The 57,671-nt window shown below is 62.5% G+C and carries 31 protein-coding genes (2 of these 31 only partly in view); 11 read left to right on the top strand and 20 right to left on the bottom strand.

Annotated features, from left to right (window positions below):
- The 4 genes from U5A08_RS10910 to U5A08_RS10895 form a co-directional block, all read left to right on the top strand.
- Nucleotides 1-1,278, top strand: the 3' portion of a protein-coding gene (locus U5A08_RS10910; RefSeq protein ID WP_321851485.1) for a bifunctional 3-(3-hydroxy-phenyl)propionate/3-hydroxycinnamic acid hydroxylase. Its footprint begins 369 nt before the window's first position; 1,278 of the gene's 1,647 nt are visible here — the last part of the coding sequence; its start codon lies beyond the left edge, outside the window; the stop codon is at nt 1,276-1,278.
- A gap of 22 nt (nt 1,279-1,300) precedes the next feature.
- A complete protein-coding gene (locus tag U5A08_RS10905) occupies nt 1,301-2,149 on the top strand; it encodes a VOC family protein (protein ID WP_321851484.1) in 849 nt (282 codons plus the stop codon).
- Between the two features lie 72 nt (nt 2,150-2,221).
- Complete coding sequence (locus U5A08_RS10900) at nt 2,222-3,700, top strand: aldehyde dehydrogenase family protein (protein ID WP_321851482.1); 1,479 nt, start codon at nt 2,222-2,224, stop codon at nt 3,698-3,700.
- Nucleotides 3,701-3,771: 71 nt separating this feature from the next.
- Nucleotides 3,772-4,770, top strand: coding sequence for a helix-turn-helix domain-containing protein (locus U5A08_RS10895; RefSeq protein ID WP_321851480.1), 999 nt, complete (start codon nt 3,772-3,774; stop codon nt 4,768-4,770).
- A 94-nt stretch (nt 4,771-4,864) separates the two neighbouring features.
- On the opposite strand, the gene U5A08_RS10890 is transcribed toward U5A08_RS10895, so the two are convergent.
- The 4 genes from U5A08_RS10890 to U5A08_RS10875 form a co-directional block, all read right to left on the bottom strand.
- On the bottom strand, nt 4,865-5,566 hold the full coding sequence (locus U5A08_RS10890; RefSeq protein ID WP_253394764.1) for an MlaA family lipoprotein: 702 nt from the start codon (nt 5,564-5,566) through the stop codon (nt 4,865-4,867).
- Nucleotides 5,567-5,652: 86 nt separating this feature from the next.
- Nucleotides 5,653-7,047: an efflux transporter outer membrane subunit gene (locus U5A08_RS10885; RefSeq protein ID WP_253394763.1), complete on the bottom strand. Its 1,395-nt coding sequence runs from the start codon at nt 7,045-7,047 to the stop codon at nt 5,653-5,655.
- Entirely contained in the window at nt 7,044-10,178 is a 3,135-nt protein-coding gene (locus tag U5A08_RS10880; RefSeq protein ID WP_321851478.1) for an efflux RND transporter permease subunit, read from the bottom strand. The genes U5A08_RS10885 and U5A08_RS10880 overlap by 4 nt, the downstream gene beginning before the upstream one ends.
- Before the next feature lie 2 nt (nt 10,179-10,180).
- Nucleotides 10,181-11,365: an efflux RND transporter periplasmic adaptor subunit gene (locus U5A08_RS10875; RefSeq protein WP_321851477.1), complete on the bottom strand. Its 1,185-nt coding sequence runs from the start codon at nt 11,363-11,365 to the stop codon at nt 10,181-10,183.
- A 144-nt stretch (nt 11,366-11,509) separates the two neighbouring features.
- Here U5A08_RS10875 and baeS point away from each other — a divergent pair, with 144 nt between their 5' ends.
- Both baeS and U5A08_RS10865 read left to right on the top strand, forming a co-directional pair.
- Nucleotides 11,510-12,895 carry a sensor histidine kinase efflux regulator BaeS gene (gene baeS / locus U5A08_RS10870; RefSeq protein ID WP_321851476.1) on the top strand — a complete coding sequence of 462 codons (1,386 nt, stop codon included), beginning with the start codon at nt 11,510-11,512 and terminating at the stop codon, nt 12,893-12,895.
- Between the two features lie 3 nt (nt 12,896-12,898).
- Nucleotides 12,899-13,582, top strand: a complete 684-nt coding sequence (locus U5A08_RS10865) for a response regulator (RefSeq protein ID WP_253394756.1) — start codon at nt 12,899-12,901, stop codon at nt 13,580-13,582.
- A gap of 86 nt (nt 13,583-13,668) precedes the next feature.
- Here U5A08_RS10865 and U5A08_RS10860 read toward each other — a convergent pair whose 3' ends face one another.
- The gene (locus U5A08_RS10860; RefSeq protein ID WP_253394754.1) at nt 13,669-14,430 is read right to left on the bottom strand and encodes an SDR family NAD(P)-dependent oxidoreductase; all 762 of its coding nucleotides are present in this window, start codon (nt 14,428-14,430) and stop codon (nt 13,669-13,671) included.
- Between the two features lie 193 nt (nt 14,431-14,623).
- Entirely contained in the window at nt 14,624-15,634 is a 1,011-nt protein-coding gene (gene adhP, locus U5A08_RS10855; RefSeq protein WP_253394752.1) for an alcohol dehydrogenase AdhP, read from the bottom strand.
- Between the two features lie 375 nt (nt 15,635-16,009).
- Between adhP and U5A08_RS10850 the strand changes: the two genes are divergently transcribed.
- Nucleotides 16,010-17,401, top strand: a complete 1,392-nt coding sequence (locus U5A08_RS10850) for an NAD-dependent succinate-semialdehyde dehydrogenase (RefSeq protein WP_253394750.1) — start codon at nt 16,010-16,012, stop codon at nt 17,399-17,401.
- Between the two features lie 56 nt (nt 17,402-17,457).
- Nucleotides 17,458-17,913, top strand: a complete 456-nt coding sequence (locus U5A08_RS10845; protein WP_253394748.1) for a VOC family protein — start codon at nt 17,458-17,460, stop codon at nt 17,911-17,913.
- Between the two features lie 316 nt (nt 17,914-18,229).
- On the opposite strand, the gene U5A08_RS10835 is transcribed toward U5A08_RS10845, so the two are convergent.
- The 6 genes from U5A08_RS10835 to pstS form a co-directional block, all read right to left on the bottom strand.
- Entirely contained in the window at nt 18,230-18,820 is a 591-nt protein-coding gene (locus U5A08_RS10835) for a hypothetical protein (protein ID WP_253394746.1), read from the bottom strand.
- Nucleotides 18,817-19,518, bottom strand: a complete 702-nt coding sequence (locus U5A08_RS10830; protein ID WP_253394743.1) for a hypothetical protein — start codon at nt 19,516-19,518, stop codon at nt 18,817-18,819. Before U5A08_RS10830 ends, U5A08_RS10835 begins: the two co-directional genes overlap by 4 nt.
- A 104-nt stretch (nt 19,519-19,622) precedes the next feature.
- Nucleotides 19,623-20,384 carry a phosphate ABC transporter ATP-binding protein PstB gene (pstB, locus tag U5A08_RS10825; RefSeq protein ID WP_244652093.1) on the bottom strand — a complete coding sequence of 254 codons (762 nt, stop codon included), beginning with the start codon at nt 20,382-20,384 and terminating at the stop codon, nt 19,623-19,625.
- A 76-nt stretch (nt 20,385-20,460) separates the two neighbouring features.
- The gene (gene pstA, locus U5A08_RS10820; protein WP_373423791.1) at nt 20,461-21,378 is read right to left on the bottom strand and encodes a phosphate ABC transporter permease PstA; all 918 of its coding nucleotides are present in this window, start codon (nt 21,376-21,378) and stop codon (nt 20,461-20,463) included.
- Nucleotides 21,375-22,340 (bottom strand): phosphate ABC transporter permease subunit PstC, encoded by a 966-nt coding sequence (gene pstC / locus U5A08_RS10815; RefSeq protein ID WP_253394741.1) that lies wholly within the window; start codon nt 22,338-22,340, stop codon nt 21,375-21,377. The genes pstA and pstC overlap by 4 nt, the downstream gene beginning before the upstream one ends.
- Nucleotides 22,341-22,413: 73 nt before the next feature.
- A complete protein-coding gene (gene pstS, locus U5A08_RS10810; RefSeq protein WP_253394739.1) occupies nt 22,414-23,442 on the bottom strand; it encodes a phosphate ABC transporter substrate-binding protein PstS in 1,029 nt (342 codons plus the stop codon).
- 184 nt (nt 23,443-23,626) lie between these two features.
- On the opposite strand from pstS, the gene ppk2 reads away from it, so the two are divergent.
- Nucleotides 23,627-24,544, top strand: coding sequence for a polyphosphate kinase 2 (gene ppk2, locus U5A08_RS10805; RefSeq protein WP_253394737.1), 918 nt, complete (start codon nt 23,627-23,629; stop codon nt 24,542-24,544).
- Nucleotides 24,545-25,068: 524 nt separating this feature from the next.
- Here ppk2 and U5A08_RS10800 read toward each other — a convergent pair.
- Nucleotides 25,069-25,455, bottom strand: coding sequence for a hypothetical protein (locus U5A08_RS10800; protein ID WP_098952667.1), 387 nt, complete (start codon nt 25,453-25,455; stop codon nt 25,069-25,071).
- Between the two features lie 241 nt (nt 25,456-25,696).
- On the opposite strand from U5A08_RS10800, the gene U5A08_RS10795 reads away from it, so the two are divergent.
- Both U5A08_RS10795 and U5A08_RS10790 read left to right on the top strand, forming a co-directional pair.
- Nucleotides 25,697-25,921 (top strand): hypothetical protein, encoded by a 225-nt coding sequence (locus U5A08_RS10795; protein WP_253394736.1) that lies wholly within the window; start codon nt 25,697-25,699, stop codon nt 25,919-25,921.
- Nucleotides 25,922-26,096: 175 nt separating this feature from the next.
- Nucleotides 26,097-26,864, top strand: a complete 768-nt coding sequence (locus U5A08_RS10790) for an ATP-binding cassette domain-containing protein (RefSeq protein ID WP_095021401.1) — start codon at nt 26,097-26,099, stop codon at nt 26,862-26,864.
- A 162-nt stretch (nt 26,865-27,026) separates the two neighbouring features.
- Here the strand turns inward: U5A08_RS10790 and fhuF are convergent, their stop codons facing one another.
- From fhuF to U5A08_RS10755, 7 genes are all read right to left on the bottom strand, one after another.
- Entirely contained in the window at nt 27,027-27,782 is a 756-nt protein-coding gene (gene fhuF / locus U5A08_RS10785; RefSeq protein ID WP_321851470.1) for a siderophore-iron reductase FhuF, read from the bottom strand.
- Nucleotides 27,783-27,872: 90 nt separating this feature from the next.
- Nucleotides 27,873-29,228 carry a lysine N(6)-hydroxylase/L-ornithine N(5)-oxygenase family protein gene (locus U5A08_RS10780; protein ID WP_321851469.1) on the bottom strand — a complete coding sequence of 452 codons (1,356 nt, stop codon included), beginning with the start codon at nt 29,226-29,228 and terminating at the stop codon, nt 27,873-27,875.
- A gap of 72 nt (nt 29,229-29,300) precedes the next feature.
- A complete protein-coding gene (locus U5A08_RS10775) occupies nt 29,301-33,359 on the bottom strand; it encodes a non-ribosomal peptide synthetase (protein ID WP_321851468.1) in 4,059 nt (1,352 codons plus the stop codon).
- Nucleotide 33,360: 1 nt separating this feature from the next.
- Nucleotides 33,361-45,678 (bottom strand): non-ribosomal peptide synthetase, encoded by a 12,318-nt coding sequence (locus U5A08_RS10770; protein ID WP_321851467.1) that lies wholly within the window; start codon nt 45,676-45,678, stop codon nt 33,361-33,363.
- Nucleotides 45,675-53,408, bottom strand: a complete 7,734-nt coding sequence (locus U5A08_RS10765; protein WP_321851465.1) for a non-ribosomal peptide synthetase — start codon at nt 53,406-53,408, stop codon at nt 45,675-45,677. Before U5A08_RS10765 ends, U5A08_RS10770 begins: the two co-directional genes overlap by 4 nt.
- 48 nt (nt 53,409-53,456) lie before the next feature.
- On the bottom strand, nt 53,457-56,603 hold the full coding sequence (locus U5A08_RS10760) for a non-ribosomal peptide synthetase (RefSeq protein ID WP_321851464.1): 3,147 nt from the start codon (nt 56,601-56,603) through the stop codon (nt 53,457-53,459).
- An 11-nt stretch (nt 56,604-56,614) separates the two neighbouring features.
- Nucleotides 56,615-57,671 carry the 3' end of a condensation domain-containing protein gene (locus tag U5A08_RS10755; RefSeq protein ID WP_321851463.1) on the bottom strand. The gene runs 3,419 nt beyond the window's last position, so only the last 1,057 of its 4,476 coding nucleotides appear in the window; the start codon falls outside the window, past its right edge — the gene reads right to left on this strand; its stop codon occupies nt 56,615-56,617.

Here is a 57,671-nt window from a genome sequence, read left to right as displayed (position 1 = left end):
TTTGCGAACCTGACAGCGCGCTTCAATCACGAACTGCTCGAGTTCACTCAAGACCCGCATGGCGTGCGCGCGTTGATCAAGGATGCCGATGGCCAACTGCTCGACGTCAAGGCCAGCTACCTGATCGCCTGCGACGGCGGTCGCAGCCCGGTGCGCAAGCAACTGGGGATCGAGATGGTAGGGTCGAGCTTCTCCTCACGCTGGCTGGTGGTCGATACCGACCAGGATGACGACCCCTTCTGGCAGACCCGCGTGTATTGCGATGCCCGCCGCCCGGTGGTGGAAGTGCCCGGCCCGCACCGTACTCGGCGCTTTGAGTTCCAGCTCAAGTCGGGCGAAACCGATGCGCAGGTGCTCAGCCCCGAATGCCTGCACACGCTGCTGCGTCCGTTCAAGGGCGATGCCCCGGTGTCCATCGTGCGCAAGACGGTCTACACCTTTCATGCCCGCGTCGCCGAGCGTTGGCAGGTCGGCCGCGTATTTCTTGCCGGCGATGCCGCGCACTTGACCCCACCCTACGCCGGGCAAGGGATGAACAGCGGCGTTCGCGATGCGCACAATCTGGGCTGGAAGCTGATCGCCGTGCTCAAGGGCCAAATGGCCGCGACCGCCCTGCTGTCCTACGAAAGCGAGCGGCGCGACCATGCCTGGGCCTTGATCAAACTGGCCCTGAACCTTGGCGTGGTCATGGCGCCGGCCACCGTGCTGCGGGCGCGCCTGATCAGCACGGCATTCGCATTAATCGGCCTGGTGCCGCCGCTGCGCGATTATTTCCTGCAAATGCGCTTCAAGCCCAAACCACGGTTTACCAAAGGCCTGGTATTGCCCGAAGGCAAGGCCGGGAAGCTGGCCTGCGGGCAAATGTTTCCTCAGCCATTGCTGACCGATGCCCAAGGCCACACACAACTGCTGGACACGACCATCGGTGCCGGTTTTGCCCTGATCCAATATGGCGACCCGACCCACCAACGCCTTGATGAACTACGGCACGGTCTGTGGGACCACCTGGAGGCCAAACGCATCCTGATCCTGCCCGCGCACGTTCAGACGCTGCCGTCGATCCCCGGCTGCACCGTGCTGCAAGACCGTGAGAACGCGCTCAAGGAGCTGCTCGGCGACAGCCAGAAGTTTCTGCTGCTGCGCCCGGATCGCTATGTCGCCGCCATCTTCGACAGGACCACGCACGATCAGGTCGCCGAATCCTTGCAGTCGTTGTTCGGCATCACGCTGACAAGCCACTGCGCAGCTGAGCCGGGCATGGCGCCCGTCTACCCCTGAACCTTCAGACCCAGAGGTGTTTATGCAAACCTTGCAGACTTCCACCCCCGCCCGCCTGTGCTACCTGCACCTGGCGAGCAAAGATCCACAGCAGCAAGTCGACTTCTATCGGCGCCTGCTGGACATGAACGGCCTGGCGCAGGCTGACGGCAGTTGGCTGCTCCAGGGGCCTCAACGGGCCATGCTGATCTCGCCCGCCGACCATAGCGGCCTGCTCGCGGCGGCGTATGACCTGGGCAGCCAAGCGCACTTGAGCGCACTGCGCACGCGCCTGCTCGGCAACGGTTGTAACGTCGAAGCGCTCGACTCGCCGCTGCTGGAAACGGGTGCCTTTCAAATCCGTGACCCCCAGGGTCGACAAACCCTATTTGGCGTGTCTCGCGGCGCGTCCACGCTCGACCGCAACGGCATGCCGGGCCGCCTGCAGCACGTGGTGTTCCAGACCACGGAGCTGGAAGCGATGATCGACTTCTACGTCAACACCGTGGGCTTCACCGTCTCGGACAATGTCGTCGACGAGCAAAGCGGCCAGCTCACCACCTGCTTCCTGCGTTCGGACGATGAACACCATTCCCTGGCGTTCTTCCGCGGGTCGAAAAACGAGTGGGATCACCACTGTTACGAAACCAACGAATGGAACGACATTCGCGACTGGGGCGACCGCTTCGCCAAGGAACGCATCACCTTGTTCTTCGGCCCGGGACGCCATGGCCCAGGCAACAACCTGTTCTTCATGGTGGTCGATGCCGACCGCAACCGCCTGGAGTTCTCGGCCGAGCTGGAGATCACCGAGGCCACGCGCCCGCCTGGCGTCTGGCCGCAGGAGGAATACACCCTCAACGCCTGGGGACGCGCCTGGATCCGAAGCTGAATACGCACAACCTAAAGGGTCTGCCCTCACCCACCCTCAATCGACGCGGCTACCTGCCTCTAAGGTAAGACTATGACAACTCCAATACTCGCGGCCTACGCCATCAACGGCGATCAATACATCAACGGCACCTGGCGTGCAGGTCGTTCTGCACGACGCCTGGACGACCGTAACCCCTTCAACGGCGAAACCTTGCTGGAAATGCCCCTGGCCTCGGTGGCCGACCTGGATGACGCCTACCAGGCTGCCCAGCGCGCGCAAACCGACTGGGCAGCGCTGCACCCGACCCAGCGCAGTGCGCAGCTGGAAAAACTCGCCCAGGTCATCCAGAACCGCAGCGAAGAAATCATCGACTGGCTGATCCGCGAGTCCGGCAGCACCCGCATCAAGGCGGGCATGGAATGGCAGTTCACCCTCAACCTGGTTCGCGAATGCGCAACGCTGCCGATGCAGGTTGAAGGCCGGATCCTGACCAGCTACAAGCCTGGCGAACAGAGCTTCGTATTTCGCGAGCCGCTGGGGGTGGTCGGTGTAATCAGCCCGTGGAACTTCCCGCTGTACCTGAGCATGCGCTCGGCGGTGCCGGCCCTTGCGCTGGGCAATACCGTGGTGCTCAAGCCCGCCAGTGATACGGCGGTTACCGGCGGCCTGTTGATTGCCCATCTGTTCGAAGAGGCCGGGTTCCCGGCGGGGTCGCTGAACGTGGTGGTCGGCGCGGGTTCGGAGATTGGCGATGCGTTCGTCGAGCACCCGATACCGAGCCTGATCTCCTTCACCGGCTCCACCGATGTGGGACGCAATGTCGGGCGCATCGCCACCGGCGGCAAGCACATCAAGCGCGTGGCCCTGGAGCTGGGCGGTAACGCGCCGCTGGTGGTGCTGGAGGATGCGGACATCGAGATAGCGGCGCATGCCGCAGTCGTCGGACGCTTCCTGCATCAGGGCCAGATCTGCATGAGCGTCAACCGGGTCATTGTCGACCGCTCGCTGTATGCCGACTTCGCGGCCCTGGTGGTGGAGCGTGTACGCAAGCTCAAAACCGGTGACCCGGCCAAGGCCGACACGGTGATCGGGCCGGTGGTCAACCAGAGTCAGCTCGATGGTCTGCTGGGGAAGATCGCCGCCGCCGAGCGCGCCGGTCTCAAGCAGTTGTGTGGCGGCCAGGCTCGCGGGCTGGTGCTGCCGGCCCATGTCTTCGGCGAAGTGAGCCCTGACCAGGCCTTGGCCCGCGATGAAACCTTCGGGCCGTTGCTGCCGCTGCTGATCGCCGACAACCAGGCCCATGCCCTGGCGTTGGCCAATGCCAGCGAGTACGGTTTGTCCAGTGCCGTGTTTACCCGCGATATGGCGCGCGGCCTGAGTTTTGCCCGTGGCATCGTGGCGGGCATGACCCATATCAACGACATCACCGTCGATGATCAGCCCAACGCACCGTTTGGCGGCGAAAAGAATTCCGGTCTTGGGCGCTTCAACGGTCACTATGCACTGGATGAGTTTACCCGGGCCCATTGGGTCACCTGGCAAGCCGGGAGCCATAATTACCCTTTCTGATCGTCTGTCCGGAAGGGGCAAGGCTCACACCTTGCCCCTTCAGCCCAAAACAAAAAACAAAAGGCGAAACAATGAATAATCTAGCCTGCGTGTCCACTGATCAGGTCGTTCGCTCTGATCGGCTGATGAAGTGGAAGGAGTTCATGAGCGATCACCTGGGTCGCACGCCCGAGTATATAAAGCGCCTGGAGTCCACCAACATCGACCCGTTGCACAACGGCAACTTCCAGGGTCGCCTGGAATACGGTGACTTGGGCCAGTTGCGTTTCTGCCGCATGACCGCCAGTGCCCATCGCTATTCACGCCACCTGAGCAAGGCGCTCGATGTCGTCGACACGCCGCGTATGTTGATACTGCAAGTCGCCGGCGTCAGTCACTTCGAGCAAGGCCAGCAAAACAGCAGCGTCGCGCCGGACGAAATGCTCCTGGTCGACTGCGGCAAACCCTTCAGCGTCACCAGTACCCAGGGCTGCGAGCACTTTATCCTGTTATTCCAGGGCACCGCCGGGCAACTGACGCAGACCGACAACATGCACTTGAACGGCCGTAACGGGCTGGGGCGCATGTTGATGCACTTGATCAGCGACGCTTACCACCAATATCCCTTGCTCAACAGCCAGTCGGCCGGGCTGATCGGCGACAGTATCGCGGGGCTGCTGAACAATGCGCTGAAGAACAAGCAAGATGAAAAGCAACTCGACCACGACTTCCGCTTCTTCAAACAGAATCGCCTCAAGGCGTATATCGAGCGTCACCTGGCTGACCGCGACTTGAGCATAGAACGCATCGCCAATGCCGAGCAGTGCTCGGTGCGCAGTTTGCATCGGGCATTTCAGGACGAACTGGGGTGCAGTGTCAGCGAATACATCTGGCAGCGGCGCTTGTCCCGTTGCGCCGAGGACCTGCGCAACCACGACCAGGCCCATCGCTCACTCACCGAGATCGCCTATGCGTGGGGCTATGGCAGCAGTTCTCACTTCAGCCGGCATTTCAAATCGACATTCGGCATGTCGCCCCGGCTGTTTCGTGAAACCGCCAGCGACGCCCGCGTGAAACCCAGTGCGGCATGACGCCAGTTGCCGTCCATCGAAGCCCAGGCTTTGATGGACGGCGCAGTTGGATCTGTCAGCGCGTATCTTGCTCTCAAGGTGCAAAACGCACCGATCAAAAGTCGTCCTTTACGTGTCCATCGTTAATCTTGAACTCTCGGTGTTGTAGATAAACACTTCGAATGAAGTTGTATTTATCCCCGCTGATGAGCTTTTCAGATTTTATATATTGAGCGCGTCCGTCGATCATGCCCACGGCGTACAGGCTATTACGCGTAGGCACGTCGCCGATATAACGAACCGGGTTGGCGTAGATATCGGGAAAGATCGCCGGCGCATCGCGAAGCGTGCTTGGCCCCAAGAGCGGCAGTACAAGATAAGGACCACTGCCTACCCCCCAGTAACCGAGGGTTTGACCGAAGTCTTCGTCATTGCGCTGCAGCCCCATGGGCGTCGCGACATCGATCAATCCCGCCAGGCCAAGGGTGCTGTTGAGTAACAAGCGACTGGTATCAACCCCGGCGCTATGGAACTTGGCTTGAAGTACATTGTTCGCCAGGTTCTTGACCTCCCCCAGATTGTTGAAAAAATTATGAATGCCGTCTTGCGCAATGCGCGGGGTGACAAATTGATAACCCTGGGCAAGTGGTTTCAGTGCGTAGGTATCCAGCGTGTCATTGAATGAAAAGATGGGGCGGTTAATGCGTTCCCAGGGGTCCTTGTCGGAGTCCGCCCGGGAAAGGGGTGAAAGCGTGATGAAACAGGCGCAGGTCAGTACCTGAACGCAACGGCTTAAATTGGAACGATAGGCACGCATGTTTATTTCCCATTGAATGAAGTTAGCCGATTTGACGCACGCAAGCCGTTCCATCGCTGCGCTTCTGTATGCAACGGGCAGAGCCATTAATTCCAACCGCCCCCCAACACTTTGTACAACGTGATGCGGTTGCTCTGCTCGGTCAGACGCAGGGTGATCAGGTCCTGTTGGGCGCTGTAGAGCGAGCGTTGCGCATCCAAGGCTTCCAGGTAGCTTTGCGACCCGCCCCGATACAAGGCGTCCGAGAGTTCGAAACTTTTGCGACTGGCGTCGGTCAGCGCCTGTTGCGCGGCGATCCGGCGATCCAGGGTGCTGCGCACGGCCAGCGCGTCGGCCACTTCGCGGAACGCGGTCTGCAGGGTTTGCTGATAAGTCTGTATCTGGATGTCGCGCTCGACTTTGGCCGAATCCAGGGTCGCGCGGTTACTCCCGCCGTCGAAAATCGGCACGCTGATGCTCGGGGCAAAGGTCCAGGCACCGCTGCCGGATTTGAACAGGCCGGCCAATGCCGAGCTGGACGAGCCGGCGTTGGCGGTCAGGCTGATGCTGGGGTAAAACTTCGCACGGGCCGCGCCGATGTCGATATTCGCCGACTTGAGCGTGTGTTCCGCCGACAGCACATCCGGGCGTTGTTGCAAGAGGCTCGACGGCAGGCCCGCCGGTATGTCCACCAGCACCGCCGCCGACTCCAAGTGCGTGCCCGGCAAGAGTGCCTCGGGAAGGTCACTGCCGACCAACAGGCGCAAGGCATTGCGGTCCTGCAGAATCTGGCTCTCGTAGGACGCCACATCGCCGCGCGCCGACTCGACCGTGGTCTGGGCTTGCGCCACCGACAGCGCGGAGGAGCCGCCCAGGGCATAGCTGTTTTGGGTCAGGTCGTAGGTGGCCAACTGGCTGGTCAGGGTTTCCTGGGCCAGCAGCAGCCGTTCGTTGTCGGCGGCCAGGGTCAGCCAGGCGGTGGCCACTTCGGCCACCAGGCTGATTTGCGTACTGCGGCGGGTTTCCGTCAGCGCCAGGTAGTCTTCCAGCGCCTCATCCCGAAGGTTGCGTACCCGACCAAACACGTCCAGTTCATAACTGCTCAGCCCCAATTGCGCGCTGTAATCGTGGGTGGTGGCCGCCGTGCCAGTGTTGGACAACGACCCGGGTGTACGGCTGTGGGTGCCGCTGACGCTCGCATCGATGGTGGGAAACAGGTCCGCGCGCTTGATGCGGTACTGCGCCTGGGCCTTTTCGACATTCAGGCTGGCCAGGCGTAAATCGCGGTTATTGGCCAGCGCCAACGCCTGCAACTGCGCCAGGCGGCTGTCGGTAAAGAACTGCTGCCATTTGACATCGGCACCCACCTGCCCTTTCGGCAGGCTGGCCGCCGGCAGCCATTGCCCGGAGACGGGCGCTTCAGGCCGCTCATACTGGGGCGCCAGGTTGACGCAGCCACCCAGGACCATGGCGGCCAGCAAAGGCCAGTGTGACTTGATCATGCATCACCTGTCGGAGCAGATTGATTAGCGCTGCGCTCGCGGCCGAAACGGCGGCGGATCAGCACAAAAAACAGCGGTACAAAGAAGATCCCCAGCACCGTGGCGCTGAACATACCGCCCAGCACGCCCGTACCGATGGCCTGGCGCCCGGCGGAGCCTGCGCCGGTACTCAAGGCCAGCGGCAACACGCCGAACATGAAGGCCAGCGACGTCATCAGAATCGGCCGCAGGCGTTGGCGCACCGCGATCAGCGTCGCGTCGATCAGGCTGTTGCCCTGCTCTTGCAGGTGCTTGGCGAACTCCACGATCAGGATCGCGTTTTTCGCGGCCAGACCCACGGTGGTCAACAGCCCCACCTGGAAATACACGTCGTTGCTCAACCCGGCGACGCGGGTCGCCAGCACCGCACCGATCACCCCCAGGGGCACCACCAGAATCACCGAAAACGGCACCGACCAACTCTCGTAGAGCGCAGCCAGGCACAGGAACACAAACAATACGGAAAGTGCATAGAGCAGCGGGGCCTGGGACCCGGACAGGCGCAATTGATAGGACTGCCCGGTCCACTCGTAGCCGATGCCCTGGGGCAATTGCCGGACGATGGCTTCCACCGCGTCCATGGCGTCGCCGGAGCTCACGCCTGGCGCGGGATCACCGACGATTTCCAGGGAGGCGTTGCCGTTGTAGCGTTCCAGCAAGGGTGAGCCGTAACTCCAGGTGCTGCTGGCAAACGATGAGAACGGCACCATTTCATTGCTGCTGTTGCGCACGAACCAATGATCAAGGTCCGCAGCCTGCATGCGCGCGGATGCCTGGCCCTGCACATAGACTTTTTTCACCCGGCCCTGGTTGAGAAAGTCATTCACATAAGTACCGCCCAACGCCGTCGACAAGGTGGTGTTGATATCGCTGGTACTCAGGCTCAGGGCGCCGGCCTTGCGGTCGTCAATGCTGACCTTGAGCTGCGGCGCATCGTCCAGGCCGTTGCTGCGAACCCCCAGCAGGCGCGGATCTTTTCTGGCCAGCTCAAGAAACTGTTCGCGGGCCGCCACCAGCGCATCATGGCCCAGGCCTGCGAGGTCCTTGAGTTGCAGGTCGAACCCCGAGCTCTGGCCCAGACCGCGCACGGTCGGAGGTTGCATGACGAAAGCGTCGGCATCGCCGATGCTGGAGAGCGCCATGGTCGCCCGTTGGGCAATCGCCGCCGCACCCTGACCAGGCCCACCGCGTTCGTCCCAGTCCTTGAGGCGGATAAACGCCCGTGCGGTGTTCTGGCTGTTACCGCCCATGCCCAGCCCGCTGATGCTGATCATCGCTTCGACTTCGGGCTGTTTGAGGATGTAGTCTTCGAACTGCTTGATCACGTCCTGGGTACGGCTGTCCGTCGCGCCGACCGGTAACTGGATCTGCGCCAGGAGGATCCCTTGGTCTTCGTCCGGCAGAAACGACGTGGGCAGGCTCGTGTAGCCCACCGCCATGACCACCAGCACCCCGCCATAGAGCAACAGGCTGCGCCCCCAGCGCCGCAACACCACACCCACCCAACGCTCGTAACCGGCGCTGGCACGCTCAAAGGTACGGTTGAACCAGCCGAAGAACCCGTGCTGGGCACCATGCCCCTGGCCGTCGCGCGCTTTGAGCAACGAGGCGCAGAGTGCGGGTGTCAGGGTCATCGCCACCAACACCGACAAGACCATGGCCGAGACAATGGTCACCGAAAACTGCCGATAGATAATCCCGGTGGAACCGCCGAAAAACGCCATGGGGATAAACACCGCGCTCAGCACCATCGTGATGCCGACCAATGCGCTGGTGATTTCACGCATCGATTGACGCGTGGCCGCCACGGGCGATAGTCCGCCGCCCATCAGTCGCTCAACGTTTTCGACCACCACGATGGCGTCGTCCACCAGCAAGCCGATCGCCAGGACCATGGCAAACATCGTCAAGGTATTGATCGAATAGCCAAACATCGCCAACACGCCGAACGTGCCCAGCAGCACCACCGGCACGGTAATCGCCGGGATCAGCGTCGCGCGCAGGTTTTGCAGGAACAGGAACATGATCAACACCACCAGCACGATGGCCTCGCCCAAGGCCTTGACCACTTCCTCGATGGACAGGCTGACAAACGGCGTGGTGTCGTAGGCAATCACATTTTTAAGCTGCATTTCTGTCGGGTAGAACGGCTCCATTTCTTTGAGCTTGGCCTTGACCGCCTTGCCGACGTTCAGCGCATTCGCGCCTGCCGCCAACTGCACCCCCATGGCAGCGGCGGGCTTGCCGTTGAGGGCGGTGCTGATGTCGTAGCTTTCACTGCCCAACTCCAAGGTTGCGACATCGCCCAGCAACACCACGGCACCCTCGCTGTTGGACTTGACCACCACATTGCGAAACTCTTCGACGGTCTGCAGTTTGCTGCGGGCGCTGATCGTCGCGTTCAACTGCTGCCCCTTGATCGCCGGCAAGCCACCGAGCTGCCCGGCGGAGACTTCGGTGTTCTGCGCCTCCAGGGCACTGCTGACGTCCGAAGGCATCAGCGCGTATTTTTCCAACAGGGCCGGGTCCAGCCAGATACGCATGGCGTAGCCTGATCCCAACGTTTGCACATCACCGACGCCGTCTATGCGGCTGATGGAGTCGAGCAAGGTGGTGGAAATGTAGTCGCCGATCTGAGTCCCGGTAACGCTGGGGTCATCCGATGCCAGGGCGACGATCATCAGGAAGTCCGAGCCGCCCTTGGTCACGGTCAGGCCTTCGCTTTGTACCGATTGCGGCAGCCTCGACTCGGCTTGTTGCAGCTTGTTCTGCACCTGCATCTGGGCCACATCCGGGTCGGTGCCGGCGGTAAAGGTCAAGCTGATGCTGGCGCTGCCCGCCGAGCTGCTGGTGGCCGACATGTAGGTCAGGTTATCCAGGCCTTTCATCTGCTGCTCGATGACCTGGGTCACCGAGTCTTCCACGGTCTTGGCCGAGGCCCCGGTGTAGGTCGCGGAAATCTTCACCGTGGGCGGCGCGATGTCCGGGTATTGCTCCAGCGGCAACTGGCTGATGGACAGGCTGCCACCGAGCATGATCACGATGGCGATGACCCAGGCGAAAATCGGTCGATCAATAAAAAAGTGCGCCACGCTTAACCCTCCTTCGCAGGGGTGGACGGCGTGGCCGCCTGAGCATTGGCGTCCTGCACCTGGACGGCGGCGCCGGCACGGACTTTTTGTCCACCTTCGACGACCAACTGATCACCGGCCTTCAGGCCCGCCGTGATCCACCACTGATTACCCACCGCGCGATCGACGGTCAGCTCACGTTGTTCAATCTTGCCATCGACCACCAGCAACGCCGTGGTCACACCGCTGGCGCTGCGGTTCACGGCTTTTTGCGGGATCAGAATGGCCTGGTCATCGCGCGCCTGTTCCAGCACCGCGCGTACATACATGCCCGGCAGCAGCAGGTGGTCCGGGTTGGCGAATTCGGCACGCAGGGTGACGGTGCCCGTGCCTTCGTTGACACTCACCCCGCTGACCTTGAGCCGCCCAGTCTGGTTGTAGGTGGTGCCGTCATCCAGCTTCAGGCTGATCCGCGCCTCGCCGTTGCCATTGGACTGCAACACGCCGCTGGCCAGGTCACGCTTGAGCCGCAGCAGTTCGGTGGTCGATTGGGTCACGTCCACATAGATCGGATCGAGTTGCTGCACGGTGGTCAATGCGCTGTCCTGATTGGCGACGACCAGCGCGCCTGGGGTCACCGTGGACGTTTCAATGCGCCCGCTGACCGGCGAGGTGATGCGCGTGTAAGCCAGGTTGATCCGTGCGGTTTGGACTTCCGCCTCGGCGACTTGCACGTCGGCGGCGGCCGTCAGCAAGGTCGCCTGAGCGTCTTCGTTGGTTTGCTGACTGATGGCATTGATCTTCACCAGTTCGGCGTCGCGCTTGGCGGTGGTCTGCGCCGATTTAAGCGTGGCGCGGTACTTGACCAGGCTCGCCTCGGATTGCGCCAGCGCGGCGGTATAGGACGCCGCATCCAATTGGTACAGCGCTTGCCCGACCTTGACATCCGCGCCCTCGACGAACAACCGCCGCTGGACGATACCGCCGACTTGCGGACGAATCTGCGCCACCATGAAGGCCTGGGTGCGTCCCGCCAACTCGGTGATCAGCACTTGGCTCTGAGGTTTTACGCTGATCACCGAAACTTTGGGGGTGATCGCTTGAGGTGCCGGCTCGCCACCGGAGCAACCGCCCAGCAGGACCAGAATGAACAAAGACAGGCAAACCGCGGCGGTTACCAGGTATTTGGCGATGATTTTCGTCGACATAACGGCCTCTACAAGACGGGATTGCTTGAGTCAGCGCTATCGTGCAAGGCAAATGTGCAGGAAAATTGAAGATTGCCCGGCCGGGTTGAATCTTTTCTTCGCCAGGGCCTAAATGGTCCGATCCATTCTTAACGGCCCTCCTTCATGAAGCTGAGTATCTCCACCAAGCTGTTTATTGCGGTACTGGCCGGTGTGTTGCTGGTCATCCTGAGCATGGGTGTGGCGACGAGCTGGAGTTTTGGGCGGGGCTTTCTCGGTTATCTCAATGAGCAGGCGCTGGAGCGCATGGCCCCCGTGCTGCCGCGCCTGGCCAGTGCCTACGCGCGTGAAGGCAGCTGGGAGTTCCTGCGCAACCGGTCGGATCGCTGGTTCGACATTATGCGGCCCGAGGTCGGCGAAGATCCGGCGAAGAATGATTTGCGTGCGCCCATGGCGTCGGACCTGACAGGCGCGCTGTTTCGCATCGCCCTGCTGGATGAACACAAAAAACGCGTGAACGGCTACCCGGATATCGGCGACGACGCCCTGTTACGCCCGATTGTGGTGGCCGAGGAAACCGTTGGCTGGCTGGCCGTGACCCCGTTCCAGAGCGTGACCGAAGCCGGCGGCGAACGGTTCCAGCAATACCAGTTACGCACCAGCCTGGTCATGGGCGCCTTTTCGCTGGTGCTGGCGATGCTGATTGCCTGGTGGATCGCCCGCACGCTGTTGGAGCCGGTCAAACGGGTGGCCGCGGCGACCCACCGCCTGGCCAGCGGCGACTACAGTGGCCGGGTGGCGGTGGCCTCCAATGATGAAGTGGGCCAATTGGCCCGTGACTTCAACCAACTCGCCTACACCCTGGAGCGCAATGAACAGATGCGCCGCGAATTCATGGCTGATGTCTCCCACGAGTTGCGCACCCCGCTGTCGGTGTTGCGCGGCGAGCTGGAGGCCATCGAGGATGGTGTACGCAGCCTGAACCCAGGCTCGATGAAGTCGTTGCAAGGTGAGGTCAGCATGCTCAGCAAGCTGGTGGATGACCTGTATGAACTGTCCCTGGCGGATGTGGGGGCGCTGACCTACCGCAAGAGCGCGTGCGCACTCGATCAACTGCTGCAAGCCAGCGTGTCGATGTTCCAGGAGCGCCTGAACGACCGGCACCTGCGCGTCGAACTGGAACTGCCGCCCCAGCCTATGGAACTGTTGGCCGATGCCAATCGCCTGCAGCAACTGTTTTCCAACCTGCTGGAAAACACCGTGCGCTACACCGACCCGAACGGGCTCATACGCATCCGCGCCGTCGTCGATCGCACCCACGTGTGCATCGACTTCATCGACTCCGGCCCCGGGGTTTCGACCGAGCAGTTGCCGCGCCTGTTCGAGCGCTTCTATCGCGGCGAATCATCGCGCAACCGTGCCAGTGGCGGAGCCGGTCTGGGCCTGGCGATTTGTCACAACATCGCCCTCGCCCACGGCGGCAGCCTCAGCGCCGCTCACTCTCCCCTCGGTGGCCTTTGGCTGACCCTGCGCTTGCCACGGAATATCTGAACCATGAGCGACAAAAGCCCGATCCTGATTGTCGAAGATGAACCGAAGCTGGCCGCCTTGATGCAGGATTATCTGGTCGCGGCAGGCTACTCGACCCAATGCCTGGACAACGGCTTGCAGGTAGTGCCGACAGTGCGTGCGCAAACACCGCGCCTGATCTTGCTCGACCTGATGCTGCCCGGGCGTGACGGCATGCAAGTCTGCCAGGACCTGCGCAGTTTCAGCGCCGTGCCAATCATCATGATCACCGCCCGCGTCGAAGAGGTGGACCGCCTGCTGGGCCTGGACCTGGGCGCCGACGACTACATCTGCAAGCCTTTCAGCCCCCGGGAGGTGGTGGCCCGGGTCAAGGCCATCCTGCGCCGCGGCCCCCAACTACTGGTCAACGCCCCGCCGCGACTGCTGATCGACGAAGCGCAATATCGCGCCTCGATAGACGGCATCGCCCTGGACCTCACCCCGCTGGAGCTGCGACTGCTCAGCACCTTTGCACGTTCCGCCGGGCGGGTTTTTTCCCGTGACCAACTGCTCGACAAGATCTACTCCGACCACCGCGTGGTCACCGACCGCACGGTGGACAGCCATATCCGAAACTTGCGGCGCAAGCTGGAGCAGGCGTGCCCAGGGGAAACGCCCATCGAATCGTTGTATGGGGTCGGTTATCGGTTTCAGCTTTCCGAGGCCTGATATCTCGGAATAATACGCATCGGCACCGTCAACGAGGCGCAAGCGGAACGCCTGCAACCCTCTCCAGATACCGGAGCACGCTAAACCTAGGTCAGATTCAACCCGCCGTCGGAGAGGAGTATCTCGCCGGTTAAGTAGTCCGACTCGACCAGCATTACAACAGCTTTTGCGATGTCGTCTGGGCTAGCGGCCCTGCGCATGGGTGCGCGAGTTCGCCACAACTCTTGGGCCTCTGTCCACTCTGCGGTCAGAGGCGTGTCGACCAAGCCAGGCGCCACAGCGTTTACGCGAATGTCTGGCCCAAGCGATACCGCGAGCAAGCGGGTCATGTGATTAAGCGCAGCTTTGCTTACCGCATAGGGAATCGATGCGCCCTTAGGACGGATACCGGCATGCGAACTGATGTTTACGACGCAACCTGCTCGACGGTAACGGGCGGCATCGCGCAACGCCGACTCGGCCAATGCGACGAGGTGGAACGGCGCCACGACATTAATCTCGTTAAGTTCGTGCCACACCGTCGAGTTGGCCGAGGCAAGGTCGCCGTGCGGAATGACTCTGCTAATACCGGCGTTATTGACCAATACGTCGAGCTGCCCCCACGCGGCGATCGCCTCGTTAATAAGCCTGACCCTGTCAGCTTCGAAAGCAAGATCAGCTTGCACGTAAATAGCCTGCTTCATCTCGGCAACCATAGCGCGTCCCGTATCCGCAGAGTTTCGCGAATGGAGCACCACTGCATAGCCTGCCCGGCTTAGTGCACGTGCAATGGCTGCGCCGATACCGGAAGTGGACCCTGTAACCAACGCGACGCGTAATACGTTATCGATTGTCGGATTGGGTTTCATAGGGATATCTCGAATGGGTTGCTAGAAAACCATCAGCACGAGGTCGGCAGCCTCGCGTTTGAATTCAGCCGTAAAGGAGCGGCATTGTTTAGTCATCTGACACCTCCATCTGGCGAGCATTCTCGCCTAAATGGGTGTCCGGCTTCATAAGACCACTACATTGGCAGCCGCCTAAGCGGCTGCCAATGGCCCGTTAATGACTCAAATCAATCACCATGCGGCCTTTGATTTTCCCCTCCTGCATTTCATCGAAAATCTGATTGATATCTTCGATCGGACGCATTGTTACCTTCGGCACCACCTTGCCTTGCGCGGCAAACTCGAAGGCTTCAACGAGGTCTTGTCGAGTGCCGACCAGCGAGCCAACCACCTCGATCCCGTCAAGCACCAACCGAGGAATATTGAGGCTCATGGCTTCAGGCGGAAGGCCGACTGCGACCAGGCGTCCACCGGCACGCAGGGCATCCACCGCAGAGTTGAACGCGACTTTGGCGACGGCCGTCACGACAGCCGCGTGAGCTCCGCCGACCTTCTCCTGGATAACTTTTGCGGCATCCTCGTTGCGAGAGTTGATGACCAGATCGGCGCCCATTTCCCTGGCGAACTGCAGTTGATCATCGTTGATGTCCACGGCAATAACCCGGGCGTTGAAGACATTTTTTGCATACTGCAACGCCAGATTCCCCAGGCCGCCCAGCCCGTAGATCGCAATCCATTGCCCCGGGCGAATATTGGAAACCTTGACGGCTTTATACGTCGTGACGCCAGCACAGGTCACGCTGCTCGCCGCCGCAGAATCAAGCCCATCAGGCACTTTCACTGAGTAGTCGGCGACGACAATGCACTCTTCGGCCATTGCGCCATCCACGGTATAACCGGAGTTTTTGACGTCGCGGCAGAGTGTCTCGTTGCCGCTGTTGCAGTATTCACAGTGCCCGCAGCCCTGGAAGAACCACGCTACGCTGGCACGATCACCGGGCTTCAGCGAGGTGACACCGGGTCCTACCGCCTGCACGATACCGATGCCTTCATGGCCAAGGATCACCCCGGTTTTATCACCGAAATCACCGTTCTTGACGTGCAGGTCAGTATGGCAGACCCCGCAGCACTGCATTTTGAGGAGAGCCTCACCATGTTTCAGAGGCCGTAATGTTTTTTCGGTCACGTTCACGCGTTGCCCTTGGGCAACAACAGCAGCTTTCATACTTATCTCCTTGTATCCGTGAGTGAGCTTGCGTTGCAGTAGGTCCAACAAGTGACAAAGGATGACAGCAGCCAATCGCCATAAGCGTCATCCGAAACCCCAACCGCTCAAGCAGTCCGAGGTCTGGCGCAATGCTCGCCACCGCTGACGGCGGACAACTGGCGACGCGGATCGGCAGAGCGACACGCATCTTTTAGTGATGGTCGTCGCAGCCCTTGAAGTCAAGTGAATTCCCCTGCATGTCGTGTGTCTATGGACATGCGACCTTTCGCTCCATGCTTGAAACCCGTTCCTCGTGTACCTTCATCAGTCCCGGCACATGCACTCAGCGGCGGGTTGGCCCATTAGTCGAAACGGTTCTGGAGTAGCTTTTACATGGCATATGCAACGATCAATCCCTATACCGGCGAGACACTGCAGACCTTTCCCGATGCGACCGATGCAGAGGTCACCGCAGCCATCGCCAAGGCCCATGAGGCCTTCCTGGCCTGGAAGGACACGCCTTTCGCCGAGCGCGCACGCATCCTGCAGAATGCCGCCGATATCCTGCGCAAAGACAGCGACGCCTTTGCCAAGGTACTGACGCTGGAGATGGGCAAGCTGTTTGCCGAGGCGAAAGCCGAGGTCGAGCTGTCGGCAAAAATCTTCGAATACTACGTGCGCAATGCCGAAACCCTGCTCAAACCGGAGAAACTCCCGGTTCTCGACCCTGCCGAAGGTGAGGCGGTGCTCGTGTGCGAACCGCTCGGCGTGCTGCTGGCGATTGAGCCGTGGAATTTCCCTTATTACCAGATCGCCCGCATTCTGGCGCCGCAGCTTTCTGCCGGGAATACCGTGCTGCTGAAACACGCGGCGAATGTGCCGCAAAGCGCCGCGCGCTTTCAAAAGTTGATGAAGGATGCCGGTTTGCCTGATGGCGCCTTCCGTAATCTGTACGCCACGCGTTCGCAGATCGAGCTGATCATCAACGATGCCCGCGTGCAGGGCGTCGCCTTGACCGGCTCGGAAGGCGCCGGCGCGGTGGTGGCGTCACAAGCGGGCAAAGCGCTGAAAAAGTCCACCCTGGAACTCGGCGGCGCCGACGCCTTCGTCGTGCTGGCTGACGCGGACCTGGCGAAAACCAGCCAATGGGCGGTGTTCGGCCGGCATTGGAATGCCGGACAGGTCTGTGTGTCCTCCAAGCGCATGATCGTGGTCGATGCGGTCTATGACGACTTCCTTGCGCTCTATCGCAAGGGCGTCGCGGAATTGGTCGCCGGCGATCCCTTCGATGCGAAGACGACCCTGGCGCCGCTCTCCTCGCAAAGCGCCGCCAATGAGGTCAAGCAAAAGATCCTCGACGCGGTGAAGCTCGGCGCCAAGGCCGAAGAAGTCGGGCCACCCGTGCCTGTCGATGGGGCATTCGTGCAGCCGACGATCCTGACCGATGTCGCCGAGGACAACCCCGCTCGTTACTGGGAGTTCTTTGGCCCGGTGTCCATGGTGTTCCGCGCCAAGGATGAAGACGATGCAGTACGCATCGCCAACGACTCACCGTTCGGCCTCGGCGGCTCGGTGTTCACCCGGGATACGGCGCATGGCGCAGAAGTCGCGAAGAAAATCTCCACGGGGATGGTGTTCGTCAACCATCCGACCAAGGTCGAAGCCGATCTGCCTTTCGGTGGCGTGCGCCGCTCGGGGTACGGCCGCGAGCTGATCGGTCTCGGGCTCAAGGAGTTCGTCAACCACAAGCTGATTGTCGTGGTCGATATCGACGCACCGTTCTGAGTTTCAACAGCGCTCTTTGTCCCTAGAAACCGAAACCGAAATCGAGGAGACCTGACATGGTGAACGTCATCGGGATCGATCACTTGGCCATTCGTGTCAGTGATCTGGAACGCTCCAGGGCGTTCTATGATCAGGTACTCGGTTTCCTGGGATTCACCATCGAGTGGGAGTTCGACCGGGTTATTGGCTGGACCAACGGCGAAACCCTGTTCTGGATCACCGAAGCCGATGCCCAGGGTCGCAAACATAAGCACCGGACCGGCGATGTGGGCTATCACCACTATGCGTTCGAGCTGGGCGCGCGTGAGGACGTCGATGCGCTCTACGCATTCCTGCTGGATCAGGCGGTTACGATTGTCGACGCACCCGCTGACTATCCGGATTATGGCGAGGGCTACTATGCGGTCTATTTCCTCGACCCCGATGATCTGAAGCTCGAGGTGATGTTTTTCCTGGAAAAACAAAAGCGGCGCTTGCTCGGCAAATCACGAAGAAGTGATCACCAGAAATAACTGCCCAAGGTTTGTTCAGTGCGCAACTCGCGTCACTCGATTGGCGAGAACGCCGCACACATAAAACACAGCTTGGCCAGGCTGACGGCGCAACACCCACGCCAATGCGCAGTTCGTCGAATACCAATCCCAACGGTGTGCTGGCGGGCACAACGGCAGGATCTGCCAATGCTCGAAAGAACATGATTGCCCAGGGCTTGAGCCAATCATGTCGACGCGAAATGTTATGCCCCCTGACCAGGAACAGGCTATCCAGAACCTGGCTCAGTTCGGTCGTTATCAAAATGCCAGCGACGTGATGCGAGCGGGTTTGCGCTTATTGCGGTCGCTGCCAGGCCAGTTGCGCCTGGACTTCAGCGACGGCATCCAGGACCCGCAGCGCCCAGCTCTCATCCTCTGGCTTCACGACAACAACACGAAAGCCGTGATCATGCCCTTCAAGCCGCACGCCCTCGGAATCATCGACATGCAAGTCGATATCAAATGCTGGCGGAAATTTCGAGGGCGAGTTCAACAGTCCATGCGCGGTCAAGGCGCGGCTGTGCAGCACGCTGTTGACCACGCCGTCGACGCGGATGCCGTACAACAACAACCAGCGCCTGATGTAGGACGGCGCCCGGCCGGACGAGGTGTATACCCAGATACTGCAGCCCTGGCGCCGTAGCTCGCGGGTCAGGGAGCGTGTGCCCATGCGCAACGGCTCACCCAGCCAGCGGTGGACACAGGCAGGCAGGCGGCTGTGTTCAACGGCACAGTGGTGGAGTTGACAAGCCAAGGTGTCATCGATATCAAACGAAATACGGATGCGCTGGCGCCTGGTGAGTGGTATCGGCAGACAAGTCTTGGTGGCCCGCCACGCCCGCGCGCTAAAAACACGACATGTCGCCAGGATTGGATACCGGCTCATCCGTGGTCCCCCTGGGAGACGGGCAATGGCGTCTTGCTCAGAAAAAACGCCTCTGGATCAGGTGCTTGTTCTTCCAGGAAGGCTGCATATTTTTTCTTGATCTTGGGCAATTCGTACAAGGCCTTTACACCATGCTTGGCAGAGTTGCGTATCACCGATGAGGGGTTGAAGTAGCCCTCGGCGTTTTCCAGGGTCAGCACGAAGGGTGGCAAGCCTGCACGCATGAGCAAATAACTGACTATAAGCGACCCGCTGCGGTTGTTACCTTCAATGAACAATTGCGGCTTGCTGAGGATGCGGACATACACACCGGCCGCGCGCTTCCACACCGACTCGCTGCGATAGGCGCAATACCAGTTGTACAAGTCCTTTATTCCCCCCTCAACATTGTTGAAGAAGTGTTCCTCGGTAGCTGCCAAGTGCTCAGCGTATTCCAACCGGCGTGCCGGGTCTCGGCCACACAGAACGGTGGCATTGATCTCCAGCATCAGGTTCAGTTGCTGAAGGTTGAACAGATCGACGCCCCGCGCGACATAGTCATCAATCAGCGCATAGCCTTCAAGCACATTCTGCAACACCTCGTCGGTCAAGGGATCGCGCTGCTCGGTAAAGTGCCGGCTGAGCTCGGCAAAGCGGCCCTGCACCTTACGCAGTGCGCGTTCAATCGCGGGTAAATCAAGACGACGCATTGCAGACATTGGCGTTCCTGAGAAACAGTAGATAACAAAGCAAAACAACCGGGGCCGGCCAAGGCCGTTTTATCAGCGTTGGCGGCATGCGGTCTTGATCGGGCGTGTGTTGCCTAGCTGAATTTGCCGCTGATGTAATCGCCAGTCATCTGTTCTCGCGGGTTTTCGAAAATCTGCGCAGTGGAACCCATCTCCACCAGATAACCCGTGCGCGTGCCCTGGGAGATATCCACCGAGAAGAAGGCTGTCGTGTCAGCCACACGGATGGCCTGTTGCATGTTGTGGGTAACCAGGGCGATGGTGTAGTCCTTCTTCAACTCGACCATCAACTCCTCGACCCGACGGGTAGCGATCGGGTCGAGTGCCGAACACGGCTCATCCAGCAACAGCACTTCCGGCTCGGTCGCAATGGCCCGGGCGATGCACAGCCGTTGCTGCTGACCGCCCGAGAGGGACAGGCCGCTGACCTTGAGCTTGTCTTTGACCTCATCCCACAACGCAGCACCTTGCAGGGCGTGCTTTACGCGGTCGCCCAGGTCGCCCTTGTAGCGATTGAGACGCAGACCAAAAGCAACGTTGTCGAAGATGCTCATCGAGAACGGGTTGGGCTGTTGAAACACCATGCCGATATAGCGGCGCACGACCACGGGATCGACGCCCTTCCCATAAACGTCCTGCCCAAGGAAATGCACATGCCCCTCAAAACGAAAGCCCTTGACCAGATCATTCATGCGATTGAGGCTACGCAACACGGTGCTTTTTCCGCAGCCGGAAGGACCGATAAACCCGGTGATTTTGTTCTTTTCAATTGGCACGTGGCTGTCACGTACAGCCATGAAGTTGCCATAGAAAATCTTGTCAAGCTTGCAGTCCATGACCACAGGTGTCTGCGTGACAAACGGAGCGGCTATTTGCGCAGTTGATACGTTCAAAATTCAGATGCTCCCGTTTTCAGTACTTGGGCTTGCCGAAAATACGGCTGACAACGTTCACGACCAGCACGATCATTACCAGCACCAGCGAAGCCGCCCACGCGAGTTCGAGTTGGTTGTCGAAGGGCATGCCAGAGAAGTTGTAAATCAGTACGGCAAGCGATGCTGTCGGATTCATCACCGCCAGGCTGCCGTCGTGGTAGATCCAGTAGTTGCTGAACAGCGCAGTAAACAACAACGGTGCGGTTTCGCCAGCGGCACGTGCCACAGCCAACATCACGCCCGTAAGGATCGCCGGCATGCCGGTAGGCAAGATGATTTTCCAGATAACCTGCGAGCGGGTGCAGCCCATGCCGTAGGCGGCGTCCTTCATGATCTTAGGCACCATCCGCATCGACTCTTCAGCCGTCAGCACGACAATGGGTAGCATCAGTACCGCCAATGCCACGCCACCGGCCGGTGCCGAGTAGGTACCGGTGGTCATGACCACCAGGGCGTAGGCAAACACCCCGGCCAGAATGGAAGGCAGGCCCGTGAGCATCTTGGCGGCAAAACGCGCGGCGCTTGCCATCTTGCTGTCGGGGCCAAGTTCCGCCAGGAAGATGGCGGCCATGATGCCGACCGGTACCGCGATCGCGGCCGCAATACCGACCATCACGAAGGTGCCTGCCATCGCGTTGCCAAAACCGCCGCCCGTCTCGAAACCGGTAGGCGGCAACTCGGTGAATACCTCCAGGCTCAGGCGCGCCCCGCCGCGAGTGATCAGCATATAGAGCACGGAAATCAGCGGCACGCTGGCCAGCAGCGCGCCAGCCCAGACCAGCGTGGTCAACACCAGACTGCGCAGGGCGCGGCCTTCGAACTTGCGCTGCAGGCTGGGCAAGACGCCCACCGGCGAGCTCAAACTGCTTGCAGGAGAAGTGAGGTCAGTCATCATTTGGTACCCCGCTGGGCGTAAAGCATGATCATGGAGCCGAGGATGTTCACCACCAGTGTGATGAACATCAGCACCAGTGCGGCGTACATCAACACCTCGATCTCGTTGGGCCCAGCTTCGGGGAAGTTCAGCGCCAACAAGGCGGCCAGCGTATTGGCAGGGGCAAACAGAGAAAGCGAAATGTTGTTCGCGTTACCCACCAGCATGGCCAACGCCATGGTTTCACCCAGCGCGCGGCCCAGGCCGAGGACCAAGGAGCCGAAAATGCCTGTGGCAGCGGACGGCACCATCACTTTGAGAATCGCTTCCCAATGGGTGGTCCCCATGCCGTAGGCGGCCTGCTTGGTTTTCATCGGTACACTGGTAAGTGCGTCCTGCGAAACGGCGGCAATGGTCGGCAAAATCATGATGGCCAGTACCAGCGCCGCAGGGAGTAGGCCCGGCCCGCTCAAGGAGGTGCCGAAGAAAGGAATCCAACCCAGTTCGCTGTTCAACCACGCCGTGAGCGGGCGAATCGCCGGGATCACCACGTAAATCCCCCACAGCCCATAGACGACGCTGGGGATGGCTGCGAGCAATTCGACAATGGTGCGAAAGACGGCTGCCAATCTCGCAGGCAGGAAATCCTGTGTCAGGAAAATCGCCATGCTGACGCCGAAAAAACCTGCGATCAGCAACGCGATCAGGGCGCTGTAAAGCGTGCCCCAAATAGCCGGCAGAATGCCGTACTTACCTTGGTTAACGTCCCAGACGCTGCCGAAAATCACGTCAAAACCGTGCTTTTCCATGCCTGGAAGGGCCTTGCGTCCTACCTCGAAGACCAAGGCGAAGACCAACGCCAGAATCAAAATCCCCCCTATTCGCGCAAGCGCACGGAAGGTGCGATCAACCAGCAAATCCTTCGTAGAGGGAGGCTGGCAGGCAGAATCCGGGTTAACCGGTACGACAAAAGGTGTGTTCATTGGCTAATTCCGGAGCGGGGGGAAACTCTTCCGGCATGGCTGAGCGCACACACCGAAAGAGGCCTCATGAGCGTTACTGGATGTTGGCGGACGCTTTGCGAACCTGATCGACAACCGACGGTGGCAGCGGGATGTAACCCATCGAGTCGGCAATTTTCTGCCCTTCGGTCAGGCTGTACTCGACCATTTCACGCATGGCCTTGGCCTTGGCCGGGTTACCGTTGTCCTTACGGAAGATCATCCAGGTGTAGGAAGTGATCGGGTAGGACTTGGCACCGTCCGGGTCCGGCAACCAGGCCACCAGGCTTTTCGGCATGTTCACCGCGGCCAGCGCTTCGGCACCGCTTTCGGCGTTCGGCACAACGTACTGACCGGCCTTGTTCTGCAACTGGGCGAAGTCAACCTTGGCCAACTTGGCGAAGCCGTATTCGATATAACCGATAGCGCCCGGGGTCTGGCGAACCGTGGCGGTCACACCATCGTTCTTGGGCGATTTGATGAATTTGTCACTGGCTGGCCAGTTGACGGTGTTGCCTTCACCCAGCGCCTTCTGGAATTCCGGGTTGATCGCTGACAGGTGCTTGGTGAATACCGCAGTGGTACCGCTGGAGTCGGCACGCACCACCACGGTGATCGGCGTATCGGTCAGCTTCAGGCCAGGGTTGGCGGCGACGATCTGCGGATCGTTCCACTTGGTGATCTTGCCCAGGAAGATGTTGGAATAGACATCGCGCGGCAGCTTCAGGCCCTTGGGATTGCCTGGCAGGTTATAGGCCAGCACGATTTCACCTGCCGTCATCGGCAGCAACTGCACGCCCTCGGCAACCTTGGCGATATCTTCGTCTTTCATGGCCGAGTCGCTGGCCGCGAAATCCACGGTTTTATTCAGGAAATCCTGCACACCCGCGCCGCTGCCCTTGGATTGATAATCCACAGTGACATCTGCGGTTTTTTTGCTGAAATCCTTGAACCAGGTGAGGTAGATCGGTGCAGGAAAACTGGCGCCGGAACCGGTCAGACGAACATTCTCGGCAGCAAATACCGAGGTGGCACTAAGAGAAACCGCAACGGCGAGTGCAGCAGACTTCATCAGACGTTTCATTCAGGAAAATCCTTGTGATTACGGGCTACCGAACTCTGCAGCAGCCTTGTTACGTTTTTATGAAAAATGAATGGCAAACAGCACTCTTTTCGCCTTTTGCCGAGGCAGCGACATATTTTGTTGTAATTGCCTCGTAACAAATTTCGACTAAGACTTTGCCATCCCCACGACGCGAGTTCCGCCCATGCTCTCCACAGAAGACGCCTTGATACAGCGCATCCACCGTGAGCTGCTTGATCACAGTGACGAAGAGCTGGAACTGGAATTATCCGAAGACGGGCACGACCTGAACGCCCTGTTTGATGAACAGGTAGAAGAAGGCAGCGAGAAGGCCGCCAGAAGGATTTACTTCAGTGAACTGTTCCGCCTGCAAGGCGAACTGGTGAAGCTGCAAAGCTGGGTTGTCAAGACTGGCGCCAAAGTCGTCATCCTGTTCGAAGGGCGCGATGCCGCCGGCAAAGGCGGTGTGATCAAGCGTATTACCCAACGGCTCAACCCTCGCGTCTGTCGCGTCGCCGCCCTGCCCGCCCCCAACGACCGTGAACGGACGCAATGGTACTTCCAACGCTATGTTTCACACCTGCCGGCAGCCGGTGAAATCGTGCTGTTCGACCGCAGTTGGTACAACCGCGCAGGCGTCGAACAAGTCATGGGTTTTTGCGACGAAGATCAGTACGAAGAGTTCTTCCGCACCGTACCCGAGTTCGAGCGCATGCTAGCCCGCTCCGGCATCCAACTGATCAAGTATTGGTTCTCGATTTCCGACCAGGAACAGCATCTGCGCTTTCTCAGTCGCATTCACGACCCACTCAAGCAATGGAAGCTCAGCCCCATGGACCTGGAGTCTCGGCGGCGCTGGGAAGCGTATACAAAGGCCAAGGAAATCATGCTCGAACGCACCCACATCGCAGAAGCGCCGTGGTGGGTGGTGCACGCCGATGACAAGAAGAAAGCCAGGCTCAACTGCATCTCTCACCTGCTCGGGCAGATGCCCTATGAAGAAGTGGAGCTACCGGTGATCGAACTGCCGCAACGCGTCAGACAGGAGGACTATTCCCGCAGTCCGACACCACCGGAACTCATCGTGCCTCAGGTTTATTAATACAGGCCGCACTGAAGCGCTCTGTGCCTGGGTGGGTAATTGCACGGACTTGCCCACCCATTTGCATTCGACCTGACCAGTCATTTGCATCGGATTTGACCAGTACGATTCGTGGGCATGATCGGGAGAGAACGGCCCAAAGCAGTCGTAATCCAGCTTTCGAGTCATGGCTTGAACGGATCGATCCAGCCAGGCCGAAGTCCTGCCTCGTATTCTTGGCGTACGTAGTCGAGCGACTCTGCGCATCCCATTTCCGCCTCGATAGCGCCTATGCATGCCCAGCAATCCCCGCCGGTATTGCCTGATAGGGGATCTTCCGTATTGTCGAGTAGGCGTGCGCAGATCGTGCAGTGTTGCGGCTTTTTGCTGTTTGTCATAACACTCTTCCGATACGTTCCGTCTTAGCATCTGGCGTGTTACCCCGAGGAGCAGCAACGGCCAAAAGCAGCTCCTCAATTCAGGGGCGTTTTCGTCCGAAAAACACCATTCAGAAATGTCTGAAAGAGGACGCGCAGGCACCTACCTCAAGGACGATGCAGTCCTGTCGCATCTCGCCAGTACAAGGTTTGTTCGAACTGAAAGCTAATAAGAAAGAAGGCCGAACACGATTGAAATATGGACTGAGCGATTTTATCCAAATCTTCCATAGCCGACTCCCCCTCTGGTTCGGGCCCTTTTATTCTGATGGTGCAACGCACCGCGACAGGGAAGGCGATACCCATTGTATTCTCAGCATAAATCGTAGGGTCGTCGAGTACGTCTTTGGTACTCAATTTAAGTCCCGAGTTAAATTCAGCGTATAGCCCATTTCCTGCGACCTCTATTTCCCAGGCACCAGCATTCGCAAGTGCTTTGCTCAGCGTCGAAATTGTGAGCGTATTATCAGCTTCCAAGCATAGATCAAGACTCATGAATCCTCCCTTTTCCTTGGCTGCACACTTGCACCAAAATTTCTGAATGCGATCTTCTCGACAGTGTATTTGGCTAGCGGTTTGAATGTCTGCTCCTGGCCGATTGTGTTGAAAAAGTCGGCCATGGTTTCCACGGCAGAAAAGTATGCGCTTGAGATTGAAATCTTTACTTTGAGCAGAGGGTTCCGGGCTCAGATTTCGCGTAGCCGCGCACAAGAAAGGCATCTTCAGCAGTCAGTACATGCGCAGCCTGGAAGGATCGACTTTTTCAACACAATCGGCCGTTCTCTGCCGATCATGGTTTCAACGCATGCCGGTCAAATCCGACGCAATCGCGGGTCAGGTCGAACGCAAACGGGTGGTCAAGTGGCGTGCAACTTCGCACCGGGGCACCTTCACCCGCGTCGCCGACCTGAAGGCAGCTATCCGCCCATTTATCGAAGCTCACATTGCAAGCAACGTCTGAAAGGTGAACGACGCTCATCACATTTGAGTGGAGAGCCGCAAACCGATGGTTTCAAGAAACAACGAATGAACCCTGCGAGGATAACGCGCCATCTTCACCGACGCGCACCACACAACCTTTGATAATGCTTCTTGTTTGCTCTAAATTAGTGTCTTTTTTGCCCTAGGACCTTCCAATGTTCGAGTTGCAGGCCGTCTCTTTCGAAATCCCCGAGCGCACCCTCCTGCACCCGCTGGACCTGACCCTGCCCGATGGCCAGATCATCGGTTTGATCGGGCATAACGGCTCCGGGAAATCGACCCTCCTCAAGTTGCTTGCCCGCCAGCAAGCCGCGAGCCAGGGAACGGTAACGCTCGATGGCGTGCCGTTGTCGGCCTGGAAAAACCGCGAGTTCGCACGGCAGGTGGCCTACTTGCCGCAACAACTGCCCGCCGCCGACGGCCTCACCGTGCGCGAACTGGTGCGCTTTGGCCGCTACCCGTGGCATGGCGCCCTGGGACGCTTGAGCGAGCAGGATCACGCGCAGGTCGAACAGGCCCTGGAACTGACTCACACCACTGCCTATGCCGACCGCCTGGTGGACAACCTCTCTGGCGGCGAACGCCAGCGGGTCTGGCTGGCCATGCTGCTGGCACAGAACAGCCGCTATCTGCTGCTCGACGAGCCGACCTCGGCTTTAGACATTGCTCATCAGGTCGAGGTACTGGGGTTGATTCGCGAATTGAGCCACAAGCTGGACCTCGGCGTGGTCGTGGTACTGCATGAGATCAACATGGCCGCGCGTTACTGCGACCACCTGGTGGCGTTGCACAGCGGCCGGTTGCTGATCCAGGGCCCACCGGCGGACTTGATGAACAGTGAAGTCCTGGAGTCCATCTACGGCATCAGCATGGGCGTCATGCCGCACCCGCGCGATGGATCGGCGATCAGTTTTCACTACTGAGTGATTCCACCGGGTCGCAGTTTTTTCGGGGGGGCGGCGTTAGCCGGGATGGCATCTTGCTAGCGAATCCGTGTGTCAGCAACGCAGCCTCGCGAACATGTGCGCGCCACATACAATCCATTCGCTTGGCGCGCAGCGGGATCAAATCCCCACATGTGTCCCTCAGGCACAAACCCGCTTGCCGGATGGCTTGACCTTAAGCGGACAGTTGCCGCATAACTCGAGCTCGGGCAACAGGTAGCGCACGCAGCAGACCTTACGCTCGCGGCGCAAGCTGGCTTGACCGTGTTCATCGTTGATGGGCAGATACTGCACCGGTTGGAAAAGCGGATTGCGGGTACCATCGGGGCGGGTCTTGGTTTCCAGCAAGAGGCGGCCTGGCGCCAGGCGTTCGGCGGGCATGCCGGCCTTGGCCATCAGGTTGAGCAGGTTTTCGAAGTAGTTGCCCGCATTGCTCCACAGCACCTTGGGCGACAGCTTCACCTGACTGGCCATGGCCTGGAACAGCGGCTGCAAGTGATCGTCCAGCAAGCCCGAGAACAGCTCGAACGGATCGCTTACATCGGCCGCGAACGGCTCGCCTTTGCCGATCAGGCGAAACGCCTGGGGCAAGAGCTCCTCATCCAACACCAGGGCTGTGTCGGCCAGGGACAGCGGCAGACGCCAGCGCAACAGCAACGTGGCCCCCATCACAGGTGGCAGCAGCTTGACGATGTAGTGCTTCGCCCACAACGACACCAAGGCACGGCGGTCGCTACCGCTGTAGCGCAGGCCGAAGCGGCCTTGCAAGTCGCCAAAAGCGCTGGGCGCCAACAGCGTGTGGTAGGGGGTGGCCGGACGAGGATCGTCGTCCAGCACCAACACTTCCCGGTAGGTTTCGAAATCACCACGAAACAGCGGTGCAAGCACGTCGATCATCAGCCCCTGGCACCCTTGTTCATGAAAATGGACAAATGAGAAACAACATCATTTACCCAGCATACCCGATCGGCCGCCAATATTCAGCCATCAGGCCGAGACGCTTAGACCGGCCGCGCGGCGGGCTTCAGGGGCCGATTGGGGCTGACGAATGCCCTCCAGTCGCTTCTCCAGGGCGGCAGCGATCTCCCCGGAGCGTGCCGGCAGCACAGACAATAGCGTGTCGCTCAGGCCATGGGACTGCTGGCTGAAGCCCTGGATAAAGACCGGTGTTTCCAGCTCCGGGCGTGCCAGCAGTTGATAATCGCGATCGACCTGGAAGTCGTCCAGATAGTCTTTGAGTGGGGCGAGCAGTTCGCGATGCGAACGACGTTCGTAGCCGGTAGCCAGGATCACCGCGTCGTAGCGCCGCGCCTCGGTGCTGCCCGTGCCGAGGTCGCGCAGTTGCAATTGCACGCGGCCATCAACCTCACTGGCGCTTTCGATCATTCGCCGGCAGAGGAAACCATGGCGATTGATGCCGGAGACTTTCTGGCGATAGAGAATTCCGTAGATGCGCTGGATCAGGCTCAGGTCCACCACCGAGTAGTTGGTGTTGTGGTACTCGCGGATCAGCCGCTCGCGCTCGGTTTCCGGCTGATTGAACACCAGGTCGGTGTAATCGGGGCCGAAAATTTCGTTGACGAACGGGCTGTCGTCAGCAGGCTTGAGCACGCCAGCGCGCAGGATTATGTCAACCTGCACGTTCGGGTAGCTGTCATTGAGGTCAATGAAGGCCTCGGCGGCGCTCTGCCCGGCACCGACCACGGCGATACGCATCGGCTCTCCACGGGTGCACGGCTGGGTGGCCATGGCCGACAAGTAACGGCCATGGTGGAACACCCGTGGGTCGTCCTTGAAGCCGGCAAACGCCTGGGGAACCTTCGGTGTGCCACCCGTGCTGACGATCACCGAGCGGGCCTGGCGGCTCACTTCGCGACCGTGCAAGTTCTGGCTGATGACATTCAGATGCCGCACCCGACCGCCCGCTTCGACCACCGGTTCGACGCGCAGCACGTGCTCGCCATAACGGCTCTGCTCGGCGAATTGCATAGCGACCCAACGCAGGTAGTCGTTGTACTCCATGCGGCACGGATAGAACGAGCCCAGGTTGATGAAGTCCACCAGCCGGCCATGGACCTTGAGGTAGTTGACGAACGAGAAACGGCTGGACGGATTGCGCAGGGTCACCAAGTCCTTGAGGAAGGAAATCTGCAGTTCGCTTTGGGCGACCAGGGTGTTGCCGTGCCAGTTATAGTCGGACTGGCGCTCCAGGAAGAGCGCGTCGAAGGCCTTGCCGCCCTGCTCCGCGCGCTCTTGCAAGGCAATGGCCAGGGCCAGGTTGGAAGGGCCGAAGCCGATGCCAATCAGGTCGTGGGGAGCCGCCGGGGTGAGGTGCTGGGTCATGTGACCGATTCCTTCCAGAGAGGGTGAGAGAGCGGGCCGGAACATCGGGGCCGGCCGCCAGATAACGTGTTCTTAGAAGACGCTCGCGGCCTTGGCAAATTTAGCGCCCTCTGGTCGCTTAGCTGATTCAAGGGCCGCTAAGGACCGCGCCAGGTCGGTCATGAATCCCGGGTGGCGGATAATGTCCAGATGGTGCGCATCCGCCACGCAGCGCTGCTCGACGACGTTGACCAGGGTGCTCCAGTCGCGCAGGCGTTCGCTGCGGGTCAGGGAGTCGGCGGCCTGCCAGACATGCGCGTCTATCGCCAGTGGCGCATGCACATGGCGGGCAGCTTTCAATCGCTTGTCGAGCAACGCCCACTGTTCGAATTCCCGAGACAGTAGATCCGGCCCGTCGCTGGGCAATTGCCCGTCGCAAGCCAGCACATGTTCGGCCAGGGCATCGCGCTCAGGGTCGTCCATCAGCGCGAACAACCCACGCCACTGGGCAGCCATGGTCGAGCGGGCCAGCCAACTGTCCAGCAGTGGTTGCGCCTGGGCGCGCGCGGCCTTGTCGAGCGGCTGCCGTGGATGGAATGGCACCGACTCGAACACATCCACCAAGCAAAGCACATCTACTTGGGCGCGCCCTTGCAGCAAGCGCGCAGTCTCCAGGGCCAACTCGCCCCCGGACGACCAGCCGAGCAAGGCGCAGCGTCCGCCCTTGACGGTGCGGGCAATGTAGTCCGCGTACTCGCCGGCCAGCGCTGGCAAGTCGTAGCCACGCCAACGCTGTTCGGTATAGACATGGCTGACAAAGCCATACACCGGCCGTTGCCCCCCCAGGGCATCCACCAGCGGCTTGAATTCGCTGCTGTTGACGATCAACCCCGGCAGACAAAACAGCGGCACGCCGTCGCCCGAACGCGACAAAAACACCACGTCCGGGTCGGTCACTGGCGGTGGGGCCAAGCGTTCGGCCAAGGCGGCGAGGCTCGGGGCATTGAGCAGGTCGGCCAGGCTCAGCTTGCGCTCCCCTTGCAGGCCCTGCTTGCGGATGCGCGCAAGCAATTTGAGGCTGAGCAACGAGTCGCCGCCCAGTTCGCCAAACGATGCGTCGCGGGAAATATCGCTACGCCCCAGCAGGTCGCTCCATAACTGCGCCAGCGCCTGTTCCACCGGGCCGCGCGGGCCCTCGCTCACGGGCAGGATGGTCTGCGTCGTCGGCAATGCGCGACGGTCGAGTTTGCCATTGGCGGTCAGTGGCAGTTGCTCCAGCACTGTCCAGTGGGATGGCACCAAGGCGTCCGGCAATTGGATAGCCAAGGACTGGCGCACGGTTTCCACGGCAGTCCCGGCCGCCAGCACCAGATAGGCATGCAACTGGTCACCGCCGTCTTGACCGGGCACGGCGATCACCGCCGCGTTGCGTACCCCGGCCAGATGGCGGATAGCGGTGCTGACTTCGCCAGGCTCAACCCGGTAGCCACGGATTTTCACCTGATCATCGCTGCGGCCCAGATATTCCAGGCTGCCATCGTCGAGGCGGCGCACGCGATCACCGCTGCGATACAGACGCGCACCGGGCGCGCCATACGGGTCCGGCACGTAGCGTTCGGCGGTCAAGCCCGGCCGGCCCGAATAACCCTGGGTGACGCCAGGGCCGCCCAGGTACAACTCGCCCATCACGCCCCTCGCCACCGGATTCAGATAGGCATCCAGGACCCGGGCCTCGACGCCAGCCAGCGGGGTGCCGATGGGCAACGTGCGGGCGTGCAGGCGATCCGCATTGGCGGCGTCCTGGCACAGCGCGCCAACCGAGGTCTCGGTGGGGCCGTAGTGGTTGAAAATTCGTAATTGCGGGGCGAGCTTGCGAATCTCATCGAGCAGCCGCCAGGAAGTGGCTTCGCCGCCGAGGATCAACGTGTGCCGTGGCAGCACTTGGGCCGGTTCGCGGGCGTTAAGCAAGGCCTGCAAATGACTTGGGGTGATTTTCAGTACGTCGGCGCCCTGCTCGCCTTGCCACTGGGCAAAGGCGTCGGGGTCGAAGGCATGCTCATCGTCGGCCAGGTGCAGCAGGCCACCCTGGCTCAGGGCGGCGAACAGCACCGTATGACCGAGGTCGGCGGCCACTGTCGAGACCATGGCGAAACTGCTGTTCGCAGGCCATTGCAGGCGCTGGCCCAGCCCTGCGACATACGCGGCCAAGTTGCCGCGACTGGCGACCACCGCCTTCGGCGCGCCGCTGGAACCCGAGGTGTAGATCAAATAGGCCGGCAACTGCGGCACCTGGATCGGCCAGGCTGCCAGCGACGAGGGCATCGGCACGTCCAGATCCAGCGCCAGCCAGTCCAGGCCAGGCACTTGAGGGTCGTCACCCAATACCAAGCACACACCGCTGTCGGCCAACACCGCAGCGCGGCGTTCGGCCGGCCAGCGCACATCGATGGGCACATAGGCAGCGCCGCACTTGAGCACCGCCAGGATGCCGGTCACCAGTCCCGGCGTGCGTCCGGTCAGCAACGCCACCCTGGCACCGGGACCGACGCCACGGGCCAGCAGGTGTTGGCCAAGGGCCTCGGCGGCGTGGTCGATGTGTGCGCGACTGAAGGTAGTACCGTTGCAGGTCAAGGCTGCGGCGTCAGGGTTGAGACGATGCTGGCGCTGCCAGGCGACAAGCACATCTTCAGCGGCGATTGCCGGGGCATCGGCGCGGTCTACAGGCCCGACGGCCAGTTCCAGCAACGGTCGGTCCGGCGCCAGGCTGACGGCGTCGGCCAGTGCAGACAGACTAGCGGCCAAGGTCTTGATGCGCTCGTCGTCGAACAGGTCGCAGGCGTAGGCGATCAGCACGTCGATGCCATCGGCACGGTCAGTGAAATCCACGCTCAGGTCGAAATGCACGTCGCCCGCCGCCAGCCCGTCGAGGCTCATGGACAGGTCGGCGAAGCGCTGTGGTCGGCTGGCCGACTGCTCAGTGCACTTAACCTGAAACAGCGGATGCGTGCCCGCCTCACGGGGTGGCGCCAGGGCCTGCAACAATTGGTCGAACGGCAGTTGGGAATGTTCCTGAGCCTCGAGCAAGGTGCCGCGCACCTGATTCAGTAGCACGGTAAAACTGCATAGCTCGTCGACGCGGGTGCTCAACACGCTCAAGGTGGTGAAGTAGCCCACCACGCGCTGGGTTTCGGCACGGCTGCGGTTGGCCAGCGGCGAGCCGATGCTGACCCTGTCGGCACCGCTCTGGCGTGCGAGCAAAAGGTTAAGCAGCGCCAGCATGGCCATGAACGTGGTCGCGCCGTTGGCCTTGGCAAGGCTGCGCAAGCGTTCGCTGGTGTGCGCTGGCAATTGCACGCGCACGCTCGCCCCACGCGGGTCGCGAACCGCGCTGCGTGGGCGGTCCAGCGGCAGCGCCAAGGGTGTGTGATCGTCGCCGAGTTGCTTTCGCCAATAATCGAGTTGCCGGGCCTGCTCTCCAGCATCCAGCCAGCGTTGCTGCCAACCGGCGTAATCGGCGTATTGCACGGCCAGCGGCGACCATTGCACAGCCTGTCCCTGGCAGCGCGCGGCATAAGCCGCGGCCAGGTCTTCGATGATCAGGCCGATGGACCAGCCATCGGCGAGAATATGGTGCAGGACGATGACCAGCCGATGCTGCTGTAGGTCCAGGCGATGCAACTCCAGGCGCAGTGCCGGTCCGGCTAGCAGGTCGAATGGCTCGCAAGTCAGTGCCTGGGCCCGGTGCCGCGATGCGTCCTCGTCCGGTTCGAGGTACGCCAGTGCCTGAAACCGAGCGGGGTTGACGTATTGCTGAGGCTCGCCGTCGGCGTCCTGAGTGAAGGACGTACGCAGCGCTTCGTGGCGCACGAGCAAATCGTTGCAAGCCTGCTCCAGGGCGCCGACATTCAACACCCCCCCCAGGCGCAGCACGCCCGCCAGGTTGTAGGCCGGGCTGTCGGGCTCGCGCTGCCAGGCGATCCACAGGCCGCGCTGGGCAGCGGACAACGGCGAGGCGTCCGGCCGAGGCAGCGCGACCATGGGCAGGTCGGTGAAGCGGATACCGTTTTCCTCGAGCTTGGCGAGGAAGGCCTGGCGCCGTTCAGGGGTCAGCTCGGCGAAACGCCGGGCGATTTGGTGCGGATCGATACTCATCTCAAACCTCGAATTCATCCAACCAGCGAGCCATGTCATCCAGGCGCTCACGCTGCTCGACCGCTGCGGCGAACAAATCGCTCGGCAGTTGCTCGGCCAACTTCTGCACGGTGACGTGATCGAAGAAGGCGTTGATCGGCAGGTGACAGCCATGGCGTTGTTGCAATTGGGCGCGCACTTGCATGACGCTCAGCGAATGCCCACCCAGCTCGAAGAAGCTGTCGGTGACCCCAACCTGATCCAGGCCCAGCACTTCGGCCCAGATAGCTGACAGTGCCCGTTCAGCATCGCTGCTCGGTGGCACATGCCCACTCGGCACGCCCTGCCCTTCGGGTTGCGGCAGTTGCTTGCGATCCAGCTTGCCGTTGGCCGACAGCGGCATCGCCAGCACCTGCATCAATCGCCACGGCACCATGTATTCAGGAACGTGCTGGCCGAGGTGAAATTTAAGCGCCGCCTCATCACAGGCATCACCGACCCAGTAGCCAATCAGTTTGTCGTCCTGGGCAATGACGACCGCTTCGCGAACGGCCTCATGCCCCACCAGTACGGTTTCAATCTCGCCCAGCTCGATACGCAAGCCGCGCAACTTGACCTGATGATCGAGGCGACCGAGGTAGTCAATCGCACCATCGGCACGCCAGCGCGCCAGGTCACCGCTGCGGTACATGCGCGCACCTGGCGCGCCGTAGGGGTTGGCGACGAAGCGCTCGGCGGTCAGCGATGGACGCGCCTGATAACCGCGCGCCAGGTTCACACCGGCGATGTACAACTCGCCCGCCACACCCACGGGGACGGGGTTGAGGTCGGCATCGAGAATGTGAATCTGCGTATTGGCAATCGGTCGGCCAATCGGCACGCTGTTACCGTCCTCACGGCATGCCCAGGACGTGACGTCGATGGCCGCTTCAGTCGGGCCGTACAGGTTGTGCAACTCGCTGGCGGTTTGTGCCAGCACTTGGCGCTGCAATTCCGCCGGCAAGGCTTCGCCACTGCAAATGATGCGTTTGAGCGAGGTGCAAGCCGGCAGTTCTCCCGCCGAAACGAAGGCCTGGAGCATCGAGGGCACGAAGTGCAGCGTGGTGATGCCGTGCTCGACGATCAACTCGCGTAGCCACTGCGGATCACGGTGCGCACCGGGCGGCGCCATGACCAGTGCCGCGCCGCTGAGCAGCGGCCAGAAGAACTCCCACACCGACACGTCGAAGCTGTACGGGGTCTTTTGCAGCACGCGGTCGCTCGCGCTCAGGCCATATTCGGCCTGCATCCATTGCAGGCGATTGAGCAAGCCAGCGTGGCGGTTACCGACCGCTTTGGGCTTGCCGGTGGAGCCGGAGGTGTACAGGCAATAAACCAGGTTTTCCGGGCCAATATTGACAGTCGGTGCGGTCTGCAACTGTGTCGCTAATGGCAAGTTTTCGAGGACATGCACCGCCACGCCTGCCTCGCCAGCCCACTTGTCCAGCAGGTGGGTTTGAGTCAACAGCAACGGGCTGCCACTGTCGGCGAGCATGCCTTGCAGGCGCTCACGCGGAAGGTCCGGGTCCAGCGGCAAATACGCGCCACCGGCCTTGATCACGCCCAGCAGCGCTACCACCAACTCCACCGAGCGTTCGGCCGAAACGGCAACCGGCACCTCCGGCCCCACGCCCTGGCTTTGCAGCCAATGGGCGAGTTGATTGGCGCGGGCGTCCAGCTCGGCGTAGCTCAGGCGTGTGTCGCCATACACCAGCGCCAAGGCGTCAGGCGTGGCACGAACTTGTTCGGCGATCAGCGCAGGCACGCTTGGAGACTGCGGGTAGCGGATGTCAGTGGCGTTCCACGCGTCGATCTGGCGAACCTCGACAGGGCTCAACAAGGTCAGGCTAGCCAACGGACGACGGCTGTCTTCGAACTGCGCCAGCAATCCGGCCAAGTGTTCGCTGAAACGGACTATCTCGGCTTCGGCGAAAGCGTCCTGACGGTAGCTGAATTCAATCTGCAATTGCGCGCCGGCATGAATCACCAGGGTCAGTGGGTAGTGCGTGGTTTCGTGCCGCTGCACTGGCCAGAAACGCAAGCCGCTGGCTTCACCAAGGGCCTGTTCCACTGGGTAGTTTTCGAACACCAGCAAGGTGTCGAACAGGGCTTGGCCACCCTGCCCGGCCCAGCCCTGGATCTCGAACAATGGCGTATGTTCATGTTCGCGCAGCGCACTGTTGAAGCCTTGCAACTGACGCAGCCATTCGCCCAAAGGCTGCTGAGCGGGCGGCGTCTGAATCACCGGCAACGTGTTGATGAACAGCCCCAGCGTGCGTTCGGAATCAGGCAACTGTGCCGGACGGCCCGCCACAGTGGCGCCAAATGCTACCGTGGCCTGCCCGCTATAGCGTTGCAGTAAAAGGCTCCAGGCACCTTGCACTAAGGTGTTGAGGGTCACGCGCTCGCGGCGGGCGATGGCGATCAGCCGCGCGGTCATCGCCGCATCGCATTGCCAGTGGTGCTGGCGGTGACCAACACCCTCGCCCACGCCGGTCACGGTGTTGACCAGCAAGGTCGGTTCATCCAGATCGACCAGGCGCTCGCGCCAGAAAGCCTGGCGCTGCGCCAGATCATGCTGCTGCAGCCATTGCACGTAATCGACAAAGCGCCCTGCCACCTCCGCAGGTGGTGTGCCCCGGTAGTGCTGCAAGACCTCGGCGATCAGTCGCGATGAGCTCCAGCCATCGAGCAACAAGTGATGGCTGGTCAAAATCAACTGATAGCGTTGCTCACCCAGACGTACCAACAGCACTCGAAGCAAGGGCGCGGTACCCAGATCGAAGCCCTCATTACGTTCCTGCTGCGCCAGCGCCTCGACGGCTATTTCGCGGTCCGCCCGTTCGCGCCAGTCGAGCAGCCGGACCGGAGACGGCACGCTGCGACGTACTGCTTGCAATGGCTGGCTCAACCCTTCCCAAAGGAACAGGGTGCGCAGCACGTCATGCCGCGCCACCGTGGTGTCCCAGGCGTGTTTGAAGCGCGCAGCGTCGAGGCCGTCGATGGCCAGACTCAACTGGTTGAGGTAGTGGCTTTCGTCTGGGGCCTGCAAGGCGTGGAACAACATGCCCTGCTGCAACGGCGACAGCGGATAAAGCAACTCGGTATCGACGGGCAACCGCAGGCCTTCCAGCGTGCCTTGGTCCAGCCCTGCCAGCGGAAAGTCCGAGGGGGTGAAGCGTTGCGCGTCCGGGCTAAGGCAATGCTCGATCAAGCCTTGCAGCTCGGCACGGCATGCCTGCGCCAATTGCTCGACCCAGGCCGAAGCAAGCCGCGCGCCGCTGTACTGCCAATTCATGTGTAACTCGCCCTGGCGCACCTGAGCATTGATGATCAGTTCGTTGCCCAACGGCGCATCGGCCGCCTGATCATCACCGCCACGCTCGGGCGCGATGCTGAACAATCCCTGGGCATCCAGGCCACGGTCGGTCTGGCCAAGGTAGTTGAACGTGATCGACGGTTGCGGGCCACCGGCCAGTTCGACACGCACCTGAGGCTCGCCAAAGTAGCGCAGGATTCCATACCCCATACCTTGATCAGGCACTTGGCGCAGTTGCTCCTTGATGCCACGAATCGCCACACCGGCTGGCGCTGCTGGGTCGGCGTGCAGGCGCACCGGGTACAGGCTGGTGAACCAGCCCACGCTACGGCTGAGGTCAACATCGCGGTAATCGGCCGGGACCTCACGGCCATGGCCCTCCAGGCCTACCAGCAGGCTCTCGCCACCCGTCGCGCGCAGGACCACACGGGCCAGCGCGGTGAGCAGCAGTTCATCGACTCTGCTGCGATAGGCCTGTGGCGCCTGGGTCAGCAATTGGCGCGTCAGTGGCTCGTCCAGGCGCACCTGACACTCGCGCACTTGGTCGCGGCGACGACTGCCCATTTCATCCATCAAGGGCAGGCTGGCCACGCCTGTTGCCAGGGTGGCGCGCCAGAAGTCCAGTTCCGCCACACGCGAGGGTGCCTGAGCCTGGAGCACTTCGCCCCAGCGCTGGAAAGCACTGGTTTTGTGCCCCAAATCCAACGGCTGGCCAGCCTGGAGCTGGCCATAGGCACGTTGCAGATCTTCGAGAAGAATGCGCCAAGACACACCGTCCACCACCAGGTGATGAGCGGCCAGCAACAGACGCTGCCCCTGCGGACTATCCAGCAGCAGACAGCGCAGCAAAGGACCCGCACTGAGGTTCAGCCCGGCTTGAATGCGGCTACAGGCGCTGGCCAATTGTGTGGCGTCAGTCACCTGCACATGATCCAGCGGCACCGAAGCCGTCTCGACGTGGCTCTGCTGCCAGAGGCCGCCGGCGTCCTGGGTAAAGCGCAGGCGCAAGGCATCGTGGTGAGCCACCAAAGCCTGCAACGCGCGACTCAGCAGCGTCGCGTCCAATGGTTCTCGCGGTTGCAGCAGTACCGACTGGTTCCAGTGCTGACGGGCATTGATCGGGCTTTCGAAGAACCAGGCCTGGATCGGCGTCAACGCGGCAGAACCCGTGACCGGGCCTTGTGCCTGGTCGACGTTTTCCTGAACCTTGGCCACCTGGGCCAGGCCCCGGATAGTCTGCTGTTCGAATACATCCTTGGGCGTCAGCAGCACGCCAGCCTGACGCGCACGGCCCACCAGTTGCAGGGACACGATGGAGTCGCCGCCCAACTCGAAGAAGTTTTCGGTCGCGCCGACCTGCGAATGGCCCAGCAACTGTTGCCAGAGGCCAGCCAGCAAGGTTTCCACCTCGCCATGAGGCGCAATGAATTCGCCGTCCTGGACATGCCAGTCCGGGGTCGGCAGCGCAGCCCGGTCGAGCTTGCCGTTTGGGGTGACCGGCAGGCTTGGCAACCACACCAGCCGCGCCGGAATCATGTAGTCCGGCAACTGCCCGGCCAGCGCCTGCTTGACGCGCGCCTCCAGGCTCGGCTCATCCGCCGACACTGTGGCCACGGCATAGGCGACCAGCCGCGGACCGGTCGGCGAAGGCAAGGCCAGCACCACGCAGGTCTCGACTTCAGGGTGTTGCTGGATGCGCGCTTCGACCTCACCGGGCTCGATGCGATAGCCTCGAATCTTGATCTGCTGGTCGATGCGACCGACGTATTCGATCACTCCATCGGCCCCCCACAACACACGGTCACCGCTGCGGTACATGCGCGCACCGGGCGCGCCGAATGGGTCCGGCACAAAACGCTCGGCGCTCATCCCCGGTCGGCCGTGGTATTCGCGGGCCAGGCCCGTGCCGCCCAGGTACAGCTCGCCGCTAACCCCGGCCGGCACCGGCTGCAGGTACGCGTCGAGAATGTAGGCGCGGCGGTCGCCAACAGGACGGCCGATCGGGGCGTAGGCCGACAGGCAGGCCTGGCTGGCCGGCACTTTCCATACCAGTGGCGTGACCACGGTTTCGGTCGGCCCGTAGCCATTAATCAGGGTACGCGGCGCCAAAGTCTGGCGGATGCGCTCGAAGCTGGCCTGAGGCATGGCTTCGCCGCCAAAGGAGTACAGATCCAATGCCGGGGCGCAGCCTTGGGCCTGGGCTTCGGCAGCCATCTGGGCAAGGTAGACCGGAGGGAAGCCGGCGTTGGTGATCTGATGTTCCGCCAATGCCTGCAAGGTGCGCGCCGCAGACCACAGCTCCTCGTCGCGCAGCACCAAGCTGGCGCCGCACGTCAACGCGGTCAGCCAGCGCTCATGGGCGCCATCGAAGGCAAAGGAAATGAAGTGGAACTCACGGGATTGCGCGCTCATGTCATACAACGGCGCGGTGGCGTCGCAATGCATGGCCAGCGGGCCATGGGCCACGGCCACCCCTTTGGGGGTCCCGCTGGAGCCTGAGGTGTAAATCAGGTACGCGAGGTTTTGCGCGTGCACCTCGACGTCGGGGGCCTGGTCGCTGTAGCCGTCCAGGTCTAGCGTGTCGAGATCAAGCAACGCCAGGCCCGGCGCTGCGGGCAGACGTTCCAGGGCCATCTGCTCGGTGATCAGCAGGCTCATGCCGCTGTCTTCCAGCACATAGCCGAGACGTTCGCGGGGGTAGTCCAACGCCAACGGTACGAATGCCGCACCGGCCTTGGCCACCGCCAGCAACGCCACCAACAGCCGGTTGGACCGCTGCAAGGCCACACCGACACACGTTTCGGCGCAGACGCCACGGGCAATCAACGCGTGGGCCAGGCGGTTGGCCTGTTGCTCCAGTTCGCCACGGGTCAGGTTCTGACCCGCACAGATAAGGGCGACGCGCTGCGGATCGGCCGCAGCGTGGGCAGCGATGCGTTGCTGCACGCTGGCGAAAGCCGGCGGCGCGTAGTCCGACGTGCTCCAGGCCATGAGTTGAGCGTGTTCGGTATCGCTTAGCAGGCTGATCGCAGCCAACGGCCGGTGGGCATCGGCGATCAGGCCAAGCAACAGGCTGTTGAGATGTCCGGCCAGCGCCTCGACCCGGGCGGTGGCGAACGCATCTCGGCGGTAACCGAACGTGATGTCCAGCGTTTCACCGGCAAAAATCGCCAGAGACAACGGATAGTGGGTCGCTTCCAGCGTGCTCGACGCTTCGATATGTACGCCGCTGCGCTGGCGCATGGCATGATCGACCGGATAGTTCTCGAACACCAGCAGGCTGTCGAACAGGCTTTGTCCGCTCAACCCCGCCCATCGCTGGATGTCCGCCAGCGGCGTGTGTTCGAATTCACCCGCCTCGGCGCTTTGGGTTTGCAGTTCACGCAACCAATCACCCACCCCCTGGCCCGCTTCGCCACCGGCGATCACCGGCACGGTGTTGATGAACAGACCAACCACCGCTTCGGCATCGTCCAGAGCACTCGGCCGTCCCGCTACGGTCGCGCCAAATGCTACCGGTGATTGCCCGGTATAGGTTTGCAGCAGCAGGGCCCAGGCACCTTGCACCAGGGTGTTGAGCGTCACGCGTTGGCGGCGGGCAAACTGGCGCAGACGCTGGCTGTCTGCAACCGACAGGCCGCTGCGGATCACGCCATGCCCGATCGCATCGCCAAGCCCTTGGGTATCCCGGGCTGGCAGGCTTTCGGCGAGCAGCGTCGGGCCCTCCATAGTCGCCAGGCGCGCTTGCCAGTAGGTTTGGGCCGCCCGTCCATCCTGGGCGCCCAGCCAGGCAATGTAGTCGCGATACTGACTGCGCGGCGCCAGTGGGCGTTCGCCCGCGTAATGTTGCAGCACCTCGCCGATCAGCCGCGCACTGCTCCAGCCATCGAGAAGGATGTGGTGGAAGGTCCAGATCATGCGGCAGCGGGTGGCATCCAGGCGTAACAGTTGCACCCGTTGCAGCGGCAAGCGCGTCAGGTCGAAACCTTGAACGCGCTCGGCGTTGGCCCATTCGTCCAGCGCCTGCTGGCTGAGCCCGCGGGCGTCATGCAGTTGCGCCACTGCCGGGCCACGGCGCAGGACCGCTTGCAGTGGCACGCTGAGTTCGCCCTGCCAGAGAAACACGCTACGCAACGTGGCGTGCTGTTGCACGGTCGTGTCCCAGGCTTGAAGGAAGCGTTGCGGGTCGAGACCTTCGAGCACCACGTCGATCTGATTGACGTAGGCCGATTCAGCATCGTCTTGCAGGGTATGGAATAGCAGCCCCTGTTGCAGTGGCGACAGTGGATACAGGTCTTCTACGTCGCGCGCTGCCAGGGGCAAGGCGTCAAGCTGGGCCTGAGTCAGCCCGGCCAGTGGGACGTCGGAAGGCGTCAGGGCGGCATTTTCAGGGGTCAGGCAATGGGCAGCGAGCAGGCTCAGTTCGGCGCGCAGATCGTCCAGCAGACACTCCAGTTGCGAGGCGCTGTAATGTCCAGTATCGGCGCGGCCCTCGAATTGCAGCTGGCCTTCAACCAGCCGCGCATTGACCGTCAGCGCGTGACTGAGGGGCGCGGCATCGTCGCGCTGACGGCCTTGCGGTTCACTGGCAAGGCCAAACAGACGCTGGCCATCGAGGCTGCCGTCGTATTGCCCCAGGTAGTTGAACATCACTTGCGGCGGGGCCTGCTCGGCGAGTAATGCCTGGGCAGACGCCGGGCCGAGGTAGCGCAACACACCGTAGCCAATGCCCTTGTTCGGCACCTGGCGCAGTTGCTCCTTGACCGCCTTGATCGCCGAACCCAGGTCGCCAAGGCCTGGGCTCAGGCGCACTGGGTACAGGCTGGTGAACCAGCCGACGCTGCGCTCGATATTCAGGCCTTCGTGGTAGGGCGCAGGCAACGCGTCGCGTCCGTGAGCTTCCAGGGCAACGCTTAGCGACGCATGCCCGCTTTGTCGGCAGAGCACTCGGGCCAAGGCTACGAGCAGCAGTTCATCCAGACGCGTGCGATAGGCGCCTGGCGCTTCCTTGTGCAGGCGCCGGGTCAGTTCGGCCGGCAGGCGCAGTCGGCGTTCCACCGCCTGGCCTTCACACCCCAGCACCCGTGCCGGTTGCCCAAGCGTCTGCGCGCGCCAGTAATCCAGCTCATCAAACAGCGCCGGGCTTTGCGCGAATGCCTGCAAGCGCTCACCCCACTGGGCAAAGCTGGCACCCACCGGCGCCAGCGTCACCGCCTGGCCAGCGGTCTGCTGCCGATAGGCTTGCTGCAAGTCTTCCACCAGCACTCGCCAGGACACGCCATCCACCACCAGGTGATGGACCACGATCAACAGCCGTTGGCTGCCATCGCTCAAGCCCAGCAAGGCGGCGCGCAACAATGGACCGTTGTTCAGATCGAGACTGGTTTGCAGGCGCTCGGCTTCGTGAAGAAAGATCTCGGCGTCCGAGGCATCAATTTCCACCAGCAGGTTGTCGTCAGAAAACGCTGTGTAGCCTTGTTGCCAGGTGCCATGAGCGTCCTGCTGATAGCGCAGACGCAGGCTGGCGTGGTGTTCAGTCAGGGCTGCAAGGCTGGCGCGCAGGGGTTCGGCTTGCAAGGCCTGTAACGGGCGCAGTAAGGCTGACTGGTTCCAGTGCTGGCGCTGTGCGATTTCCTGACTGAAAAAATACTGCTGAATCGGCGTCAGTGGTGCGAGCCCTACGGTCACGCCCGGCTGCTGCTCGGCACACTGGCGAGCACTTCGCGCTGCATGGGCCAAGGCTGCCAGGCTCGGGTGCAGGAACAGATCGCGAGGGCTCAATTGCCAGCCTGCCTGACGCGCCCTACTGATCACTTGCAACGACAGGATAGAGTCGCCACCCAGCTCGAAGAAGTTGTCGGCAATACCGACGCGTTCCAGGCCCAACACCTCCGCCCAGATGGCCGCCAGGGCCTGCTCGACCTCGCTGCGCGGCGCGACATAACCCTCGACTGCGACCTGCCCTTCAGGCTGCGGCAGTTGCTTGCGATCCAGCTTGCCGTTAGCCGACAGCGGCATCGCCGGCACCTGCATCAATCGCCACGGCACCATGTATTCAGGGACGTGCCGGGCCAGATGCGCCTTGAGTTCTTCCTCGTCGGTCGCGTCGCCCACCCAGTAGCCGATCAGCTTGTCGTCGCGGACAATAACCACGCTTTCCTGTACGTGGGCATGGGCGAGCAGCACCGCTTCGATCTCGCCCAGCTCGATACGCAAGCCGCGCAACTTGACCTGATGATCGAGGCGACCGAGGTAGTCAATCGCACCATCGGCACGCCAGCGCGCCAGGTCACCGCTGCGGTACATGCGCGCACCTGGCGCACCATACGGATTGGCCACGAAGCGCTCGGCGGTCAGTGATGGACGAGCCTGATAACCGCGCGCCAGGTTCACACCGGCGATGTACAACTCGCCCGCCACACCCACGGGGACAGGGTTGAGGTCGGCGTCGAGAATGTGAATCTGCGTGTTGGCGATAGGCCGGCCAATCGGCACGCTGTTACCGTCCTCACGGCATGCCCAGGACGTGACGTCGATGGCCGCTTCAGTCGGGCCGTACAGGTTGTGCAACTCGCTGGCAGTCTGCGCCAAGACTTGGCGCTGCAACTCGGCAGGCAAGGCTTCGCCGCTGCAAATGATGCGTTTAAGCGAGGTGCAAGCCGGCAGTTCTCCCGCCGAAACGAACGCCTGAAGCATCGAGGGCACGAAGTGCAGCGTGGTGATGCCATGCTCGACGATCAACTCGCGTAGCCACTGCGGATCACGGTGCGCACCGGGCGGTGCCATGACCAGTGCCGCGCCGCTGAGCAGCGGCCAGAAGAACTCCCACACCGACACGTCGAAGCTGTACGGGGTCTTTTGCAGCACGCGGTCGCTCGCGCTCAGGCCATATTCGGCCTGCATCCATTGCAGGCGATTGAGCAAGCCAGCGTGGCGGTTACCGACCGCTTTGGGCTTGCCGGTGGAACCGGAGGTGTACAGGCAATAAACCAGGTTTTCCGGGCCGATATCGACGCTCGGGGCGGTCTGCAACTGCGTCGCTAATGGCAAGTTTTCGAGGACATGCACCGCCACGCCGGCCTCGCCAGCCCACTTGTCGAGCAGGTGGGCTTGAGTCAACAGCAACGGGCTGCCACTGTCGGCGAGCATGCCTTGCAGGCGCTCCCGCGGAAGGTCCGGGTCGAGCGGCAGATACGCACCACCGGCCTTGATCACGCCCAGCAGCGCTACCACCAATTCCACCGAACGCTCGGCGGAAACAGCAACCGGCACATCCGGCCCCACGCCCTGACTTTGCAGCCAATGGGCGAGTTGATTGGCGCGGGCGTCCAGCTCGGCGTAGCTCAGGCGTGTGTCGCCGCAGACCAGTGCCAGTGAATCAGGCGTGGCGCGCACTTGCTGGTCGATCAACGCCGGCAGATTCGCGTATGAGGGGTAGTTTTCCTGGGTTGCGTTCCAACCGGACAGTTGCTGTTGCTCGGCGGGGGTCAGTTGCTGCAGTTCGTGCAACGCACGCTCGGGCTGTTCCAGCAGTTGCTCGAGCAGGAACAGGAAATGCGCGTGCCAGGCTTGTACGGTGGAGGCCTCGAACAGGTCGGTCGCGTAGCTGAAGGTCGCGGTGATCTGGCCCTGGCGGTTTTCCTCGGTGGTCAGGGTCAGGTCCAACTGCGCGGTTTCAGCGGCCTGGTCCAGGCGCTCGAAGACCAGCCCGCCCGCGTCCAGCTGGCTGTCGCCGCGCTGCAAGTGGTTGAACATGACCTGGAACAGCGGGTTGCGGCCCATGCTGCGTTGGGGTTGCAGTGCTTCAACCAGTTGTTCGAAGGGCAAATCCTGATGCGCTTGGGCTTGCAATGCCTGCTCGCGCACGGCCTTAAGCTGGTCGATGAAGGATTCACGGCGCGAGACGCGTAACGGCCAGACTTGAGTGTTGACAAAGCAACCAATCAAACCCTGGGTCGCGACGGCCTCGCGATTGGCAACCGGGATGCCGACGCGCAATTCTGCCTGGCCGCACAGGCGGCTTAGCCACACGCCATAGGCTGCGAGCAAAACCATGAACGGCGTGGCTTGTTGACTACGGGCGAACTGCCGCAAGCGGCGGCTGGTGGCGTCAGACAACGGCTTGCCGACCCGCGCCCCGCGATAGGTGGGCAAGCCGCAACGCAGGTGATCCGCTGGCAACTCCAGCACCGGCTCGTCACTGCCCAGGCGCTCACGCCAATAGGCCAGTTGCTGCTCACTTTCCCCGGATTCCAGCCATAGGCGCTGCCAGCGCGCATAGTCGCTGTATTGCACGTCAAGGCTGGGCAACGGACTGTCGACGGCCTGCAGGCAACGGGCATAGCCGCTAGCCAACTCTTGCACGAACAGCTCCACCGAGACGCCGTCGGCGACGATGTGGTGCAGAGTGACCAGCAAGGCATGCCGCTCGGCGTCACAGCGCACCAGGCACAGGCGCAGCAAAGGCCCCTGGGTCAGGTCGAACGGTTGTCGGGCCTGAGCCTGAGCCAGGCGCGTCAAGGCCACGTCCTGGGCCTGGGTCGACAAATCGCTGAGGTCTTCGCGCCCCAGAATCACGGCACCGGCATCGGCGGCATGTACACGCAGCACCGGCTCACCGTCCTCACTGGGGAAGTCGCTGCGCAGTACCGCGTGACGGGCGACGATATTGGCCAGGGCCGCATCCAGCGCCGCTTCGTTCAGTTCACCGGTGAGTTGCAGGCCGCCGGTGATGTGATAAGCGCTGGCGGTCGGCTCCAACTGCCAGAGCAGCCATAGCCGGTGCTGGCTGTAGGACAACGTGGACTTCGCCTCGGCAGGCGCCGGGACGATAGGCAGACGGCGCGCGTCGATGCCTTTTTCACGCAACTGCTGCAGGAATATCCGCTGCTTTTCGGCAGGAAGAGCGTTGAGCCGTTCGGCCAGCGGGCGCAACGGATCGTCACGGTAGCTGGGGCCGTGGGCTTGGCTCAGGTCGTTCATTCAATGCGCTCCAGTTCATTCAGCAATTGGGTCATGGCGTCCACCTCGTCTTCGGGGGTGTGCGCCGGAGTGTGCTCCAGGTGCCGAGCAAGCGCCTCGACCGTCGGTGTGTCGAACACCGCGCCGAGGTGTATCTGTACGCCTAACTGGTGGCGGATCTGCGAGGCCAGGCGGGTCGCGAGCAACGAATGCCCACCCAGCTCGAAAAAGTCATCCGTCACACCAACCCGCTCCACGCCCAGCACCTCGGACCAGATCCTGGCCAGACAACGCTCGGCGTCATTGCGCGGTTCGACATAGCCTGTAGCGGCGGCCTGCGCCTCGACCTGTGGCAACTGCTTGCGATCCAGCTTGCCGTTGGCCGAGAGCGGCATCGCCGGCAATTGCATCAATCGCCACGGCACCATGTATTCAGGAACGTGCTGGGCGAGGTGAAATTTAAGCGCGGCTTCATCGGCATCGGCGCCGACCCAGTAACCCAGCAGTTGATTATCCCCGGCAACCACCACGCATTCACGCACGGCACCATGGGTGAGCAACACCGCTTCGATCTCGCCCAGCTCGATACGCAAGCCACGCAACTTGACCTGATGGTCGAGGCGACCGAGGTAGTCGATCGCACCATCGGCACGCCAGCGCGCCAGGTCGCCGCTGCGGTACATGCGCGCGCCTGGCGCGCCGTAGGGGTTGGCCACGAAGCGCTCGGCGGTCAGCGATGGACGCGCCTGATAACCGCGCGCCAGGTTCACGCCGGCGATGTACAACTCGCCCGCCACACCCACGGGGACGGGGTTGAGGTCGGCATCGAGGATATGGATCTGCGTATTGGCAATCGGTCGGCCAATCGGCACGCTGTTACCGTCCTCACGGCATGCCCAGGATGTGACGTCGATGGCCGCTTCAGTCGGGCCGTACAGGTTGTGCAACTCGCTGGCGGTTTGTGCCAAGACTTGGCGCTGCAATTCCGCCGGCAAGGCTTCGCCACTGCAAATGATGCGTTTGAGCGAGGTGCAAGCCGGCAGTTCTCCCGCCGAAACGAACGCCTGGAGCATCGACGGCACGAAGTGCAACGTGGTGATGCCGTGCTCGACGATCAGCTCGCGCAACGCCTGCGGATCACGGTGCGCACCCGGCGGCGCCATGACCAGCGCCGCGCCGCTGAGCAGCGGCCAGAAAAACTCCCACACCGACACGTCGAAGCTGTAGGGCGTCTTTTGCAGCACGCGGTCATTGGCAGTGAGACCGTACTCGGCCTGCATCCATTGCAGGCGATTGAGCAAGCCGGCGTGGCGGTTGCCGACGGCTTTCGGCTTGCCGGTGGAGCCGGAGGTGTACAGGCAGTAGACCAGGTTTTCCGGACCGATATCGACGGTCGGTGCGGTCGACGGCTGGATGCCCAAGGGCAAGTTTTCCAGCGCATGCACCGGCACGCCGGCATCGCCCGACCACGTGTCCAGCAGGTGCGTTTGAGTCAGCAGCAACGGGCTGCCGCTGTCGGCCAACATGCCTTGCAGGCGCTCACGCGGGTGGTCCGGGTCCAGCGGCAGATACGCGCCACCGGCCTTGATCACGCCCAGCAGTGCCACCACCAACTCCACCGAGCGCTCGGCGGAAACGCCGACCGGCACATCCGGCCCCACGCCCTGGCCTTGCAGCCAGTGCGCGAGTTGGTTGGCGCGGGCGTCCAGTTCAGCGTAGCTCAAGCGTGTGTCGCCATACACCAGCGCCAAGGCGTGGGGTGTGGCGCGAACCTGTGCGTCGAGCAGCGCGGGAAGGTTCCGGTATGACGGGTACTGGAAGTGGGTGGCATTCAAGTCCGACAATTGCCGTTGTTCCGCGGTATCGAGCATGCGCAACTCGCCGAGGCGCACCGGGGACGCACCCGGCGCCTGGGATGCCATCGCCAGCAACAGGTTGTTGAAATGCTCGCCGAGGCGAACCACGCTGGCCGCATCGAAGGCGCCTAGCAAATAACTCAACTGCACGTTCAGCGTATCGCCGGCATGAATCACCACGGTCAACGGGTAATGGGTGGTTTCCCGCGAGACGACCTGGCCGAACCGCACGCCACTGCCGCTGCGCAAGGCGCTGTCCACCGGGTAGTTTTCGAACACCAGCACGCTGTCGAACAGCGCCTGGCCGCCCTGCCCGGCCCAGCGCTGGATATCGAACAGTGGCGTGTGTTCATGCTCGCGGACCGCCAGGTTCAGCGATTGCAGGTCACGCAGCCAGTCGCCCAGCAAACGCTCGGGGCTGGGCGCCTGGATAATCGGCAAGGTATTGATAAACAGCCCGAGCACGCGCTCGGCATCGACCAGTGCAGTCGGGCGCCCGGCCACGGTGGCGCCGAAGGCAACGCTGCGCTGTCCGGTGTAGCGCTGCAAAAGCAGACTCCAGGCACCTTGCACCAAGGTGTTCAACGTCACGCGCTCACGGCGCGCAAACGCCACCAACGCCGAGGTGACACTGGGGTCCAATTGCAGGCGCAGGTCGCCATGCCCCGCCTGGACCTGCACCGCTGGCAAGGCGTCGGCCAGCCGGGTCGGTTCATCCAACTGACGCAGTTGTTCGCTCCAGAACGCTTGGCTCGAATTAGCGTCCTGGCAGCCTAGCCAGGCCAGGTAATCCCGGTAGCGGCTAGCGCTCGCGACGGGCGATTCGCCTCGGTAATGCAGCAGCACTTCTTCGATCAGCCGCGCCGTGGCCCAGCCATCGAGAAGGATGTGATGGCGGGTCCAGATCAACTGGTAGTCGCTTTCGCCCAGGCGTACCAGCAACACCCGCTGCAACGGCGGCTGGCGCAGGTCGAAGCCTTGGTCGCGCTGGGCATCGGCCAGTTCGGCCAAGTCCAATCGAGCCTGTATGGCCGATCGTGCGCGCCAGTCCAAGTGCCGCACCGGGGATGGCAGCCGGCGATGGATCCATTGCAGCGGCTGCTGCAAGTCGCCTTCCCAGGCGAAACCGGCGCGCAGGATCGCGTGTTCCTCGGTGACCCGCTCCCAGGCCGCAGCGAAACGCGGGCCGTCGACGTCGCTCAGCGGCACACAGACCTGATTCACATAAGCGCTGCTGGCCCCGCCCTGCAAGGCATGAAAGAGCATGCCCTGTTGCAGCGGCGACAACGGGTAAAGGTCTTCGAGGTTGGCGGCGGCCACCGGCAGCGCGTCCAATTGGGACTGGCTGACGGTCGCCAGAGGGAAGTCCGAGGGCGTGACGCCCGCAGCGTCGGGGCTCAGGCAATGGTCGATCAAACCGCCTAGGGTTGCCAGGTAGCGCTCGGCCAAGGCTTGCACCACGTCGCGGTCGAAACGCTCGGTGCCGTAGCGCCAGCTCAGTTGCAGACAGCCGTCGCGCACCTGGCCGGTGATGACCCATTCGCTGTCGGCGTCAGCGCTCGGGTCCAGGGACGCGCCGAGGCTTTCCTCGGCCCAGGCAAACAGGCCACCCGCCGAGCGGCCTGGGTCGAACTGGCCAAGGTAGTTGAAGGTGACTTGCGGGCTCGCCCGGGCCGCCAGTTGGCCAGCCAGCGCGCCCTCGTTCAGGTAGCGCAACACGCCGTAGCCAAGACCTTGGCCGGGGACTTGGCGCAGTTGCTCCTTGATGGCTTTGATGGCGTGCGCGGACGAATCACCGCCAGGCACCAGTTGCAGCGGGTACAGCGCCGTGAACCAGCCCACGCTGCGGCTCAGGTCCAGGTCCACGGGGGCATCCGCGGCCGGCGTGCGGCCGTGGCCTTCGAGGAGGATGTCCACCGCCGGCTGGCCGCTCCATTGGCACAACGTCTGGGCCAGCCCGGCCAACAGCAGCTCATCGATGCGCGTGCGATAAGCACCGTGAGCCGCGCCCAGCAGTGCACGGGTGCGCGCCGGGTCGAGTTGCACACGCACTTGGGCCGTGGCGCCGAGGGCGCGGCTGCCTTGCGGGCGTTGCACGCTCAACGCGGTGGCCGGCGTCTCGGAATATGCCTGCCAGTAGGCTTGCTCGGTGTCGTTCAGGCCCTGACGCGCCCAATTCTGGAGGTACTCGCCCCAAGCCTTGAAGCTGCTGGTACGCGAGGCGAGCGCCAGGGGCGAACCGGCGAGCGCCTGGGTATAGAGCTGCGCCAGGTCTTCGAGAAGGATGCGCCAGGACACACCGTCCACCACCAAGTGATGAGCGACCAGTAACAGACGTTGTTCGCCATCGGCCAACTGCATCAGCAGCCCTTTGAACAGAGCGCTTTGGCCCAGATCGAAACCACGTTGGGCTTCTGCGCATACCGCGCTGATCGCCTCGGGTTCGGACCCGCTCAAGGTTCGGCAATCCAGCAGCGCTGCTGTGCCCTGCCCATGGCGGGCGCACCAATGGTCCTCGACGCGCTGAAATTGCAGGCGCAGGGCATCGTGATGCGCAAACAGCGCCACCAGCGCCTCGCCCAACGCGCGAGGCTCCAGGTTGTGCAGCGGACGCAGCAGCAACGCCTGGTTCCAGTGGCCTGGGACCGGCACTGCCTGGGCGAAGAAGTGCGCCTGGATCGGCGTGACGGGCGCCTCGCCCTGCACTGGACCGCTGTCAACGCGAGCTTGATCCAGGGGCACGGCGACTCGCGCCAAGGCAGCGATTTGCTGATGCTCGAACAGGTCACGGGGGTTGAGCTGCCAACCGGCACGTCGCGCCCGGCTGATCACTTGCAACGACAGGATAGAGTCGCCACCCAGTTCGAAGAAATTGTCGGCAATACCGACTTGCTCCAGGCCCAAAACCTCCGCCCAGATGGCCGCCAGGGTCTGCTCGACCTCGCTGCGCGGCGCGACATAACCCTCGACAGCGACCTGCCCTTCAGGCTGCGGCAGTTGCTTGCGATCCAGCTTGCCGTTGGCCGAGAGCGGCATCGCCGGCACCTGCATCAATCGCCACGGCAGCATGTATTCAGGGACGTGCCGGGCCAGATGCGCCTTGAGCGCCTCCTCTTCGGTCGCGTCGCCCACCCAGTAGCCGATCAGCTTGTCGTCGCGGACAATAACCACGCTTTCCTGCACGTTGGCATGGGCGAGCAGCACCGCTTCGATCTCGCCCAGCTCGATACGCAAGCCGCGTAACTTGACCTGGTGATCGAGGCGACCGAGGTAGTCGATCGCACCATCGGCACGCCAGCGCGCCAGGTCACCGCTGCGGTACATGCGCGCACCTGGCGCACCATACGGATTGGCCACGAAGCGTTCGGCGGTCAGCGATGGACGCGCCTGATAACCGCGCGCCAGGTTCACGCCGGCGATGTACAACTCGCCTGCTACGCCCACGGGGACAGGGTTGAGGTCGGCGTCGAGAATGTGAATCTGCGTGTTGGCGATGGGCCGGCCAATCGGCACGCTGTTACCGTCCTCACGGCATGCCCAGGATGTGACGTCGATGGCCGCTTCAGTCGGGCCGTACAGGTTGTGCAACTCGCTGGCGGTTTGTGCCAGCACTTGGCGCTGCAATTCCGCCGGCAAGGCTTCGCCACTGCAAATGATGCGTTTAAGCGAGGTGCAAGCCGGCAGTTCTCCCGCCGAAACGAACGCCTGGAGCATCGAGGGCACGAAGTGCAGCGTGGTGATGCCGTGCTCGACGATCAACTCGCGCAGCCACTGCGGATCACGGTGCGCGCCCGGCGGTGCCATGACCAGCGCCGCGCCGCTGAGCAGCGGCCAGAAGAACTCCCACACCGACACGTCGAAGCTGTACGGGGTCTTTTGCAGCACGCGGTCATTGGCAGTGAGACCGTACTCGGCCTGCATCCATTGCAGGCGATTGAGCAAGCCAGCGTGGCGGTTACCGACCGCTTTGGGCTTGCCGGTGGAGCCCGAGGTGTACAGGCAATAAACCAGGTTTTCCGGGCCGATATCGACGCTCGGGGCGGTCTGCAACTGTGTCGCTAATGGCAAGTTTTCGAGGACATGCACCGCCACGCCGGCCTCGCCAGCCCACTTGTCGAGCAGGTGGGTTTGAGTCAACAGCAACGGGCTGCCACTGTCGGCGAGCATGCCTTGCAGACGCTCCCGCGGAAGGTCCGGGTCCAGCGGCAGATACGCACCACCGGCCTTGATCACGCCCAGCAGCGCTACCACCAACTCCACCGAACGCTCGGCCGAAACGGCAACCGGCACATCCGGCCCCACGCCCTGGTTTTGCAGCCAATGGGCGAGTTGGTTGGCGCGAGCGTCCAGCTCGGCGTAGCTCAGGCGTGTGTCGCCATACACCAGCGCCAACGCGTCAGGCGTGGCACGAACCTGTTCGGCGATCAGCGCAGGCACGCTTGGAGACTGCGGGTAGCGGATGTCAGTGGCGTTCCAAACGCTCAATTGTTCCCGCTCGGCAACGCCCAGCAGCGGCAGGCTGAACACCGAGCGGTCGGGCGCGGCGACCATGCCCTGCAACAACTGGCACAGATGCCGGCCAAGTTGGTCGATCGTCGCGGCGTCATACAGCGCGGTGACGTACTCCAGCCGGCAATCAATGCCGTCGGGGCCGGCGATGACGTCCAGGGTCAGGTCGAAGCGCGCGCTTTCCAGCTCGATGTCCAGCACCTCCACGTTCAACCCCGGCAGGTGCAAGACCTGGGCGTCGCGGGCATGGCGGAAGTTGAACAGCACCTGGAACAGCGCCGTGTGATGCAGGTCGCGGGTCAGGTTCAAACCGTCCAGCACGCACTCGAACGGGAATTCCGCCTGTTCGAGCGCGATGCGGCTTTCAGCGCGCAGGCGGCCGCACAGGTGTCGGGTGGTCAGTTGGCGCTCGAGTCGGGCGCGGTAGACTTGGGTGTTGACGAAGAAGCCGACGATGTCTTGCACTTGGGCATGACTGCGTGCGGCGTTGGGCACGCCGACGGCGAAGTCGAGTTGACCGCTGTAGCGCGCCAGCAACACTTGCCAAGCGCCAAGCAACAACACGAATGGCGAGCAATGCTGCTGGCGGCAGAATTCACGCACGGCGTGGGCGGTGGCGGCCGGCACGCGAACATCGTGCCGCGCCGCTTGCAGACGTGGCGCGGCGCTACGTGGGCGATCGCTGGGCAGTTCCAATACGGGCACGTCCTGGCCCAGATACTCGCGCCAATACGCCTGGCCTTCGGTGGCACCCTGGCCGGCAAAGCGCTGGTGCTGCCAGGTCGCGTAGTCGGCGTAATCCAGGGGCAGGCTCGGCAATGCGCGGTCGTTGCCGCCCAATGCTGCGGCATAGGCCTGGCCCAGGTCGGCGATCAGCAGCGGGTTGGACCAGGCATCGGCGACGATATGGTGCAGGCACAACAGCAACACCGCACCCTCCTCGTCGCACAACAGGCTGGCGCGCAGCAGCGGCGCCTGGCCAAGGTCGAATGGCACGGCGACGCGCTGGCGCAGTTCCGCTTCGAGGTTGGCATCGGCTGGCAGCTTCACGCATTCGAGGTGGAAATCCACACTGGGCTCGATGACCTGCATTGGCCGATCATCGACCAGCACGAAGCGGGTGCGCAGGCTGGCGTGGCGTTCGATCAGCCGGCACAAGGCAGCCTGCAATGCCGCGACATCCGGCTGGCCATGAATGCGTAGCGCCCGTGCCGAGTTATAGGCCGGGCTGTCCACGTCGTATTGTTGGAGAAACCACAAGCGGCGCTGGGCGAACGACAGCGGCGCCGGCCCATTCTCGGTGCGTCGGCCCGGCCCGGTGGGTGCGGCTGGCGCTTCATCATCAAGTAACAGGGCAAGCAGTTCATCGCGGTCGATATCGGTCATGGTCAATCCAATCCGGAATAAAGGGGACCGGCCTCAGCCGGTCCATTGTCAGTGGGTCGCCAGGCCTTTGGCGGTGCGGGCCTTGTCCAGCAGCTCTGCGCGTTCCTGATCGCTAAGGCTGTCCAGTTCGCGGCGCAGGCGGGCAATCTTTTCCAGGCGCGCCGGGTCGGCAAGCTCGCCAAGGGCCACGGCCAGGCTGGCCGCGTTGGGGTGGTCGAAGACCACGCCCGGCGGGACTTCGAGCTTGAACATCGTGCGCAAGCGCGCCAACAGCTTGATCACCAACAGCGAATGGCCACCGGCTTCGAAGAAGTCGTCATCCACGCCCAAGGCGGTCGGCGCACAGCCCAGCAGTTCAGCCATGGCATCGCGCAGGCTGGCTTCCAGCTCGCTGGCCGGCGCACGAGCGGGTTGACGACGCGCCAGTTGGTCCGGATCGGGCAAGGCGTGGCGATCGACCTTGCCGTTAGACAGACGGGGCAGACTCGGCAAGGCGAGCAGGCGCGCCGGGCACAACGCATCGGGCAGGCGTTCGGCCAAGGCCGCCAGCAACGGTTGCAAGGCATCGTCGGCAACGCCTTGGGCGAGCACCACGTAGGCGATCAGGCTGGCCGCACCTTCACTGGGCGACCACAGCCGCGCCACGGCCTGGTCAACGCCAGGCAAGGTCAACAATGCCGCCTCGACTTCACCCAGCTCGATGCGCTGGCCTCGCAACTTGACCTGATGGTCCTGGCGGCCGACCAGTTGCAGGCCGCCCTCTGCGCGATACCGGCCCAGATCGCCGGAGCGATAAAGGCGCTGGCCCGGCATAAAGGGGTCGTCAACGAAGCGCTCGGCATTGGTCTCACCCAAGTAACCACGGCACAGTTGCGCGCCGCCGATGTACAACTCGCCCAAGGCGCCGGTGGGCACCAGGCGCAGGCGGTCGTCGAGCAGGTACACGCGGTTGCCGTCGAGGACGCGGCTCAGCGGCACCCGGTCATCGCGGTCCGGCGCGTCGGCCCGTAGTGGGTGAAACAACACGCCGACGGTAGCTTCGGTGGGGCCGTAGTGGTTGAACAGGCGCAACGTCGGCGCGTGGGCGAACAGTTGCTCGACCAGCCGGCGCGGCGTGGCTTCGCCGCCGAGGATCAGGGTGCCGGGTAACTGCGGTGCGTCGCCTTCGAGCAAGGCCGCCAAGTGCGACGGCACGAACTTCGCCACGTCCGGACGTTCCCGGGCCAGGAAGCGCCTGAAGGCGGCACCCTCGGCGAGATCGTCCTGGGCGGCGATAACCAGCTCGGCGCCCACCTGCCAGGCGCCGAACAGTAAGGTATGGCCCAGGTCGACGGTCAGCGGGCTGGTCAAGGCCAGGCGCATGCCAGGTTCCAGGCCCAGCGCCGTGCAGGCCGCCTGTGCATAGTTGCGTAGCGCGCCATGCTCGATGAGCACGCCTTTGGGCACACCGGTCGAGCCGGAAGTAAACAACAGGTAGGCCACGTGATGGTCACTGAGAAGCGGCGGCTGGAATGGCAGTTCCGCATCGTTTGCCGCTTGCTCCAGGCTGGCGCTCGGCCATGGACCTTGGGCGCTGCTGGAGGCCGGGTCGCACAGCACCAAGGCTGGCGCGGCGCGGGTCAGCAGGTCATGGCGACGTTCGTCCGGCCAGGCCGGTTCCAACGGCAAGTAGTAAGCACCGGCGCTGAGGACGGCGAGGACCTGCAGCACGCCTTGCAGCGAGCGTGCGCTTTCGATGGCCACGCACTGTCCAACGCCGACACCCTGGCCTTGCAACCAGCCGGCCATGCGTGTGACCGTGTGCTGCAGCTCGGCATAATCGAGGCGCTGCCGACCATCGCTGAGGGCGATGGCCTGTGGGGTTTGCCGGGCATGTCGGGCCAGGCGTTGCGGCAGCCACTCACCGTTCGGAGCGGGATGATTCGGGGCCAGTGCCAGCAGGCGTTCGCGCTCCCCTGCCCCAATCGGCTCCAGGTCGGCCAGGGCAATGACGCCGTCGGCCGGCAGGGTCTCCAGTAGCGTGCGCAATTGTTCGAGCAGCACCTCAAGGCCAGCGGCGCTGTACGCAGCGCTGTTGGCTTCGAGGTTGATTTGCAGGGTTTCGCCCCAAGCGCGAACGCGCAGTAGCAGTTCGAAGGCCGGGCGGCTTGGGTAGGCAAGCACCTGGCGTGGCGCGAGGCGCGCCTGTTCGAAGACGAACCCCGCCAACAACGGCGCGGTGCTGGTCGGCGCCTCGATTGGGCAGTATTCCTGCCAGCCGAGATGATCGCCCAAGCGACCTTCGGCCTGCTGCAGCCAGTCGGCGAAACGGCACGCAGGGTCCAGCTCGACGCGCAACGGCAGGACTTTCTCGAATACGCCCAAGGTGTGTTCGAAGTGATCATAGTCGCCGCGACAATCGTGCAGCCAACCGCCCACGAAGCGCTGCTGACCGCTCAGACGCCCCAACAGTGCCCACCACACGCCTTGCAGGACGACGTCCAGGGGTTGGCCGAGGCCATCCGCCAAGGCCTGGAGGGCGCGCAGTCGTGACCCCGGCAATTCGAGCTGCACGTTCAGGCGCTCTGCCTGAGCCGTCGCCGGGTTGCCGCGCAGGCCCAGGTGCAAGGCAGCGCCCTGGGCGGGATCGACCTGGGCGTGTTGCCAATAGGCACGGCCTTGGGCAGCTTCTTCGTCAGCGGCCATGTCCTGACGCCATTGCACGTAGTGTTCATAGCCCACTTCGCTGGAGACCGGCGTGTCGCCGCGTGCCAGCGCCAGCACATCGGCGGCCAGGCGCTCCAGGCTCGACGGGTCCAGGGCCAGTGCGGCGGCCACGAATTCCACTTCGAACGCGCCATCCGCCAGCGCCCGCCGGCTGACCGCGAGCACTTCGTCGTCGCGCAGCGCCAACGCTGGCGCCGTGGTGTCCAGCTCAACCCAGCGCACCGCGCCCCCCTGATTCGGCAAGGCCTGGCGCCAGCCCCGGAAACCGGAGACTTGCAGCCAACGTGCGCCGAGGATCGGCTTGCTCGCCGCGTAGCGTTGCAGTGCCGTCTGGAGGTTCGCCGCCCCATCCGCCGCGGTTATCGCGATGCGCAGCCGGTGGCTGCCCGCGTCAGGACGCGCAGGGTCGTGGCCGAGCAGACAGGCGCGCTGCTCGGGGCTCAAGGCCAGGGTGTGTTGCGCGGTCAAATCAAGGCTCAGATCGTTCATCGGGGATGTCCTTAAACAGAGAGGCCGGCCGACTGGCCAGAGCGCTCGACGGTGCCTTCGGCAGCGCTGTCAAACACGCTGCGGTCAGTCATTTCGCCCATGGCCACGACGATCCGCCGTGGGCCTTCGAACGGGTCGCGGGCATGCGCGACGAGCATGTTGTCGAGCATCACCACGTCGCCACGCCGCCACTCGAAGCGCACGGCGCAGGCTTCGTAGAGCTGGCCCAGTTGCTCCATCACCGCGTCGTCAATGGGCGTGCCGTCACCGAAATACACTTGGCGCGGCATGTGCCCGGCACCGACGATGCCTAGCAGGTCGCGGCGCACATCGGCTTGCAGGCAATAGTCGTGGTGCAACTGGACCTGATTGAAGAATGACTTTTCCCCGGTGTACGGATGGCGGATCACCGCAGGGCAAGGCGTGCGGGTCTGCAGGCCGCCGTTGGCCAACCATTCGAGTTCCACGCCTTGCTCGCGGCACGCAGCCTCGACCACGGCACGCTCGTCGGTCTTGTAGAAGTCGCGCCAATCCACGTCGAAGCCCGGGGTGAAGGTGCGCACGTACAACAAACCCTTACGCTCGAAGACCTCGGCCAGCTCGGCCGGCAAGGCGCGATACATGGCGCGGCAGTCGACGATGGGCGTGGCGCCACCGACCGGCGATGGCAGCTCGCAGAAGAACCACTGCTTGCGCGGCCAGCGGCGCAGGTGTGCGCTTTCGTTGTGGAACAGGATCATCTGCTGCTCGGGGTAAGGCGTGGAGCGGTAGGTGTTGCGCCCGCCTTCCTTCTTCGGCAAGTCGCCATAGGCGCCATACAAGCCCGGCTGGATGGCCTCGGCGAAGGCCTCAAAATCCTGCGCGGTGCTCAAACCGAAGCCACGGAACAGCAAGCCGGCATGACAGCGCAGCTTGGTTTCGATGAACTCGCGATGCTGGCTGGCCCAGACACAAGGGTCGAGGTCGGCGCTGACCGGCTCGATCACCAGGGGGAACTGACTGTCGGCATTCAGCGGCGTGCAACGTACCGCAGATTCGGCAGCGGACGGCGCGGCCTGGCGGGTGAAG

Source organism: Pseudomonas paraveronii (assembly GCF_963681955.1).
GTDB lineage: Bacteria > Pseudomonadota > Gammaproteobacteria > Pseudomonadales > Pseudomonadaceae > Aquipseudomonas > Aquipseudomonas paraveronii.
The sequence above is the reverse complement of the archived record's forward strand: the minus strand, read 5'-3'. Positions and strand labels throughout refer to the sequence as shown.

Excerpts from the sequence above, each read along its gene's own strand:
- pstC (WP_253394741.1), bottom strand. The coding sequence starts at position 22,340 with ATGAACACACCTTTTGTCGTACCGGTTAACCCGGATTCTGCCTGCCAG.
- pstA (WP_373423791.1), bottom strand. The coding sequence starts at position 21,378 with ATGATGACTGACCTCACTTCTCCTGCAAGCAGTTTGAGCTCGCCGGTG.
- U5A08_RS10835 (WP_253394746.1), bottom strand. The coding sequence starts at position 18,820 with ATGAGCCGGTATCCAATCCTGGCGACATGTCGTGTTTTTAGCGCGCGG.
- fhuF (WP_321851470.1), bottom strand. The coding sequence starts at position 27,782 with ATGATCGACGTGCTTGCACCGCTGTTTCGTGGTGATTTCGAAACCTAC.
- ppk2 (WP_253394737.1), top strand. The coding sequence starts at position 23,627 with ATGCTCTCCACAGAAGACGCCTTGATACAGCGCATCCACCGTGAGCTG.
- U5A08_RS10765 (WP_321851465.1), bottom strand. The coding sequence starts at position 53,408 with ATGACCGATATCGACCGCGATGAACTGCTTGCCCTGTTACTTGATGAT.
- U5A08_RS10860 (WP_253394754.1), bottom strand. The coding sequence starts at position 14,430 with ATGAAACCCAATCCGACAATCGATAACGTATTACGCGTCGCGTTGGTT.
- U5A08_RS10890 (WP_253394764.1), bottom strand. The coding sequence starts at position 5,566 with ATGCGTGCCTATCGTTCCAATTTAAGCCGTTGCGTTCAGGTACTGACC.
- U5A08_RS10780 (WP_321851469.1), bottom strand. The coding sequence starts at position 29,228 with ATGACCCAGCACCTCACCCCGGCGGCTCCCCACGACCTGATTGGCATC.
- U5A08_RS10845 (WP_253394748.1), top strand. The coding sequence starts at position 17,458 with ATGGTGAACGTCATCGGGATCGATCACTTGGCCATTCGTGTCAGTGAT.
- U5A08_RS10885 (WP_253394763.1), bottom strand. The coding sequence starts at position 7,047 with ATGATCAAGTCACACTGGCCTTTGCTGGCCGCCATGGTCCTGGGTGGC.
- U5A08_RS10895 (WP_321851480.1), top strand. The coding sequence starts at position 3,772 with ATGAATAATCTAGCCTGCGTGTCCACTGATCAGGTCGTTCGCTCTGAT.
- U5A08_RS10830 (WP_253394743.1), bottom strand. The coding sequence starts at position 19,518 with ATGTCTGCAATGCGTCGTCTTGATTTACCCGCGATTGAACGCGCACTG.
- U5A08_RS10865 (WP_253394756.1), top strand. The coding sequence starts at position 12,899 with ATGAGCGACAAAAGCCCGATCCTGATTGTCGAAGATGAACCGAAGCTG.
- U5A08_RS10900 (WP_321851482.1), top strand. The coding sequence starts at position 2,222 with ATGACAACTCCAATACTCGCGGCCTACGCCATCAACGGCGATCAATAC.
- U5A08_RS10795 (WP_253394736.1), top strand. The coding sequence starts at position 25,697 with ATGCGCAGCCTGGAAGGATCGACTTTTTCAACACAATCGGCCGTTCTC.
- U5A08_RS10775 (WP_321851468.1), bottom strand. The coding sequence starts at position 33,359 with ATGAGTATCGATCCGCACCAAATCGCCCGGCGTTTCGCCGAGCTGACC.
- U5A08_RS10770 (WP_321851467.1), bottom strand. The coding sequence starts at position 45,678 with ATGAACGACCTGAGCCAAGCCCACGGCCCCAGCTACCGTGACGATCCG.
- pstS (WP_253394739.1), bottom strand. The coding sequence starts at position 23,442 with ATGAAACGTCTGATGAAGTCTGCTGCACTCGCCGTTGCGGTTTCTCTT.
- U5A08_RS10850 (WP_253394750.1), top strand. The coding sequence starts at position 16,010 with ATGGCATATGCAACGATCAATCCCTATACCGGCGAGACACTGCAGACC.
- pstB (WP_244652093.1), bottom strand. The coding sequence starts at position 20,384 with ATGGACTGCAAGCTTGACAAGATTTTCTATGGCAACTTCATGGCTGTA.
- adhP (WP_253394752.1), bottom strand. The coding sequence starts at position 15,634 with ATGAAAGCTGCTGTTGTTGCCCAAGGGCAACGCGTGAACGTGACCGAA.
- U5A08_RS10760 (WP_321851464.1), bottom strand. The coding sequence starts at position 56,603 with ATGAACGATCTGAGCCTTGATTTGACCGCGCAACACACCCTGGCCTTG.
- baeS (WP_321851476.1), top strand. The coding sequence starts at position 11,510 with ATGAAGCTGAGTATCTCCACCAAGCTGTTTATTGCGGTACTGGCCGGT.
- U5A08_RS10790 (WP_095021401.1), top strand. The coding sequence starts at position 26,097 with ATGTTCGAGTTGCAGGCCGTCTCTTTCGAAATCCCCGAGCGCACCCTC.
- U5A08_RS10905 (WP_321851484.1), top strand. The coding sequence starts at position 1,301 with ATGCAAACCTTGCAGACTTCCACCCCCGCCCGCCTGTGCTACCTGCAC.
- U5A08_RS10875 (WP_321851477.1), bottom strand. The coding sequence starts at position 11,365 with ATGTCGACGAAAATCATCGCCAAATACCTGGTAACCGCCGCGGTTTGC.
- U5A08_RS10800 (WP_098952667.1), bottom strand. The coding sequence starts at position 25,455 with ATGAGTCTTGATCTATGCTTGGAAGCTGATAATACGCTCACAATTTCG.